At 59.8% G+C, this 57,671-nt stretch carries 40 protein-coding genes and 3 pseudogenes (1 of these 43 cut by a window edge); 14 read left to right on the top strand and 29 right to left on the bottom strand.

Annotation, left to right across the window (positions count from 1 at the left end):
- Nucleotides 1-353 carry the 5' end (the start) of an O-antigen ligase family protein gene (locus tag BVK86_RS15795; RefSeq protein ID WP_075947305.1) on the bottom strand. It extends 820 nt beyond the left edge of the window, so the window shows 353 of its 1,173 coding nt (coding positions 1-353); its start codon is at nucleotides 351-353; its stop codon lies off the left edge, out of view.
- A gap of 148 nt (nucleotides 354-501) precedes the next feature.
- Between BVK86_RS15795 and BVK86_RS15790 the strand changes: the two genes are divergently transcribed.
- On the top strand, nucleotides 502-1,068 hold the full coding sequence (locus tag BVK86_RS15790) for a BUD32 family EKC/KEOPS complex subunit (protein WP_231977956.1): 567 nt from the start codon (nucleotides 502-504) through the stop codon (nucleotides 1,066-1,068).
- Here the strand turns inward: BVK86_RS15790 and BVK86_RS15785 are convergent.
- The 15 genes from BVK86_RS15785 to glnE all read right to left on the bottom strand — a co-directional run bounded on the left by BVK86_RS15785 (nucleotide 1,063) and on the right by glnE (nucleotide 19,501).
- Nucleotides 1,063-2,157, bottom strand: a complete 1,095-nt coding sequence (locus BVK86_RS15785) for a glycosyltransferase (protein WP_075947303.1) — start codon at nucleotides 2,155-2,157, stop codon at nucleotides 1,063-1,065. The two genes, BVK86_RS15790 and BVK86_RS15785, sit on opposite strands and share 6 nt — an antisense overlap.
- A gap of 204 nt (nucleotides 2,158-2,361) precedes the next feature.
- A complete protein-coding gene (locus BVK86_RS15780) occupies nucleotides 2,362-3,318 on the bottom strand; it encodes a glycosyltransferase family protein (protein ID WP_075947302.1) in 957 nt (318 codons plus the stop codon).
- Nucleotides 3,319-3,399: 81 nt separating this feature from the next.
- Complete coding sequence (locus tag BVK86_RS15775) at nucleotides 3,400-4,800, bottom strand: PIG-L deacetylase family protein (RefSeq protein ID WP_075947301.1); 1,401 nt, start codon at nucleotides 4,798-4,800, stop codon at nucleotides 3,400-3,402.
- 8 nt (nucleotides 4,801-4,808) lie between these two features.
- The gene (locus tag BVK86_RS15770; RefSeq protein ID WP_075947300.1) at nucleotides 4,809-5,705 is read right to left on the bottom strand and encodes an antimicrobial resistance protein Mig-14; all 897 of its coding nucleotides are present in this window, start codon (nucleotides 5,703-5,705) and stop codon (nucleotides 4,809-4,811) included.
- Nucleotides 5,705-6,835 (bottom strand): glycosyltransferase, encoded by a 1,131-nt coding sequence (locus BVK86_RS15765; RefSeq protein WP_075947299.1) that lies wholly within the window; start codon nucleotides 6,833-6,835, stop codon nucleotides 5,705-5,707. The genes BVK86_RS15770 and BVK86_RS15765 overlap by 1 nt, the downstream gene beginning before the upstream one ends.
- Nucleotides 6,819-8,576, bottom strand: coding sequence for a carbamoyltransferase family protein (locus BVK86_RS15760; protein ID WP_075947298.1), 1,758 nt, complete (start codon nucleotides 8,574-8,576; stop codon nucleotides 6,819-6,821). Before BVK86_RS15760 ends, BVK86_RS15765 begins: the two co-directional genes overlap by 17 nt.
- A 155-nt stretch (nucleotides 8,577-8,731) precedes the next feature.
- Entirely contained in the window at nucleotides 8,732-9,067 is a 336-nt protein-coding gene (locus BVK86_RS15755) for a YceK/YidQ family lipoprotein (protein WP_075947337.1), read from the bottom strand.
- Between the two features lie 229 nt (nucleotides 9,068-9,296).
- The gene (locus tag BVK86_RS15750) at nucleotides 9,297-10,748 is read right to left on the bottom strand and encodes a lipopolysaccharide kinase InaA family protein (RefSeq protein WP_075947297.1); all 1,452 of its coding nucleotides are present in this window, start codon (nucleotides 10,746-10,748) and stop codon (nucleotides 9,297-9,299) included.
- Nucleotides 10,748-11,500, bottom strand: a complete 753-nt coding sequence (locus tag BVK86_RS15745) for a lipopolysaccharide kinase InaA family protein (RefSeq protein WP_075947296.1) — start codon at nucleotides 11,498-11,500, stop codon at nucleotides 10,748-10,750. Before BVK86_RS15745 ends, BVK86_RS15750 begins: the two co-directional genes overlap by 1 nt.
- Nucleotides 11,497-12,231 (bottom strand): lipopolysaccharide kinase InaA family protein, encoded by a 735-nt coding sequence (locus tag BVK86_RS15740; RefSeq protein ID WP_075947295.1) that lies wholly within the window; start codon nucleotides 12,229-12,231, stop codon nucleotides 11,497-11,499. The genes BVK86_RS15745 and BVK86_RS15740 overlap by 4 nt, the downstream gene beginning before the upstream one ends.
- Nucleotides 12,231-13,037 carry a lipopolysaccharide core heptose(I) kinase RfaP gene (gene rfaP, locus BVK86_RS15735; protein ID WP_075947294.1) on the bottom strand — a complete coding sequence of 269 codons (807 nt, stop codon included), beginning with the start codon at nucleotides 13,035-13,037 and terminating at the stop codon, nucleotides 12,231-12,233. The genes BVK86_RS15740 and rfaP overlap by 1 nt, the downstream gene beginning before the upstream one ends.
- Nucleotides 13,034-14,158, bottom strand: a complete 1,125-nt coding sequence (locus BVK86_RS15730; RefSeq protein ID WP_075947293.1) for a glycosyltransferase family 4 protein — start codon at nucleotides 14,156-14,158, stop codon at nucleotides 13,034-13,036. Before BVK86_RS15730 ends, rfaP begins: the two co-directional genes overlap by 4 nt.
- The gene (gene waaC, locus BVK86_RS15725) at nucleotides 14,158-15,219 is read right to left on the bottom strand and encodes a lipopolysaccharide heptosyltransferase I (RefSeq protein ID WP_075947292.1); all 1,062 of its coding nucleotides are present in this window, start codon (nucleotides 15,217-15,219) and stop codon (nucleotides 14,158-14,160) included. The genes BVK86_RS15730 and waaC overlap by 1 nt, the downstream gene beginning before the upstream one ends.
- Before the next feature lies 1 nt (nucleotide 15,220).
- Entirely contained in the window at nucleotides 15,221-16,255 is a 1,035-nt protein-coding gene (gene waaF, locus BVK86_RS15720; protein ID WP_075947291.1) for a lipopolysaccharide heptosyltransferase II, read from the bottom strand.
- A 306-nt stretch (nucleotides 16,256-16,561) separates the two neighbouring features.
- Nucleotides 16,562-19,501: a bifunctional [glutamate--ammonia ligase]-adenylyl-L-tyrosine phosphorylase/[glutamate--ammonia-ligase] adenylyltransferase gene (gene glnE / locus BVK86_RS15715; RefSeq protein WP_075947290.1), complete on the bottom strand. Its 2,940-nt coding sequence runs from the start codon at nucleotides 19,499-19,501 to the stop codon at nucleotides 16,562-16,564.
- A 383-nt stretch (nucleotides 19,502-19,884) separates the two neighbouring features.
- Between glnE and aceE the strand changes: the two genes are divergently transcribed.
- The 5 genes from aceE to msrA all read left to right on the top strand — a co-directional run bounded on the left by aceE (nucleotide 19,885) and on the right by msrA (nucleotide 29,829).
- Entirely contained in the window at nucleotides 19,885-22,530 is a 2,646-nt protein-coding gene (aceE, locus tag BVK86_RS15710) for a pyruvate dehydrogenase (acetyl-transferring), homodimeric type (protein WP_075947289.1), read from the top strand.
- Between the two features lie 11 nt (nucleotides 22,531-22,541).
- The gene (gene aceF / locus BVK86_RS15705; RefSeq protein ID WP_075947288.1) at nucleotides 22,542-24,509 is read left to right on the top strand and encodes a dihydrolipoyllysine-residue acetyltransferase; all 1,968 of its coding nucleotides are present in this window, start codon (nucleotides 22,542-22,544) and stop codon (nucleotides 24,507-24,509) included.
- 257 nt (nucleotides 24,510-24,766) lie between these two features.
- Nucleotides 24,767-26,161, top strand: coding sequence for an alkaline phosphatase D family protein (locus tag BVK86_RS15700; RefSeq protein WP_075947287.1), 1,395 nt, complete (start codon nucleotides 24,767-24,769; stop codon nucleotides 26,159-26,161).
- A 264-nt stretch (nucleotides 26,162-26,425) separates the two neighbouring features.
- Complete coding sequence (locus BVK86_RS15695) at nucleotides 26,426-29,119, top strand: sensor domain-containing phosphodiesterase (RefSeq protein ID WP_075947286.1); 2,694 nt, start codon at nucleotides 26,426-26,428, stop codon at nucleotides 29,117-29,119.
- A gap of 62 nt (nucleotides 29,120-29,181) precedes the next feature.
- The gene (gene msrA / locus BVK86_RS15690; protein WP_075947336.1) at nucleotides 29,182-29,829 is read left to right on the top strand and encodes a peptide-methionine (S)-S-oxide reductase MsrA; all 648 of its coding nucleotides are present in this window, start codon (nucleotides 29,182-29,184) and stop codon (nucleotides 29,827-29,829) included.
- Between the two features lie 46 nt (nucleotides 29,830-29,875).
- On the opposite strand, the gene BVK86_RS15685 is transcribed toward msrA, so the two are convergent.
- From BVK86_RS15685 to putP, 7 genes and pseudogenes are all read right to left on the bottom strand, one after another.
- On the bottom strand, nucleotides 29,876-30,712 hold the full coding sequence (locus BVK86_RS15685) for a 23S rRNA (adenine(2030)-N(6))-methyltransferase RlmJ (protein WP_075947285.1): 837 nt from the start codon (nucleotides 30,710-30,712) through the stop codon (nucleotides 29,876-29,878).
- Between the two features lie 247 nt (nucleotides 30,713-30,959).
- A pseudogene (locus BVK86_RS15680) lies at nucleotides 30,960-31,284 on the bottom strand (hypothetical protein).
- Between the two features lie 341 nt (nucleotides 31,285-31,625).
- Nucleotides 31,626-32,009: a hypothetical protein gene (locus tag BVK86_RS15675; protein ID WP_075947284.1), complete on the bottom strand. Its 384-nt coding sequence runs from the start codon at nucleotides 32,007-32,009 to the stop codon at nucleotides 31,626-31,628.
- A gap of 391 nt (nucleotides 32,010-32,400) precedes the next feature.
- Nucleotides 32,401-32,752 (bottom strand): annotated as a pseudogene (locus BVK86_RS30165) (RHS repeat-associated core domain-containing protein); the annotation flags it as partial.
- Between the two features lie 45 nt (nucleotides 32,753-32,797).
- Complete coding sequence (locus BVK86_RS15665) at nucleotides 32,798-33,535, bottom strand: DUF4123 domain-containing protein (RefSeq protein WP_075947283.1); 738 nt, start codon at nucleotides 33,533-33,535, stop codon at nucleotides 32,798-32,800.
- A complete protein-coding gene (locus BVK86_RS15660) occupies nucleotides 33,525-35,459 on the bottom strand; it encodes a type VI secretion system Vgr family protein (RefSeq protein WP_075947282.1) in 1,935 nt (644 codons plus the stop codon). Before BVK86_RS15660 ends, BVK86_RS15665 begins: the two co-directional genes overlap by 11 nt.
- 263 nt (nucleotides 35,460-35,722) lie before the next feature.
- On the bottom strand, nucleotides 35,723-37,207 hold the full coding sequence (gene putP, locus BVK86_RS15655) for a sodium/proline symporter PutP (protein WP_075947281.1): 1,485 nt from the start codon (nucleotides 37,205-37,207) through the stop codon (nucleotides 35,723-35,725).
- Between the two features lie 459 nt (nucleotides 37,208-37,666).
- Here putP and putA point away from each other — a divergent pair, with 459 nt between their 5' ends.
- Nucleotides 37,667-41,617: a trifunctional transcriptional regulator/proline dehydrogenase/L-glutamate gamma-semialdehyde dehydrogenase gene (gene putA / locus BVK86_RS15650; RefSeq protein ID WP_075947280.1), complete on the top strand. Its 3,951-nt coding sequence runs from the start codon at nucleotides 37,667-37,669 to the stop codon at nucleotides 41,615-41,617.
- 255 nt (nucleotides 41,618-41,872) lie between these two features.
- The gene (locus tag BVK86_RS15645; protein WP_075947279.1) at nucleotides 41,873-43,675 is read left to right on the top strand and encodes an acyl-CoA dehydrogenase; all 1,803 of its coding nucleotides are present in this window, start codon (nucleotides 41,873-41,875) and stop codon (nucleotides 43,673-43,675) included.
- Between the two features lie 140 nt (nucleotides 43,676-43,815).
- On the opposite strand, the gene BVK86_RS15640 is transcribed toward BVK86_RS15645, so the two are convergent.
- From BVK86_RS15640 to BVK86_RS15630, 3 genes are all read right to left on the bottom strand, one after another.
- Nucleotides 43,816-45,753: a methyl-accepting chemotaxis protein gene (locus BVK86_RS15640; protein WP_075947278.1), complete on the bottom strand. Its 1,938-nt coding sequence runs from the start codon at nucleotides 45,751-45,753 to the stop codon at nucleotides 43,816-43,818.
- A 100-nt stretch (nucleotides 45,754-45,853) separates the two neighbouring features.
- Nucleotides 45,854-46,153, bottom strand: coding sequence for a cell division protein ZapA (locus BVK86_RS15635; protein WP_075947277.1), 300 nt, complete (start codon nucleotides 46,151-46,153; stop codon nucleotides 45,854-45,856).
- On the bottom strand, nucleotides 46,150-46,380 hold the full coding sequence (locus BVK86_RS15630) for a hypothetical protein (protein WP_008149645.1): 231 nt from the start codon (nucleotides 46,378-46,380) through the stop codon (nucleotides 46,150-46,152). The genes BVK86_RS15635 and BVK86_RS15630 overlap by 4 nt, the downstream gene beginning before the upstream one ends.
- 209 nt (nucleotides 46,381-46,589) lie before the next feature.
- On the opposite strand from BVK86_RS15630, the pseudogene BVK86_RS30550 reads away from it, so the two are divergent.
- The 5 genes and pseudogenes from BVK86_RS30550 to selO all read left to right on the top strand — a co-directional run.
- Nucleotides 46,590-47,426, top strand: a pseudogene (locus BVK86_RS30550) (MCP four helix bundle domain-containing protein); the annotation flags it as partial.
- A complete protein-coding gene (locus tag BVK86_RS30545; RefSeq protein ID WP_371927684.1) occupies nucleotides 47,409-48,281 on the top strand; it encodes a methyl-accepting chemotaxis protein in 873 nt (290 codons plus the stop codon). The pseudogene BVK86_RS30550 and the gene BVK86_RS30545, both read left to right, overlap by 18 nt.
- Before the next feature lie 270 nt (nucleotides 48,282-48,551).
- Nucleotides 48,552-50,294 carry a potassium/proton antiporter gene (locus BVK86_RS15620; RefSeq protein ID WP_075947275.1) on the top strand — a complete coding sequence of 581 codons (1,743 nt, stop codon included), beginning with the start codon at nucleotides 48,552-48,554 and terminating at the stop codon, nucleotides 50,292-50,294.
- Nucleotides 50,295-50,328: 34 nt separating this feature from the next.
- Nucleotides 50,329-53,682, top strand: coding sequence for a mechanosensitive channel MscK (gene mscK / locus BVK86_RS15615; RefSeq protein ID WP_075947274.1), 3,354 nt, complete (start codon nucleotides 50,329-50,331; stop codon nucleotides 53,680-53,682).
- Nucleotides 53,683-53,730: 48 nt separating this feature from the next.
- Nucleotides 53,731-55,194: a protein adenylyltransferase SelO gene (selO, locus tag BVK86_RS15610; RefSeq protein ID WP_075947273.1), complete on the top strand. Its 1,464-nt coding sequence runs from the start codon at nucleotides 53,731-53,733 to the stop codon at nucleotides 55,192-55,194.
- Between the two features lie 6 nt (nucleotides 55,195-55,200).
- Here the strand turns inward: selO and BVK86_RS15605 are convergent, their stop codons facing one another.
- A complete protein-coding gene (locus BVK86_RS15605) occupies nucleotides 55,201-55,602 on the bottom strand; it encodes a helix-turn-helix domain-containing protein (protein WP_075947272.1) in 402 nt (133 codons plus the stop codon).
- Nucleotides 55,599-55,895 (bottom strand): type II toxin-antitoxin system HigB family toxin, encoded by a 297-nt coding sequence (locus BVK86_RS15600; protein ID WP_075947271.1) that lies wholly within the window; start codon nucleotides 55,893-55,895, stop codon nucleotides 55,599-55,601. The genes BVK86_RS15605 and BVK86_RS15600 overlap by 4 nt, the downstream gene beginning before the upstream one ends.
- Nucleotides 55,896-56,090: 195 nt before the next feature.
- Here BVK86_RS15600 and trxC point away from each other — a divergent pair, with 195 nt between their 5' ends.
- Nucleotides 56,091-56,525: a thioredoxin TrxC gene (trxC, locus tag BVK86_RS15595; RefSeq protein WP_075947270.1), complete on the top strand. Its 435-nt coding sequence runs from the start codon at nucleotides 56,091-56,093 to the stop codon at nucleotides 56,523-56,525.
- 46 nt (nucleotides 56,526-56,571) lie between these two features.
- Here the strand turns inward: trxC and BVK86_RS15590 are convergent, their stop codons facing one another.
- Nucleotides 56,572-57,342 carry a ParA family protein gene (locus BVK86_RS15590; protein WP_075947269.1) on the bottom strand — a complete coding sequence of 257 codons (771 nt, stop codon included), beginning with the start codon at nucleotides 57,340-57,342 and terminating at the stop codon, nucleotides 56,572-56,574.
- Nucleotides 57,343-57,671: the final 329 nt, after the last annotated feature.

The following is a 57,671-nucleotide window of genomic DNA, read 5'->3' as shown; positions in this document are numbered from 1 at the left end:
ATGCGGATAACGCGATCAGGCCGGCCATTGGCAAAAATCGGGAAGAACATCAGGAACACCACGATGTAGAGCAAACGCTTGGCCTCACGAGCGAGGTCCGGAGCGTTCGTCCAGGCAAGACTGATCAATGACCACATCAGAAGCCCGAGCATCGGCAGGTAAACCCAGCGTTGCTTATAGAACAATTCCCGGAGCCGGGCACGCGCGGACCACGTAAACAATAGTGCCGGCAGCCATAGCGATGCGACCAAACCTTGTTGATAGATCTTGTTGGTAGGCGCAACGGCAATAGCCAACAAAAACCAAAGCAGGCCTATTGTCATCCATACTTGCGCCCAGCGTGTTTCTTGCATCAAATTACCCCTGAGAAAAATCAACCACCCGGCCCGGCATGGTTAAAGCTGAAACTTTTCGGCATCATTGCCCATCACTACGCCCCGTCTTCCAACAAGGCTTTCTACGATGCAATGTTCTCGGCTTTCACAAGCCGCTCTAAATCAGATGATTGAAGGCGCCAGAGTACTGGAAGCCGATAGCTTTGGGCCGAAAGTCTACCTGTTGCAGAATGGGAATATTCTGAAACTGTTCCGACGCAAGCGTATTTTTTCTTCTGCGATGTTTCGCCCCTATTCCAAGCGCTTCATCAATAACGCCGTGGAATTGCAAAAGCTCGGCGTACCCACCTTGCACGTCTTGCAGTACTACCGACTGCAAGCGCCGGGTATGACGGCGGTGCTTTACCAGCCTCTGCCAGGAGAGACCCTGCGCCAGATCGCCAACAAGGAAGGATTTACCTGGCCGCAGGCCCTTCCGGAACTGGTGGGCCTGATACAAAGTCTCCATAAACTGGGGATCTATTTCCGCTCACTGCACCTGGGCAATATCGTGGTCACGCCCGATAACCGCATGGGCCTCATAGATGTGTCGGACATGCGCTTTCTGCGTGCACCGTTGCCCCGCCATCTGGTCAAACGCAACCTGCGACACTTCGCACGCTATATTGCACGGGAAAATCTGAACGACAGCTTTCCAATGGAAGCACTCGAACAGGCATTGCTGGCTTCATGAGAGCAAAGTCCGGGAAGCCTGGCTGAACTCCTGCCAGGCTTGGTCCGGGGCAAGTGCGCGATATTGATCTGCGGCGATCGCTTCAGCGCAACCGCTGAACGCCCGAACAATGGCGTCGCGCCAGGCAGCCACATCCTCGACGGGTGCATACCAGCCGGCATCGCCCAGTTGCTCACGAAACACATCCAGCTCACTGGCGATTACCGGTACACCTGCCATTACTGCTTCCTGCATGATCAATCCCAGACCTTCGCTAAGCGACGGCATTGCCACCCAGTCGAATGCTCGATAGAGTTGCGCCACATCGTTCACATGGCCTGGCAACAAGATCTTACCGCGCAGGCCTGACGCATCGATTCGAGCTTCCAGTTCCGCACGAGCGGCACCTTCGCCCACAATCACCAAGTGCAGATCCGGCCGTTCATGCAATGCCGCCGCGAACGCATCGATCAGACAGCCAAAACCTTTTCCGCCAACCAGCCGCCCCACGGCACCCAACACCGATGTGTTATCCACAGGCAAGCCCAGACGGGCACGCGCCTGCTCGCGCGTGAGCAGTACAGAACGGAAAGCCACAGGATCAAAAGCGCTGCGCAGCGTCGTGACCGGCCTTTGCAAATCCTGGCTCAACGACGTCGCGAGGGTCTGCGACACCGCAACCACCGTCAGCCGGGAAGCAGGGAACCGCTGGAAAAGTGCTCGATCCGTGGCGTTAAGACGCGTCGAACCATGGAAGATCAGCACCGCGCGCAGGTGCGGCAATGCCTCGATACTGGGTAGCAGCGCGCGCGCCACTCCCAAGCCATCAAGCAACAGCACGCGCACGTCGCTGGTCTTGAGTGCACTCTGCAACTTGTAGCGCATCCAGGGCCTGGTCAGTCGCCAGAAATGGCGCCCTTTCAGTCGGGCAGAGGTCAGCCCCCACTCCCGCACCTTGCCGACTTCGACTCCACATTCAGAGGCATGTCCCTGAAGCAGCCAGGTTTCAATCGGTACAGAAGCCGGGGCCTGGGACAAGATCTGTTGGTGCACCTTGTGTGTCGAAGCGAATGGAGCTCCGCTGGCCCACATCACGTTAAGAATGCTCATGGAGTGAAAAGCCATGACAGGGAACTCTGCAGACAAACGGAGCGGTGCTCAGCGGATGAACCGGTCACTCCTTCACTACTGCAACAGGCAACAGGGACGCACGCTCGATGTACCGATACGATGTCGTTTTCTATGGAAAATTGCACCTGATCCCCAACAAGAAGTAGAGGTCGCCAGCCATATCAATAGCCGGGCAACGCATAATTAAATGCCTAATGTCAGGCGGACTTTTTCCAGCAGACTCAACGGCGCGCGAGCGCGCAATGCCGGGCCGAGCGCCTCGACGATCCGCTGACCGATACGCGCAAAACTGAACTGACTGACCGCCAGTTCTCGACCATTTCGAGCGATACGTAGAGCCAGTTCAGGGTCGTCGCGCAATAGCGCCAGCTTATGCTGAAGTTGCGCGATGTTCTGATAAAACACAACGTTATGCATATCCAGCAGACCCAGTGCCTGGCTTTCCGCCTCGCCCTGATCATAAGCCAGCAATACACAACCACAGGCCATGGCCTCGAAATTCTTGATCATGAATTCGCCCATACCGACATCGGCACTGACGAAAAAACGGATGCGGTTGAGGGTATCGCGATACTCCTCACCGGATTTCGTACGGGTGACAATCAGGGGTTCGACGCCCGCCAACTCATCAAGCAAGGCCTTGCGTCCGCTGTAGGCGACACTGTTGGTGCTGCCGACGAAGGCCAGTTCGATATCGCGCTCACGTCCCTGATCCTCCAGCTGCGTCTGGTCGTAGCCCTTGGGCACAAACACCGCATCGAACCCTTCGCCGCGCAACCTTTCGGTGACGACGAAACCAGAGCTGATGACTCGCGCCCATGGCAGCCTGCGGTAATGTGCGCTGAACTTTCCCGTGTACTTGCAAGGAATGTAGTTCTGGTAGGCGTCGTGCTCAAGAATCACAAGATTGGGGATCGTGCGAATAAACCCGACCTGGCGAATCTCCTGCTTGAAGCGCAGGAAAAAAACGATCCGGTCATACTGCGTTACATCGACCTCGCGTCGAAAATAGCTCCGCAGGTTGCGCTGCTCATCGCTGCTCAGCCACCGCAGGTCGCACTCGCAATGGTCAGCCACGCCGTCGTACAAACGGTCCAGGATAGCCCGTTGATCTTTCTGCACCAGAAATAGAACTTTCATCGTCTTCCTTGCCGCAACAGGCAAACTGAACAACACCTGACATCCCCCTGCTCGTAACTCGGAGAGCTCAGGCCCATAACCTTACAAATGCCAGAACAGCTCATGGCGACGTACAGCCTTGCGAAAAAATTCGTTCTCACCGTAGGGCGAGCCGCAACGCCCGGCCAGCAACCGCTGCAACATCCGGCGCAACCGGCGCTTGAAAGGGGCGCGGGGCTGCAAGTCATGCATCATTCCCAGTGCCATGGCCTTATCGCGCTGTTGCGCCTGAGTGAGCAGAAGACAATAGGGATGCAGCAACGAGGCAGGATCAAACACTGGTGGAAGGGACATTCCGGCACCGGTATCACCCATGGGCCAGCGATCGTTGTCATGCAGATGGTTGGCGTAACCCAGCAGAGTCGGCTGCCAGTCGAGCCCCTTCAAGACGTCGAAAACCGCAGCGTAAGCGCAGATATGATCCGGGTGCGGATCGAGGGCTGGATGCGGCAGCACGATCACTTCCGGTTGAGCCCGCAGCAGCAACTCTCGCAGGTCGGCCAGCAGATTGTTCCAGGTCGGTGCGCCATCCACATCCCCAGGCAAGGCGAACGGGTTCAACTGGCGGAACAACCGGGTGTCGCTCAATTCCGCTTCACGCGAACCCACCGGCTGAGCCGGCGAGGCCTGCATGGCCGCCAGTTGCAGGCAGAAATAACCTAATTGCACGCACTGAGTTTCGGGCACCCCGGCCCAGCGCGGCACTGCAACACTGTCCCAGGCACGCAAACGTCCTTTGAGCCGCGAGGCTTCGACTTTTTCCAGGCCCATCTGCTGATAATGCTCGGCTTCGATCTCCCCTGCGGTCAGGGTCACGATCCAGCTTTCGCTGGCGCGGCTGTACAGACCGAAGGCGGCCAGTTCCGCGTCGTCGGCGTGGGGCGCGATGACCATCACCCGTTGACGACTGTAATCCGGGTGTTCAAACGCCCACAGCACCGGTTCGCCCAGCAGGCGGCAGAAGCGACCGCGCAGGCGCAGCTCGCCTTTGGACAGCACCTGCGCCTGACCACTGAGGTTGAGGTAACGCAAGCCGTTCACGCCGCGTTCGAAGGTCTGTCGGTCGGGGTTGTCACCGCCAGCCAACTCGACCACCGGATCAAGGAAACGCCCCAGCCAGGTACTTTTGACCCGCAATGCCAACACCAGCGTCGCGTCTTCGACCAGCATGACGCCATCGTCCAGCCGCAGGCGTTCGCCGTTCAAGTGCACCTTCGGTTGAGGCGTGTACGGCGGGAAGCTGTATTGGTAATCGTCTTTGGGCGAATAGAACAAATGGTCGGCGAACCAGGCCTCATGGGCAATCCAGCCCAGGACCGCGAGCACCAGTGGCAGCCACCAAGCCACCAGCAGGCCCAGAACAACCAACACCACCAGCGCGACCAGCAAGCCGATGCGCTTGTTGCGCCGGTGGCGCTTGAGCAGTTGTTGTTTGCGGCTCATGGGTTGGCTCATACGGTGAAGACCGGCACGGGGTTGCACCAGCGATCCTTGTATTCCCGGTCGGCGCGGCCAAAGGAAAAGCGCAAGGGCTTGTCCAGCGCCCTGGCGTGTTCCCAGGCACTTTGGGTGTTGAGGAAGCTCAACACGCTGCCAGGGCTGAACGCCCGGGTTTCAGGGTCGACGCCGCCATTGATGTACTCGACGCTGATCCACTGGGGCGCCACGACGCGGTACACCAGTTGGATGGCAATCGGCGCATCGTTGAGGAAAATCACCGAGCCGATCAGCAACTCACGCAACAGCTCGATGACCTCAGCCATGCGCTCGGCACCGGTCGCTGGAAAGCCCCAGCGGCGCTGGAACAGGTCGCAGTACATGGCGGCCAGTTCGCCGCTGGAAAACGCCGAAACCGGTCGAACCACACCACCCGCCTCTTCCAGCAAGCGGAGTTCACGGCGCTGGTTATAGCGAAACTTTTTCGACAACTCTTCAGGCGTGCGGGCCATCGCCAGCTGTTCGGCCTGCAGCTTGATGCCCGTGAAACGGCTTTCGTTCAGGGCCGACAGGTAGCGCCCGCGATGACGCAAAGGTGTTTGGGCATCGGCGGCGGCCGGCAGGATGATTTCGGCATTGCCAAGGTCGAACAGGCCTTTTTTGCCGTTGCGCTTGAGCACATCCTTGGACAGGGCGAGATCGCGTCCCCAGGTCGGGATCGCGGCCTTGACTTCGCCGTCATGTTCCCAGGCCAGGTAACGCACCGGAATTTCGGCCAACTGTGCCAGTCGCTCAACCACCATCGGATGGGTCGCGACACTGCCGCCGTAACGCTGCCAGGCCTCGGCGTATATAGAGGCATCGGCTACCGACCAGCCACGTTCGCGCCAGCCTTGAAATCTGTTGAGCATCAGCCCCTCGGTGCCAGTTCGATAACGTGTGGCAAATGCCAGAAAGCATCCTGCACCGCGCGGTCGGAGAAGCGCTCACGCAGGCGGTCCAGCATCAGCTCGGCGCACTGATGACGCTGCTGATCATCCATTGCCGCCAAGTGTTGCAGCCCTTGCGCCAGATGTTCGGCATCGCCCAACGGGAACAAAATACCTACGCCCTCGACCACTTCCCTGGCCCCGCCACATGCCGTGGCGAGCAAGGGTACACCAGCAGCCATCGCTTCGAGCAGCACCATGCCGAAGGGTTCATGGTCGGAACTCAAGGCAAAGACGTCGAAGGCACGAAAATAACGTCGGGCCTCGGGTACCTGACCGAGGAACAGCACGCGATCGCCGATCCCCAATTCGCGCGCCTGCGCCTTGAGGTCCTCTTCCAGTCGACCGCTGCCAAGAATCACCAGTTGACTGTTGGCGGGCAAGCCCGACAGCGCCGCGGCGAAGCCATCAAGCAACGTGGCCTGATCCTTGTCCGGGTGCAACCGCCCGACATTGCCGACAATCCAGGTATCCGTCGACAGCCCCAGAATCTCCCGCGCCTCGCGCGCCGACACCTGGCTGGCCTGCAAGGCTGGCACATCGATGCGATTATAAAGTGTCTGGATTCGCGCCGCCGGCCACTTCGGCAGGCAACGTCGCATGTCATCGCGCACGGCGTCGGAAACCCCGATCAGACTCAGGCGTTTGCGGAAGATATGAGCGAACAGCTTGCGAGTGCCGCGTTTGTAATCGTCAAACGCGTGGTGCACGCCAATCACCGGCAACGAAGTGCCCAGCAAGGCGATGTAGATGGGTTTGAAGCGGTGGGCGATGCAGAAACTGAAATTGCGCGAAGCGGCGATCTTGCGCAGATCGCCGATGGCACCCAGCTTCAGGCCACGAATGGCCTTGGAGCTGTATTCCATGAACAACACTTCGTCGGAGGCGCATCCCGCGGCGACTTCGGCGTCGGCGACCCCGGTGAGAAACACCGTGGTCACCCGATAACCGGTCCCCGCGAACAGGCTGGCGTACTGCCGGGCGCAGTCCAGAAACGGCCCGTCATAGCCGTGGCAGAACTGCAACACATGGCGTTCAGCCGAGCGTGTCATATGCGTTCGCGCCCTCTTTGACCACCAGGATGTCTTCCATGATCAGATACTGTAGATCGGAACCGAAGAACATGTTCAAGGCGTCCGTCGGCGAACAGATCATCGGCTCACCACGACGGTTTAGCGAGGTGTTCAGCGACACACCGTTGCCGGTCAGTACTTCCAGCGCCTTCATCATGTCGTAGTAGCGCGGGTTGTATTCGCGCTTGAGCACCTGGGCGCGGGAGGTGCCGTCTTCGTGGACGACTTCCGGCACGCGGGTTTTCCACTCTTCAGCCACTTCGAAGGTGAAAGTCATGAACGGCGCCGGGTGATCGATCTTGATCATCTGTGGCGCGACGGTGTCGAGCATCGACGGGCAGAAAGGCCTCCAGCGCTCGCGGAACTTGATCTGGTGGTTGATGCGATCCGCCACGCCCGGCACGCTCGGGCAACCGATGATCGAACGACCACCCAGTGCACGCGGACCGAACTCCATACGGCCCTGGAACCAGGCCACCGGGTTGCCATCGACCATGATTTTGGCGATCTGCTCCGGCATGTTGTCGAGCTTGCGCCAGGTCGGCTTGTTCTCGTGACGGGCGCACGCGGCGATCACGTCTTCATTGCTGTAAGACGGGCCGAGGTAGACGTGTTCCATCTTCTCGACCGGCACGCCACGGGCGTGGGACACATAGGCCGCGGCGCCAACGGCGGTGCCGGCGTCGCCGGATGCAGGCTGGACGAACAGCTCTTTAATGTCGTCCCGGGCGATGATTTTCTGGTTCAGCTTGACGTTCAACGCACAGCCACCGGCGAAGGCCAGCTTGCCGGTTTCCTTGAGCACGTCGCCCAGGTAGTGGTCGATCATCTGCAGCGCCAGTTTCTCGAACAGCGCCTGCATGCTCGCGGCATAGTGGATGTACGGTTCATCAGCGATGTCGCCTTCGCGCTTCGGACCCAGCCACTCGATCAGCTTCGGCGAGAAGTAGAACCCCTTGCCCTTCTCTTTATAGCGGCGCAGGCCGATGACGTTGGCGTAATCGGTGTTGATCACCAGTTCGCCGTTCTCGAACGAGGCCAGGCGCGAGAAATCGTATTTGCTGGCGTCGCCGTAAGGCGCCATGCCCATAACCTTGAACTCGCCGTCGAGCATTTCGAAACCGAGGAACTCAGTGATCGCACCATACAGACCGCCGAGGGAGTCAGGATCGAAGAATTCCTTGATCTTGTGGATCTTGCCGTTTTCGCCGTAACCGAAGAAGGTCGTGGCGTACTCGCCCTTGCCGTCGATGCCCAGAATCGCGGTTTTCTCTTTGAAACCGGAGCAGTGGTAGGCGCTGGAGGCGTGAGCCAAGTGGTGCTCGACCGGCTCGATCTTGATTTTCTTCGGATCGAAACCCAGTTGCTCGAGGCACCAGACAATCTTGTTGCGATAGCGCTTGTAGCGGCGGTTGCCCATCAGGATCGCGTCGAGGGCGCGGTCCGGGGCGTACCAGTAACGTTTGGCGTAGTGCCAGCGGGCCTTGCCGAACAGGCTGATCGGTGCGAATGGAATCGCCACCACGTCAACGTCGGAAGGTTTGATGCCGGCCTGTTCCAGGCAGAACTTCGCCGATTCATAAGGCATGCGGTTCTTTGCATGTTTATCGCGCACGAAGCGCTCTTCTTCAGCCGCCGCGACCAGCTTGCCGTCGATGTACAGGGCTGCGGAAGGATCATGGCTAAGGGCGCCGGACAGGCCAAGAATCGTCAATGCCACAGGGGTCTAGCCTCTTTAGTCTGCGTGCAGGCGCGATGCGCCTCAAAAAATTTATGTGCCCTCGCAAGGGGCGAGAGACAGCTAAAGGGCGGGATTATAGCGTAAAAGCAGCGGCAAGCCTCTAGCGGCAAGCGGCAAGCTCTTTCGACCCCTATTCAACCTCGCGGCGGTCGCCAGTAGATCTGGATATTGCCGTCCATACCCTGCCGGTAAATCGTGTAGGGCAAGGCAACGGTATCCAGTGCGCAAGACAGGGTCAGGTCCAGCAGAACGAGCGGTACGAGGATTCCGGTGGGATCGGGTGGTGCGTTCAAGATGCAAAAATCATAAGCCAGGCCGCTATAGACTCGCGGGATGGACTGGCAATAGGTTTTTTGCTTTCGCAGCCCTTGAGCGGCGTCGGCGTCATCCTGAAGTACCGTCGAGACGGTCCCGCACCCCGCCAGGGCCAGCGAAATCACGCCTGATGCAGCTGCCATTTTTATCATCAAAATCTGCCCTCCATGATCGTCAGGGCAAACTAGCATCGCGTACTTTCAGGCCACAGCTCATGGCTTCCCAAGATCGTGTAGGACGACTCTTAAAAGAATGTCCCTAATCTTCGCTGGCAGTTCGGGCCTCATCGCGAGCGGGCTCGCTCGCACAGGGGTACTCGAGCGAACACAATATTTGCGTACGATCAAGATTCAATGTGGGAGCGAGCCTGCGCGCGATAGCGGTTCAAGCCGCGCTGGAGATGTCTTTGGGCAAACGCTGATCGATGACTTGGTAAAGCGCACTGCTCGGCGGCCAATTACGCATGAAACGCGCGCGATCCCGCGCATACGCCGGCGCAAAACTGGCGAGCGAGGCGTGCTGGCACATCGAGTCGAGATCGATCAACGCCCAGCGATCCTGCTGCCAGAACAGGTTGTGGCCCTTGAAGTCACCATGGCTGATGCGCTCACGGATCAATTCGGTAAACAGGTGATCCAGCGCCGCCAGCTCGGACTCCGGTGCATCACCGCTTTCCACGTAAGGCGCAAAGCGCTCGATGATGTCCGGCCCCGGCAGATGCTCGGTGATGAGATAGGCACGACCGCGCAGCCAGAGAAAACGTTTCTCCAGAAGCGCCAGCGGCTTGGGCGTGGCGATGCCAAGGAACGCCAGGCGATTGCCTTCGCGCCAGGAATGCCAGGCCCGGCTCGGGCGCCAGAAGCGCTTGAGCCAGTGTGCGACCCCCTTGATGTTGTAGCGCTTGATCACCAGCGTGCGGCCATCGACCTCGACCTTGCCGACGCTCGCTGCGCCGCCGGTCTTGTACAGATGCCCCTGGTCAAGCAAGTCATCGGCCCGTTCCAGCACCGGCAGCATGGCCGCTTCTTCCTCGCGGCGAATCGCGCGCAAGCCGAACGCACCGCGCTGCACGCTGAACAGCGTGCACTCACGGCCGACCTTGTTCAGAAAATCCCTGAGTCGCCAGCTGCGGACCTTGTCGATCTGCTTCTGCAGCGCTTCCATGGGCAAGGCATGCTCGCCATTGCTCAGCAGGTAGTACACCAGCAACTCTTCGGTAAACGGCTGCAGGGATTGCGGCAACTGGGCGAAAAACACCCCGAGATTTTCCAGGACTTTCTGCCGCGACAACGGCTGGCCTGGCGTTTCGCTGCAGATTCCGGCGCCGTCGATCAAATACAGCCGACGGCCCTGACGCAACAGGTTGTCCAGGTGCAGGTCTTCCTGCCACAAGCCTTTGCGGTGCATTTGGCCAATGGCACCCAGGGCCTCGGCCAACACCGCTGATTGCTCGTCGGCCAGCACGGGCAAGTGTTCAACCCGTTGCCACGCATCGCCGAGGCTTTCAGCGCCGTCCAGAAACTCGAACAACAGCCAGCCACCCTCGCCATCCTTGAGGCCATCGGCCAACAGCAGGGGGGTGGTCAGGCCTTGAGCAGCGAGCAAGCGCACGCCGTCCAGCTCCCGTTGAAAATGCCGCGCAGCCTTGCTGCCCACCAGCAATTTTGCCAGCACCGGCTGGCCACGCCAGACACCCGCACCGACGTAGCGCTGCCCCGGCAACACCCGTAGCAGGCTGAGTAATTGCAGATCGGCCGGCCCGGCAGCATCGGCCAGGGAAAGGCTTAATGGCAACGCCGGACGGCGACCCGCGTTTTTCAGTTCGGACAAACGCATCAGCCTTTCCCCTTATGGCTACGCCGTGCAATCAAGCGTGTCAGCCAACTGTCGATCAGCGAACTGTTCTGCGCCTGATCCAGATACGCGGCCAACAGCACCCGCAACTGCGCTTCGCTCCACTCGGGTGCGCGACGCAGCAACGGCTCCAGATCCTTGACCCGGTCACGTTGACCGAATAACAGCGGCCGGGTCTTTTCCAGGTCGATCAACTGCGCCTGATAACCGTCGCCGGTGGCGCGCAGGAAGATGTGCTTGGGATAAAAGCACCCGTGCACCTGCCGCATGCCATGCAGGCGCCGCGCCAGATGACCGCAGGCTTGCAGAATGGCCACGTGCTGCGCCTCGCCGAGATCAGACCAACGCCGCAGCAGCGAATCCAGATCATCCCAACCATCCAGCGCCCGGGTCAGCAGCACGGCGCGGACTTCGCCATCAACCTTGCGCTCGCCGAAGAACGCGGCTTTCAGCGCCGGAATCCCGAGCTGTTCATAACGGCTGATGTTGCGAAACTCACGGGCAAAACTCGGCTCGCCGAACGGCGCGTGCAAGGTGCGCATCTGGTAGTTGCTCTGGCGCTTGAGATAGAAACCATGACCTTCCAGATCCAGTCGAAACACACTGCTCCAGCCACCGCGGACGGTGTTGGGTTCGTCCACGGCATCGAGCTGCCGGGACCACAGCGCATCGAACGTGCCGAGGCCATGGCGCTCAAGCAGCGCACGGTCTTCAGCGGCCAGAAAATCAGTCATTCGCGCCCCTCGAAAAATCTCACCACATGCCGAATCCGTTTTTTATCGGCGGCATTGAGCCGCGCCCGTTGCCGGTATTGCAGGTAAAAACGCAGGCGCTGGGTCGCCGACAGCTGGTATTTGGCGACCTTGTCCAGGCACGCCAGATCCTTGGTGATGCGGTACTTGAGCCAGAAACCGCTCCAGAAATCACCGTTGGGACAGTCGATCAGAAACAGCCGGGGCTGATCGTCGACCAGCAGGTTGCGCCATTTCAAATCGTTGTGGGTAAAACGGTGCTCGTGCATGGTCCGGGTGTAGCTGGCCAACTGGCGACTGACGCTATCGACCCACGCGCGATCCGCGAGCTTGGGGTCGTGTCGCTCGGCCAGGGCCGACAAATCTTCGGTATGCGGCAGTTCACGGGTGATCATCGCCCCGCGATCATAAGCCATGCCGCGACGCTCCAACCCCCAGGCCACCACTTCGGCGGTGGGAATACCCCACTTGGCGAAGCGCTTGAGGTTCTGCCACTCCATTTTCACCCGAGGCTTGCCCAGGTAACGGCGCAAGCCCTTGCCTGCGCCCACATAGCGTTTGACGTAATAGTTGACGCCCTTGCGCTGGACGCGGATGACTTCGGACAGCGGGTCGCGGGTCAAGCGCTCGCCTTGAAGCGCAAACACCGCTTCTAGGCTGCCAAAGTCTTCCGCCAGATCGCTGTACTCCGCTTCAAGTGTCCAACCCGCCATCAGAGCGCATCCCCGTATCGCTGTTTGCGGTCGTAGAGTTTGTTGGCCTTGCCTTCGAGCCAGCTCAGCAGCCCGGCTTCCTCGCTGAGGATCTGCCGCAGCGGTTGCTGGAAATAACCCTTGAGGAACCGCAGTTTGTCGCGTCGGGTCAAGCCGATATCCAGGGCGGAAAAGTACAGCGCCGCCAGATCCTTGTTGCGCCAGCGCGCAGTGATCTGAGCTCGGGTCTGGGCGCGATGCAGGTCGATCACCGACAGTTTGAAGTCATCGGCCGTCACCGGCTTGTCGATGTGCAGCAGGAAATGGCAGATGTAACAGTCGCGGTGGTTGACCCCGGCGCGGTGCATCATGCCGGTCATGCGCGCCACTTCAGCGATCAACGCACGCTTGAGCTTCGGCTCGGGCGGCTGCTTGATCCAGTTGATGCTGAAATCTTCGAGACTGACCGTCGGCGCCAGCTCTTCGGTGACGATGAAGGAGTGCTGATCCGCCGGGTTGCTGCCCTTCTCGCCGTAAGCAACGGCCGTCATGGTCGGCACGCCGACTTCCTGCAAGCGCTGGATCGCTTTCCACTCTTGCCCCGCACCGAGGACCGGCAATTTGGCGGTGAGCAGGTTCTTGAAGATCTCGCCCCAACCAATGCCACGGTGGATCTTCACGAAAAACCCGTTGCCGTTCACTTCGGTACGCAGGGTCCGGCGTGCTTCAAGCTCGCGGTACACCTCACCCTGCAAGCCCTCGACCTCGGCGAACGGATCGCGACCGGCCCAGAGGCTTTTGAACGGTTCAGCCAGCATCAACTTCATTTAGCGTGCTCCGCCAGAATCACATCCGCCGCGTGCTGCGGCATGCTGTAGAGGTCGGCCGTCCCGGCGAAGGCCAGACCGTTGCGGCTCCAGGCCGCCCGTGCTTGAGCGTCGTTCAGCATTCCGGTCAGGTACTGCGTCAGTTGCGCCTGCTCGAAGGGTTCGTCCAGCACCAGGCCGGCATCGGCCTCGGCAATGTAATGGGCGTAACCGCACACCGCACTGACCAGCACCGGCAACCCGGCGACCAGCGCTTCAAGCAGCACGGTACCGGTGTTTTCGTTGTATGCCGGGTGGATCAACAGATCGGCACCCAGCAGGAAACGCGGGATATCGCTGCGACCCTTGAGGAACGTCACGTTATCGCCAAGCCCCAGCGTCGCGCTCTGCATCTGGAATAATTTGGGGTCGTCCTGGCCAATTACAAACAGCCGGGTGCGTTTCTTCAGATCAGCGGGCAATGCCGCCAGCGCCTTGAGGCTACGATCCACGCCTTTGGTCTTGAACCCGGAGCCGATCTGCACCAGCAGCAGCTCATCGTCCTTGAGGTTGAATTCGGCTCGGAACCCGGCACGAATGTCGTCGGCATCGGCCGGGCGGCGGCGATCCTGGGCGATGCCCGGCGGCAGCAGATGGAAGCGTTCCAGCGGCGTGTCGTAATGCTTGATGAACAGCGGCTGCTGGACTTCGGAGATCATCAACACTTCAGTCTTCGCGTCTTTGGCGAACACCGCGCGCTCGTATTCGGCGAAGTGACGGTAGCGGCCCCAGCGGCGGTACAGCGAGTTGCGCAGGTTCTGCGCCTTGTCCTCGAAGCAGCCGTCGGCAGCGTAATAGACGTCCAACCCAGGCATCTTGTTGAAGCCGATCAGACGATCCACCGGGCGCCTGGCCAGGTCCGCTTCCATCCACTCGCTGAGCTTTTCATTGCGACGATGGTTGAAGAACGCCTTGACCGGCGCCACCAGCACTTCAAAACCCGGTGGCACGTCGCCTTCCCAGATCAACGTGTAGACGCGGATCTGGTGACCGCGCTTCTGGCACTCCAGGGCAATGCGCATGAAATCGCGCTGCAAGCCACCGAAGGGAAAGTACTTGTACAGGACAAATGCCAATTGCATCAGCGCAGCTCCTCAGCCAGTAACAACGTGCTCAGTCGGCTGGCGACACGCTCGGGATTCAGGCGCGTGAAGCACAACGGCCACTCGCGTTTCAGGTCGAACTGACGGGCGTCTTCGGCCGTCGGTTGGTAGGTGCATTTCTTCTGCAGGCACGGTGCGCAAGGGAAATCGCTGGCCAGGTGAATCTGCGATTTGCCGTAGGCGCCGGTCAGGCCCGGGTTGGTTGGGCCGAACAGTGACAGCGTCGGCACATCCAGCGCGGCGGCCAAATGACCGAGACCGGTGTCCACTGCCACACACGCCTGAGCACCCGCCAGTACCTTGCCGACACCGGCCAGGTTCAGTTTCGGCAGTACTTCGGCGTGCTTGAAACCGGCAGCGATGCGCTCGGCGCGAGCCTTCTCCACCGCATTACCCCAGGGCAGTTTCACCCCGACGCCGAGATAACCGACCCGTTCGGTCAGCTCGCGCCAATAGGCTTCAGGCCAGTGTTTGGTGTCCCAGGTGGTGCCATGCAGGAACAGCACATAAGGATTCTTGCGCGGCAATTCCACCAGGCGCTCGATGTTCAAGCCATAGTCGCCCAGGCCTTTGGGCAGGTCGTAACCCAGGGCAATGGCGAACAACTGACGCACTCGCTCCACCGCGTGCTGACCACGGGCAACCGCCAGGCGTCGATTGTAGAAACGTGCTGCGATCGGCTCGCGCGCCGACGCTTTATCGAGACCCGCGACCGGGGCTTTGACGTAGCGAGTCAGCCACGCGCTTTTCAGCAGGCCTTGGGCATCGATGACCAGGTCGTATTTCGTGGCGCGAAGGCTTTGTTTGAAGCGCTTCCACTCGCCGCTCTTGAGGGTTTGCCAGAGGTTTTTGCGCCAGCGACGGATCGCCACCGGAATCACCTTGCCCACCGCCGGATGCCAGGTCGGAATTTCGGCGAAGCCTTCTTCCACCACCCAGTCGAACTTGATGCCGGGGATCGCCCGCGCCGCGTCGGTCAGCGCCGGCAACGCATGAATCACGTCGCCCAGCGATGAAGTCTTGATCAACAGTACCCGCAAGCTATTGGACCTCGACCACAGTGCCCTGCAAACGCTGCAAGGCTTCGTTCACCGCTTGCGGCATCAGTTGGCGCAGGCAATTGTAATGGCCGAAACGGCAGGTGCGATCGAAGCACGGGCTGCACTCGATGCCCAGACGCACGATCTCGACATGCTCGGCCAGCGGTGGCGTGAAACCCGGCGAGGTCGAACCGTAGACCGCCACCAGCGGACGGTTCAACGCGGCAGCAACGTGCATCAGCCCGGAATCGTTGGAGACCACCGAATCAGCGCAGGAGAGCAGGTCGATGGCCTCGGCCAGCGAAGTGCCGCCGCTGAGGTTCACCGACTCTTCGCGCAAGCCGGGAATCAACCGGGAACGGATGTCTTCACCCACGGCGTGATCGTTTTTCGAGCCGAACAGCCAGACTTGCCAACCGTCACGGATCTTCGCCTCGGCCACCTTGGCGTAATGCTCGGACGGCCAGCGTTTGGATTCGCCGAACTCTGCACCGGGGCACAGCGCCAGCACCGGACGATCGAGGGTCAGGCCGAACCTGGCCAGCGCTGCCTCGCGAGTGCCCGGGTCGATCTGCAGGCTCGGGCGTGGATACGGTTTCGGCAGTTCAACACCCGGCTCGAAGGCCAGCGCCATGAAACGCTCGATCATCAGCGGGTAACGGTCCTTGTCCAGCGTGCGCACATCGTTGAGCAGGCCATAGCGGAACTCGCCACGCCAGCCGGTGCGCTTGGGGATGCCGGCAAAGAACGGCACCAGCGCCGACTTCAGGGAATTGGGCAACAGAATCGCCTGGTCGTATTGCCCGGCAAGGGATTTGCCGATGCGCCGACGGGTCGCCAGCTCCAAGGCGCCGTGGCCGAGCGGGAAGCTCAAGGCCTGGCGAACTTCGGGCATGCGCTCAAGAATCGGCCGGCTCCACTCGGGGGCCAGCACGTCGATTTCGCACTGTGGGTGGCGCTGCTTGAGACACTGAAACAGTGTCTGCGCCATCACCATGTCACCGACCCAACTGGGCCCAACGATCAGAATTTTCATGTGGTTTCCATAAACGAACCGGGGAGGCCTACGCCTCCCCGCCTCGTGAATCTCTGCGGGAGCATGGCAGCTTGCGATGGGTCATCACCTTCAACATTGCTGTCGACTGTCACTCCGCTATCGCGAGCAGGCTCGCTCCCACATTGGGTAATGGTGTACGTCAATCTGCCTGACGCTGCAGATCTACTGTGGGAGCGGGCTTGCCCGCGATGAGGTGGTCACATCCAACATTGATGGTGACTGATACACCGCTATCGCGGGCAAGCCCGCTCCCACAGGGATATTCAGTGCTGCAATAATCCCGTTTCAGCTTAGCCCCAGCTCACGCCAGATTCGCATCACCTGTCGCCGTTCGTCCGCGAACTGATCGCCTGGTATCACCCCCGGATCCTTCTGCAAGGCCTGCCGGTGGGCGGCGGAGCGGTAAGCTTTATAGGCTTCACGCAACAGACTGGCATCTTCGACGGGCATCAGTCCTTCGTGTTCCAGCTCTTCCAGAATGCGAATGTTATCGGTCCAGCGCAGCAATGGCGCGTGCGTTTGCGACCACGCCAGGGCCGCGTATTGCACCATAAATTCAATATCGACGATACCTCCGGCGTCCTGCTTGAGGTCGAAGGGCGCCGTGGCCTCGAAGGCATTTGCCCCGGTACCGGCCGCGGTGCTCTTGGTGCCGAGGTTATCGCGCATCTTGGCGCGCATCTCGCTGACCTCCTGGCGCAGGGTCGGCAAGTCACGCGGTTTGCCCAGTATCGCGGCACGGACTTTTTCGAAAGCCTGGCCGACATCCTGACTGCCGACCAACACCCGCGCCCGCACCAGTGCCTGGTGTTCCCACGTCCAGGCTTCATTTTCCTGATAACGGGCAAACGCCCCCAGTGAACTGACCAAAAGCCCCGACGCACCGGACGGTCGCAGGCGCATATCCACTTCGTACAACTGCCCCGAGTTGGTCTGCGCCGTGAGCAAGTGGATGATCCGCTGCCCAAGCCGGGTGAAAAACTGCGCGCCGTCGATCGGCTTCGGTCCGTCGGTTTCTGCCTGCGGATCACCGTCGTGAATGAACACCAGATCGAGGTCCGAACCATGCCCGAGTTCCAGGCCGCCAACTTTCCCATAACCGACAATGATGAAGCCGGGGTCGCATAAAGAGCCGTCGGTACGCAACGGCGTGCCGTACTTGGCCACCGTTTGCCGCCAGGCCAGGGCCAGTACTTGCTCAAGGATCGCTTCGGCGAGCCAGGTCAGATAATCACTGACCTTCATCAGCGGCAGGCTGCCGGCGATTTCCGATGCGGCGACGCGCAAGCGGTGCGCCAGTTTGAAATGGCGCAGGGCTTCCATCTGCTGTTCGAGATCGTCCTCGGGAATCCGCGTCAGACGTTCACGCAATTCAGCGGCCAGCTCCGGAGCCAACGGTGGCTTGAACAGTCGGCCTTCGTTGAGCAATTCATCGAGCAATAGCGGGAAGCGCGTGATCTGTTCAGCGATCCATGGGCTTGCGGCGCACAAGGTCAGCAAGCGGCGCAACGCCCCAGGGTTTTCGGTCAGCAACACCAGATAGGCAGAACGGCGCGCCACGGCTTCCACCAAGGGCAGCACACGCTCCAGCACCAGGTCCGGGTTGGCGTGCTCCACCGCCTGGGCCAGCAGACGCGGAATAAAGGCATCAAGCCGCTCGCGCCCCAGACGCTGCATGGCGCGCAACTGCGGACTGCTGCGCAAGCCGGCCAACGCCCTCAGCGCTTTGGGCGCATCGGCGAAACCGCCCTCCTCCAGCTGACGGCACGCGGCTTCTTCATCCTGGGCCTCCTCCCACAGCGGCAGCCATTCACCGCCGACCACCACTTCACTTTCGCTGCCTTCTTCCTCGTCAGGGTCCGCGATGACCTGACCGAAGTGCCACGCCACCCGACCTCGCCAGTACATCAACTGCTCATGGAACGATGCCCAATCGGCAAAGCCCAACATAAAGGCAATGCGCGCCTGATCCTGAGCGCCATCCGGCAGCATCTGGGTCTGGCGGTCGGCGATCGCCTGGATCGCGTGTTCGGTGTAACGCAGGAACTCGTAGCCTTCGCGCAGCTCGCTGATCACCGCTGGCGGCAGATAGCCCTGCCCTTCCAGTGTCCCCAGTACCTTTAATAGAGGACGTTGTTGCAAGCTCAGGTCGCGGCCACCGTGGATAAGCTGGAATGCCTGGGCGATGAACTCCACTTCACGGATGCCACCGGAACCGAGCTTGATATTGTCGGCCATGCCCTTGCGCCGCACTTCCTGCTGGATCAGCTGCTTCATGGTGCGCAGCGCTTCGATGGCGGAGAAATCCAGGTAGCGCCGGTAAACGAAGGGTCGCAGCATCTCTTGCAGTTGCGCACCGGCGACTTGATCGCCCGCCACCACACGCGACTTGATCATGGCGTAGCGTTCCCAGTCGCGGCCCTGATCCTGGTAATACTGTTCCAGCGCATTGAAGCTCAGCACCAGCGCACCGGCCGAGCCGTAAGGACGCAAACGCATGTCGACACGGAACACGAAACCGTCGACGGTCATCGGGTCCAGCGCCTTGATCAGACGCTGCCCGAGCCGGATGAAAAATTCCTGGTTATCCAGCGGACGTTTCACGCCGACGGTTTCGCCGCCTTCGGGGTAAGCGAATATCAGGTCAATGTCGGACGACAGGTTCAACTCCACCGCACCGAGCTTGCCCATGCCCAGCACCACCATCTGCTGCGGCTCGCCGCTGCGGCGGCCGGTAGGCACGCCGAACTGCTGGCAATGGCGGGTGTACAACCATTGATAGGCCTGGTCGATGCTGGCGTCGGCCATGTCCGACAGATCGCGGCAGGTCTGGACCAGATCAGCCTGGCGGGTCAGGTCGCGCCAGATGATCCGTACCTGATGACGCGCCCGTTGGCGGCGCAAGGCGCGGGCCAGTTGATCATCGGTTTCTGCCGATGCAGCGGCGGCGCCAATCTGCGCACACATCTCACCGACGGCGAAGCGGCGGTCCAGTTCGCCGGACTGCACCAGCTCCAGCAACATCAAAGGGTCACGCACGCTCTGTTCAATGACAAAGTCGCTGGCGGCGGTCACTCGGGCAAATTGAGCCCAGCGCTCTGGGGTCCAGGTGGACAACCCATGATCGTCATCCAGGGCATCGACCGCCGTCCGGAACGACTGCTCGGCGCGGGTGACAAGCGGCAACAGAATGGCGGGCAGTTCGGCAAGCGAAGGGAGGCTCATGGTATATCCTTGATCGGCGTGTATCGGGCTGCATGTAGTGAATTTTCATATTGCACTACCTGAAGGACTGTCGAACAAAAGTTAGAAATAGCTGAAAATTCTTTATTATTGGCAGCCAGCATCAAGCTTTCACCTTTTCTGGTTGGTAAAAGACCAACCTTAACGATTATTCTCACAACACAGTCGGGGGCCAAAAGCCGCTCATCTGTAGTTTTACTACTCGTATATACATTAGTAAGGCTGAAATGCCGGATGATTTGTAGTAAAACTACACACCGCCGGAACAACCTGTCGGCAATCCAAGAATTCATAACGTCTGCCCACAAGGCCAGTCGCTAACTCAGGCAACCGATTCTGGTAGCCTTTCCGCCCTGGAGCAAGCCATGCAAGACCTCGATCCCGTCGAAACCCAGGAATGGCTGGACGCCCTGGAATCGGTTCTCGACAAAGAAGGCGAAGACCGTGCTCACTATCTGATGACCCGTATGGGTGAACTCGCAACCCGCAGCGGTTCGCAGTTGCCTTACGCCATCACCACGCCTTACCGCAACACCATCCCTGTTACCCACGAAGCACGCATGCCTGGCGACCTGTTCATGGAACGCCGCATTCGCTCGCTGGTACGCTGGAACGCAATGGCCATGGTAATGCGTACGAACCTGAAAGATTCTGACCTCGGCGGTCACATCTCCAGCTTCGCTTCCAGTGCGACCCTGTATGACATCGGCTTCAACTACTTCTTCCAGGCCCCGACCGACGAACACGGCGGCGACCTGATCTACTTCCAGGGCCACACCTCGCCAGGCGTTTACGCCCGTGCCTTCATGGAAGGCCGTATCACCGAAGACCAGATGAACAACTTCCGCCAGGAAGTCGACGGTCAGGGCCTGTCGTCCTACCCGCACCCTTGGCTGATGCCTGACTTCTGGCAGTTCCCGACCGTATCCATGGGTCTGGGCCCGATCCAGGCGATCTACCAGGCACGCTTCATGAAGTACCTGGAAGCCCGTGGCTTCATTCCTGCCGGCAAGCAAAAAGTCTGGTGCTTCCTGGGCGACGGCGAGTGCGACGAGCCGGAATCCCTGGGCGCGATCTCCCTGGCTGGCCGCGAAAAGCTGGACAACCTGATCTTCGTCATCAACTGCAACCTGCAGCGCCTCGACGGCCCGGTTCGCGGCAACGGCAAGATCATCCAGGAACTCGAAGGCGTGTTCCGCGGTGCTCAGTGGAACGTGACCAAAGTCATCTGGGGCCGTTTCTGGGACCCACTGCTGGCCAAGGACGTCGACGGCATCCTGCAACGTCGCATGGACGAAGTCATCGACGGCGAGTACCAGAACTACAAAGCCAAAGACGGCGCGTTCGTGCGTGAACACTTCTTCAACTCGCCAGAACTCAAGGCGATGGTTGCAGACCTGTCCGACGACGAGATCTGGAAGCTCAACCGTGGCGGCCACGACCCGTACAAGGTCTACGCGGCGTACCACGAAGCGGTCAATCACAAAGAACAACCAACCGTTATCCTGGCCAAGACCATCAAGGGTTATGGCACCGGTGCCGGCGAAGCGAAAAACACCGCGCACAACACCAAGAAGGTTGATGTTGAAAGCCTGAAGCTGTTCCGCGATCGTTTCGACATTCCGGTCAAGGACGAAGAGCTGGAGAACCTGCCGTTCTTCAAGCCAGAGCCAAACAGCGCCGAAGCCCGCTACCTGAGCGAGCGTCGCACTGCACTGGGCGGTTTCGTGCCGCAGCGTCGCGCGCAAAGCTTCAGCGTACCGACCCCGGACCTGGACACCCTCAAGGCCATCCTCGACGGCTCGGGCGACCGTGAAATTTCCACCACCATGGCTTTCGTGCGCATCCTGGCGCAGCTGGTCAAGGACAAGGAAATCGGTCCGCGCATCGTCCCGATCATTCCTGACGAAGCCCGTACCTTCGGTATGGAAGGCATGTTCCGTCAGTTGGGCATCTACTCGTCCGTCGGCCAGCTCTACGAGCCAGTCGATAAAGACCAGGTGATGTTCTACAAGGAAGACAAGAAGGGCCAGATTCTCGAAGAAGGCATCAACGAAGCGGGCGCCATGAGCTCCTTCATCGCTGCCGGTACTTCGTACTCCAGCCACAACCAGCCGATGCTGCCGTTCTACATCTTCTACTCGATGTTCGGCTTCCAGCGTATCGGTGACCTGGCCTGGGCCGCTGGCGACAGCCGCACCCGTGGCTTCCTGATCGGCGGCACCGCCGGCCGTACCACCCTCAACGGTGAAGGCCTGCAGCACGAAGACGGTCACAGCCACCTGCTGGCTGCCACCATCCCGAACTGCCGCACCTACGATCCAACCTACGGCTACGAGCTGGCGGTGATCATTCAGGACGGCATGAAGAAGATGACCGAAGAGCAACAGGACGTCTTCTACTACATCACCGTGATGAACGAGTCGTACCAGCAGCCAGCCATGCCGGCCGGTGCCGAAGAAGGCATCAAGAAAGGCATGTACCTGCTCGAAGAAGACACCCGCGAAGCGGCGCACCACGTTCAACTGATGGGCTCCGGCACCATCCTGCGTGAAGTCCGTGAAGCAGCGAAGATCCTGCGTGAAGAGTTCAACGTCGGCGCCGACGTGTGGAGCGTTACCAGCTTCAACGAACTGCGTCGCGATGGCCTGGCCGTAGAGCGCAGCAACCGTCTGCACCCTGGTCAGAAGCCTAAGCTGAGCTATGTGGAAGAGTGCCTGAACGGCCGTAAAGGTCCGGTCATCGCCTCTACCGACTACATGAAACTGTTCGCCGAGCAGATCCGTCAGTGGGTACCGTCCAAGGAATTCAAAGTCCTGGGCACCGATGGTTTCGGCCGCAGCGACAGCCGCAAGAAACTGCGTCATTTCTTCGAAGTTGACCGTCATTTCGTGGTGTTGGCAGCCCTGGAAGCACTGGCTGACCGTGGTGACATCGAACCTAAGGTTGTGGCTGAAGCCATCGCCAAGTTCGGTATCAACCCGGAAAAACTCAACCCACTGGACTGCTGAGGAGAGATTTTGTGAGCGAACTCATTCGCGTACCTGACATCGGCAGCGGTGAAGGTGAAGTAATTGAACTGTTTGTGAAGGTCGGCGACCGTATCGAAGCCGAGCAGAGCATCCTGACGCTGGAATCGGACAAGGCGAGCATGGAAGTGCCTGCGCCGAAGGCCGGTATCGTCAAGAGCCTGAAAGTGAAGCTGGGCGATCGCCTGAAAGAAGGCGACGAACTGCTGGAGCTGGAAGTCGAAGGTGCCGCTGATGCGGCCCCTGCGGCTGCCGCTGCGCCAGCGGCAAAAGCAGAAGCCAAACCGGCTGCTGCTCCTGCCGCCGCGGCTCCTGCTGCCCCTGCTGCTGCGCCGGCTGCCGCCAGCGTTCAGCAAGTGCACGTACCGGACATCGGTTCGTCGGGCAAGGCCCAGATCATCGAAATCCAGGTCAAGGTCGGCGACACCGTCGAGGCTGATCAGTCGCTGATCACTCTGGAGTCCGACAAGGCCAGCATGGAAATCCCGTCGCCTGCCGCTGGCGTGGTCAAGGCCATCAGCGTCAAGCTCAACGACGAAGTCGGCACGGGCGACCTGATTCTGGATCTGGAAGTGGCGGGTGCTGCGGCACCGGCTGCTGCCGCTCCGGCCCAGGCTGCTGCGCCTGCCGCCGCTCCTGCGCCAGCCGCTGCCGCTCCGGCTGCACCGGTAGCCGACAACGTCCAGGACATCCACGTGCCGGATATCGGTTCGGCGGGCAAGGCCAAGATCATCGAAGTCCTGGTCAAGGCCGGCGACAGCGTTGAAGCCGACCAGTCGCTGATCACCCTGGAATCCGACAAGGCCAGCATGGAAATCCCGTCGCCAGCCGCTGGCGTAGTGGAAAGCGTTTCCATCAAGCTCGATGACGAAGTCGGTACCGGCGACCTGATCCTCAAACTGAAAGTCAAAGGCGTTGCACCGACGGCTGCTCCGGCACCGGCCGCTGCTGCACCGAGCACTGCAGCTCCAGCCGCTGCTCCCGCTCCTGCCGCAGCCACACCGGTTGCTACCCCGGCCGCTGCTCCAGCCAAGCCCGGCGCCAAAGTTCACGCGGGCCCGGCCGTGCGTCAACTGGCCCGTGAGTTCGGCGTCGAGCTGAGCGCCGTTGGCGCCAGCGGTCCACACGGTCGCATCCTGAAAGAAGACGTGCAGGTTTACGTCAAAGCCATGATGCAGAAGGCCAAGGAAGCTCCGGCCGCTGCTGCCGGCGCAACCGGTGGCGCGGGCATCCCGCCGATCCCGGTCGTCGACTTCAGCCGTTTTGGCGAAATCGAAGAAGTGCCGATGACTCGCCTGATGCAAATCGGTGCGTCGAGCCTGCACCGCAGCTGGTTGAACATTCCGCACGTGACTCAGTTCGATTCGGCTGATATCACCGAGCTGGAGGCGTTCCGTGTCGCACAGAAAGCCGTTGCAGAGAAGGCCGGCGTCAAGCTGACCATCCTGCCGTTGCTGCTCAAGTCGTGCGCACACATGCTCAAGGAGCTGCCGGACTTCAACAGTTCGCTGGCACCAAGCGGCAAGGCGATCATCCGCAAGAAATACGTCAACATCGGCTTCGCCGTAGACACCCCGGATGGCTTGCTGGTACCGGTCATCAAGAACGTCGACCAGAAGAGCCTGTTGCAACTGGCTGCCGAAGCCGCCGCGCTGGCCGCCAAGGCCCGCGACAAGAAGCTCACCGCTGACGATATGCAAGGTGCCTGCTTCACCATTTCCAGCCTCGGCCACATTGGCGGCACCGGCTTCACGCCGATCGTCAACGCGCCGGAAGTGGCGATCCTCGGTGTTTCCAAGGCAACCATCCAGCCCGTCTGGGACGGCAAAGCCTTCCAGCCGAAACTGATGCTGCCGCTGTCGCTGTCCTACGATCACCGTGTGATCAACGGCGCCGCTGCCGCACGCTTCACCCAGCGTCTGGGCAGCCTGCTGGCGGACATCCGCACCATCCTGCTGTAAGACCGGCCGGCCCTCCTTCACCGGAGGGCCCGCCGCGTTTCACGTTTTCCGAGCGCCACGCTCGTACCTCAACCCCGCCAATTTGGCGGGGCTTTTTTTGCCTCCGGAAAAGTACATTCCTACATTCGTGGCTTAAATCGCCCACAACTTAGGTCCACTTTAGCTCGATATTTTTTCCGCCCGACTATTTAGGCTTAGTTCAATAGCCGCCAACAGCGCAGGCACCCTCCACAACATCATTTCGAATGGACTCGAATATGTTAAAACCGACTATCGGCCCAATACTCGGGCACACAACAACTGAGCAAGCGCGCATTTTCCTGCGTGGCGCATGGCAAAAAGACCAATTTGTATTTGCAGGCATCCGTTATCGCCGGGTTGGCGACCAATACTGGAACAAAGGCTTATTCATTCAACTGACGCCGTCACGCGACATGTCAGGCGTCATCGTTCTGCATGATCTGGCCGCCAACACCGAGTACGAATACCAGGCCGGCTGGTTCAGCCCCATGTACCCGCTGCACACCCCGGAAACTGTCCAGGAACTGCCACTGCAATGGCCACGGGATGTTTATCGCCTGCGGACGCAATCCGGCGAAACCACTACACCACGGGCCTATATTGTCGGTTCCTGCCGCTATTTGCGCATGACCGCAGGCCGACCCTCCAACCCACACCTGGGCGACCGGATCTTCGCCTCCATCGACCATCTGGCACAACGCACGACACCGCCGATCAACGCGCTGCTGATGACGGGCGACCAAGTGTATGTCGACGACTTGAACTTCATCGCCCCGGACAAGGAATACAACGAGATACTTGCCAAATACCGTGCTGCGTTCTCACAACCGCATATTGCGACATTAATGTCCGGCATTCCGACTTACATGATTCTCGATGATCATGAAATTGAAGATAACTGGCCCACCAACAAAAACAGCACTGATGAATCTTTATATAAAAATGCGATGACGGCTTATGAACTTTATCAAGCCAGCCACAGCCCGGCCCATGAACTGAGCGCCAAAGGACAAATAAGCCAATCATTGGGGCGCTATTGGTATCAGTTTTCCAATGGTGATATCGAGTGGTTTGTCACCGACAGTCGAACACGGCGCAATCTCATGGCCAACGACCGGCGCATCCTTGATATCGAACAGGAGCAGGCCTTGTGCGACTGGCTGGTCCACAGCCCGGCACGGGTCAAGTTCGTGGTCACCAGCGTGATGGTCTACCCGGACCGAAAACGCCTGGGCGACGACGCCTGGCAAGCCTTTCCCGAGCAACGCCTGCGGCTGCTGGAAACGATTCGCGCCCATGGCATCAAGAACGTTGTGTTCATTTCCGGCGATGTGCACGGCTCCCTCACCAGTCGACTGACCCACAGCGAAGACCCGGACTTCGAGGTTCACACCATCGTCTCGTCGCCGCTGTGCAACAGCAAACTGCTGCCCTATGCCAAAGCGTCCACCTTCATGCTCGATCAACCGCTGGCCCGAACCGCTGCTGGCGACTACCGACACGAATTGACCAGCGACGTGATCAGCCGGGATAACTTTGCACACCTGATCGTCGATTCGGAACGGATTCAGGTTCGTTATCACGATCGGGATGGCCGGCTTCTAGCGTCGGTCAGGATCGTGTTGCGTTAAACGCAAACGATCGCAACCTGCGGCCGTTCCTTCATTGGGATGGCGCTCACCCGGAGTAGCCGAAGGCTGCGATCTTTGCGCCCAATTGCATTACTTTTGACCTCAATTGAAGAAATCTTCGCTCCGGCCGACACATTCTTATAGCACTTGGCCTTCATGTCTCTTGTCAGTCGGTGTCGCAATGATGCAACCTTGCCGCAGGCAACAGTAAAGAGGGCGAGAGCCCCGGCGCGTTCAGCAAATTCGAAGCGAGTTTCCCTCCATATGAAGAGCCAACCCGATGCCGCCAGCCGTATGGTGGCCGAGGTAGTGACGCAGTTGCCTGTGCCCTCGCGGCTCGGCATGCTGCGTTTCGAACGGCTGAATGAACCTAGCTGGGCGCTGCTGTTTCTTGATCCCAATTGCGAACGCCAGTTCGGCCTGCCGGCCGTGGAGCTCTGCGCTCTAGTCGGCTCGCCCTACGCCAGCCTGATGGAACCGGAGGCACGCTATCAGCTGCATGACGCCGTCCAGCAGCAACTGAGCGAAAGCACCCATTACCTGATCCGCTATACCCTGCACACGGCTTCAGGCTCCCTGAGCCTGCTGGAGCTGGGTGAAGCCTACAAACAACACAATCGACACCTGCTGCGTGGTTACCTGTTGGTGATCGACGGCCTGTTCGATGATGACCCATTGCTGCCGGCCCTTGACCTGGAAAGCCAGAACTCGCGCCTGCAGATCGCCCTGGAGCTCAACCAGCGTGCACAACAGGAACAACTGCTGCACCTGGACCGCGTCCGCGCCCAGCAGGACCTGATCCTGCTGCTGACCCGCCAGCGCTACAGCAGCAACAACTCCCTGCAAGAAGCTGCCGAACTGATCACTCGCAGTGCCTGCGACATTTACGAAATCGACTGCGCCAGCCTGTGGCACCTGGAAGGCTCGCAGCTGGTGCCGATCTCGGCCTATCACCGTTCAACCCAGGAATACCTGCTGCCGGAACCGATCGACGTCAGCGTGTTCCCCGACTATCTCGACGCTTTGCACACCGGCCGCGCCATCGACGCGCACAACGCGATGCGCGACCCGCGCACCCGGGAAATGGCCGAGAGCCTGCGCCCGCGCGATGTCAACGCGATGCTCGACGCCAGTATCCGCGTCGACGGCCAAGTGGTCGGCGTATTGTGCCTGGAGCAAACCGGTGCAACCCGCGCCTGGCAGTCGGATGAAATCGCGTTCGCCGGCGAACTGGCGGATCAGTTCGCCCAGGTCATCAACAATCACAACCGACGCACCGCCACCAGCGCCCTGCACTTGTTCCAGCGCGCGGTGGAACAAAGCGCCAACGCCTTTTTGCTGGTCAACTGCGACGGCGTGGTGGAGTACGTCAACCCGAGCTTTACCGCGATCACCCAGTACAGCACCGAAGAAGTCCACGGCCAACGCCTGTCGGAACTGCCAGCCCTGGAAAACCTCAGCGAACTGTTGTTCGACGCGCCGTCAGCACTGGCCAAGAGCAACAGCTGGCAGGGTGAATTCAAAAGCCGCCGCAAAAACCTCGAACCCTACTGGGGCCAGCTGTCGATCTCCAAGGTTTACGGCGACAACCGCGAGCTGACCCACTACATCGGCATTTACGAAGACATCACCCAGACCAAGCTCGCTCAGCAACGCATCGAACGCCTGGCCTACACCGACAACCTGACCAACCTCGGTAACCGTCCGGCGTTCATCCGCAACCTCGACGAGCGCTTCGCCCGCGACAGCGATGCGCCCATCAGCCTGCTACTGGTAGACATCGACAACTTCAAGCGGATCAACGACAGCCTAGGCCACCAAACCGGCGACAAGCTGCTGATCAGCCTGGCCCGGCGCTTGCGCAACAGCCTCAGCCCGAGCGGCAGCCTGGCGCGGTTCGCCAGCAACGAGTTTGCCGTGCTGCTGGACAACACCAATCTTGAAACCGGCCAGCAGATCGCCAGCCAATTGTTGACGACCCTCGACAAACCGATGTTCGTCGACAATCAGTTGATCAGCGTGACCGGCTCCGTCGGCCTGGCCTGCGCCCCGCTGCACGGTCGCGATCCGCAGACCCTGATGCGTAACGCCGGGTTGGCGCTGCACAAGGCCAAGGCCAACGGCAAGCATCAGGTGCAGGTATTCACCGAAGCCTTGAACGCCGAAGCCAGTTACAAGCTGTTCGTCGAGAACAACCTGCGTCGCGCCTTGACCCAGAACGAGCTGGACGTGTTCTATCAGCCCAAGCTGTGCCTGCGCAGCGGTCGCCTGCTGGGCATGGAAGCGCTGCTGCGCTGGGACCATCCGGAAAAAGGCATGATCCGCCCGGACCAGTTCATCAGCGTCGCGGAAGAAACCGGCCTGATCATCCCGATCGGCAAATGGATCGCCCGTCAGGCCTGCCGCATGAGCAAAACGCTGAGCGCCGCCGGACTGGGCGATCTTCAGGTAGCGATCAACCTGTCACCCAAGCAGTTTTCCGACCCGGACCTGGTGGCCTCCATCGCCAATATCCTCAAGGAAGAAGCACTGCCGGCGCACCTGCTGGAACTGGAACTGACCGAAGGCTTGCTGCTTGAAGCCACCGAAGACACCCACTTGCAACTCGACCAACTCAAGCGCCTGGGCCTGACCCTGGCGATGGACGACTTCGGTACCGGTTACTCGTCGCTCAGTTACCTGAAAAAATTCCCCATCGACATCATCAAGATCGATCGAAGCTTCATCCACGAAATCCCGGACAATCAGGACGACATGGAAATCACCTCCGCGGTGATCGCCATGGCGCACAACCTGAAGCTCAAAGTCGTGGCGGAAGGCATCGAGACGGCAGCACAACTGGCGTTCCTGCGTCGCCACCGCTGTGACGTAGGCCAGGGCTACCTGTTCGACCAGCCGATCCCCGGCGCCGAGCTGATTGAAAAGCTCAAGCGCTACCCCCGTGGCCCAATCGCCTGACAGCGAGCCAACACTCGGGCAAACTGCATCCCTAAACATTCCAACGACTGAGAGGACTGATGATGGTTCTGCGCTCGGAAATTCTGGTGAACAAAAACGTGCTCCCTACCAAAGAACAAGCTCTGCCTGGCCGCGAAACCCCGATCAAGGTTCCGGACGAACATTTCGTCAACAAAAACCCATTGCTCGGCCCGTTCCCCGGCAACGTCGAATTCGCCATCTTCGGCCTGGGCTGCTTCTGGGGCGCGGAACGCCGCTTCTGGCAACGTGAAGGCGTGTACAGCACCGCGGTGGGCTACGCCGGCGGCTACACACCCAACCCGACCTACGAAGAAGTCTGCTCGGGCCTGACCGGCCACACCGAGGTAGTACTGGTGGTTTATGAGCCGGAGAAAGTCAGCTACGAAGAGCTGTTGAAGATGTTCTGGGAACTGCACAACCCGACGCAAGGCATGCGCCAGGGCAACGATATTGGCACCCAGTATCGTTCGGTGATCTACGCCACAAAACCGGAACAACTGGAAGCGGCGAAGAAGAGCGCGCAGGTGTTCCAGGTTGAACTGACCAAGGCCGGCAAGGGCATCATCACCACCGAAATCGACGAAGCCCCGACCTTCTACTACGCCGAGGCGTATCACCAGCAATACCTGGCCAAGAATCCGGAAGGTTATTGCGGTATTGGCGGTACAGGCGTGACCTGCCCGATCTGATTCAGCATTACCTCTGTGGTGAGGGAGCTTGCTCCCTCACCATATGTTATTCGGCAATCAACCAATCCATCTGCCACCCACCCTGAGTCTGTCCCAGCTTCTGGGACAACCACGGCAGCAGCTCACGCAATTCTTCTTCCAGACCCCACGGCGGATTGGCGATTGCCAGCCCGGAGCCATTCAGGGTGTTCGGCGTATCCAGCGGATGCACCAGCAACTCCACACGCAACAACTTCGGGGCGCCGGTGCCGGCCAGGTCCTGATAGAAACGACGCAAGGCGCGCTGATCCTTTACCGGATACCAGATCGCCGCCACGGTTTGACGCATGCGGCCAATCGCCTCTTTCAGAGACGCCGCGCAACGCTGCATTTCGTCGAGTTTTTCGAACGGCGGGTCGATCAACATCACCGCACGCTTCTCCGGCACCGGCAGCAAGGCACGCGACACATGCCAACCTTCGCCCAGGTGCACCTTCACGCGACGATCACCGGCCATGTTGTCCTTGAGCAGCAGGCCGTCTTCCGGATGCTTTTCATTGAGCAACACGCGGTCCTGCTTACGCGTCAGGCGCCGCGCCAATTCCGGAGAACCCGGGTAATAGCGCAATTGCCCATCCGGGTTCATCTCGTGCAGCACCTGCATGTAGTCCGCGGTCAGGATCGGCAGATCCGGCTGATCCCACAAACGCGCGATGCCTTCCAGATACTCACCGGTACGGCTGGCCTGATCACCCTGCAGGTCATACAGACCAATACCGGCGTGAGTATCGAGATAGGCAAACGGCTGCTCCTTGCGCGACATCAGGGCGATGAGGCGGGTCAAGGTCAGGTGTTTGAACACATCGGCGTGATTGCCGGCATGGAAGGCGTGACGATAATTCATGGCTGCTCCTGCGAAGGCCGGGAAGTTTACCTTTTACCGGCCGGCAAGTCAGGGGTTCACGGCTGAGCGGCTGGGCACGTTTGGCCAGCCGGACATAAAACCTGTGGCGAGGGAGCTTGCTCCCGGTGGGCTGCGAAGCGGCCCCAAGCCTGCAAACCGGAACCGCCTGACACACCTTAATCCCAAGTTTACGACTGCTGCGCAGCCGGACGGGAGCAAGCTCCCTCGCCACAAAAGCCGTGCAACTTTAAGGCGAAGGTCGCGCCCGCAACCGCCGTCCGAGCACATCCAGCACATCACAGCCATCGCGCAACGGAATGGCGCAGAGCAAGGCAAAGTCGCTGAGGATGAACGACTCACACTCGATTGAGCCACGCATGGAAAGGTTCTCAAGCACTTGGGTGACGGCTTGAATGCGGTAGCTGGCAGCGTCGTACAAAAACGTCGAGCGGCGCGTGAGTGTCGACGAACAGGGTCGGCATGTCGTCGCAATTGCTGGTGAGGGCCATGAAACGGTTTTCGGGATGGGGGATCGGTTTTTCGTAGGGTGGATCGGGATGAAGTTTTGTCATTTTTTTACTTCCTAACGTATGGACTGGAGCCGTTACCCTTCGCTTCCACGCAATAGGTGGCGGCCGTACGAGGGTGTGGAAGACCGGGACGTTAGGCACCCGGCGCACTCGAAAGCGCCCCGCGCACAGCCACCATAAAACACAGGCGTAAAAGACGCCGAATGGTAAAACTGATGCACCTAACTATAGAAGGCTTCCACACCCTGCCACTCAACTTCAGTGACAGGCAAAAGACTATCGATGAGTTCTGCGCTGCACCAGCTCATGAAAGCCGCTACGTTTTGAAGGAAACTTCCGAAGGCTTTGCCCGGAAATTTCGTACATCCGTCAGGATGTTTTGCTCAAATACCAGTTGGAAAAAAATCGACTCTTTCAACATATAAATCAACAACCATCGGAATGTTTCCCGCAAACCCAATTATCTCAACAAGGATCACTGAACCAGCCACCTCAAAAGCCATCATTCCTTCTGCATCGACTGAGACCATATTCCCCGTCAATTTTATCAAGCCATCCACGAAACCAATGAAGCAGTCGTCATTTGATGCCCGATGCGCACTTCTCCCCCAAAAAACGCTTTGTTCGATTTCCAGCTCAACATCATGAATTTCACCTATTTTCGGTTGCACACCATTCCAAATGGCGGCTGCTTTACCAATGTCAGTAGAAAATGTCACAAGGATCTCTTCAGCAATGTGAGCCACATTATCTATAGTCACTTTCATTGTTTTTTCTTCGCCAATGGAACACGTACAACGGTATTTTCTACGTTCATAACATTCCCTTTCAATTCAAGCATCCACCTTTCCTCGTGGTAATGGTGCTTACTCGGGTTGCCACCCATTTCATGAGCCCCATAGCGGATGCTTCTGGTCCCATCAGCTGAAACCAGGCGGTCAGGATCCGGGGTACTCGTCCGAGGGTGTTTGTTTGTATATGGTCCTTCACCCAAAAACTCTTCCCATTTACTGGTCGCCTCCTGTGGTTTGACTGGTTTGTCTGCAAAAACCTCTTTGTGATACCCCGCACTTGGAATTTGAGGTTCTCCTTCAATTGCCACTGTCTTTTTCGAGGGCTCCTGATCCTCCATTGACGGGCTCTTGCAACCATCGCCTCCCGGACAATTCCCGCTCAACCCCAACGGATCCACCCACCCCGTCGGATTCGGCGTGTACCGATACGCGTTCAACCCACCCGCCAGCTTCACCGGATCCGGCGTCAGGTAGCGCCCGGTATCCGGGTGGTAATAGCGATGGCGGTTGTAGTGCAGCCCGCTTTCGGCGTCGAAGTACTGGCCCTGGAAACGCAGCGGCTGCTCAAGCTGTTCACCGCCGCCGTGGGTGATTTGGCTGACTTTGCCGTAGCCGGTGTACCTCGCCGACCAGACGATCTCCCCGCTGTAGTCGGTCAGTTCCTGCGGGGTGCCGAGGTGGTCGAGGTGGTAGTAGAACGGACAGGCGTGTTTCGGGCGGGAAGCTGTCGAGCTCGAGCTCAATGCGGGCGATGCAGTCCATCAATTCAGCTCTGCAAACAGGTAATCCACCAACGCCGTCCTGGATGCGTCAGGCAGGCCTGGGGTTTGCAGAAACACCGCGATTTTGTGGTGCAAAACAGCCTCGGAAAACGCGTCGAACAAATCCGGGCGGTCCTCGCTCAACCACTTCAGCAGATTGTTGATCAACGGTGCTGCAGACTCAGCAGCGAGCACTCGCAGCAGCGCTTCGGGGACTTCCCACCAAGGAAAATCCCTGGAGGCTTTCAGCGAGCCACCGCCAATTTCCAGCGGCTGACCATTGACCAGGCAGCGCTCGATCAGCGGCATCAATTCCGCTGCATCGATTTCGGCAGACTGCAGAATCGGCAACAGAAATCGCCCGTCCCAGAACCGAAAGAACGCCGAACTACCATTGGGCATCAACACTTGCGTCAGACTGCACAAATGCTCGATCAGCGCCGCCGGACTTGCAGAAGAAACTGCCAGCCAACCCCAATCGCGCGACTCGGTGCAGGCGGCCCACGCCATAAACTCACTGCCGGGATCGACAACCGCGACATAGGGCATGACCGACTCCCACTCGGCGTAAACGGTATTCGCCCAGATAGGACACGGAGCCTGAGCCGGGCCGTAGCGTTGCCAGGCCTTGAAGGGTTCAGCGGAGCTGGTGTTACTGAAAACGGCAAACAACTGTTCCCCAGGCTTGAGCGGTTGGCGCTCAAGCCAAAGGTGAGGTGACAACGATTCAGGCGGCACAGAAACCCTCCTTGCAACGCGCACAAACCTCACAGAACGGCGCGGCGCTTTTCAGGCTCAAAACTTGTGCTGGGCTGAGTGTTTCAAGTGTTCTTTGAACGGTCGAAGCGTCTGATGCCGACATCGGCGCGCCCCCAACTTCAATGGGCACGCTGCTGAAAATCCCCGCCGGGCCAATGTTGATCCAGTGCCCGCCCGATTGGATCGTGGTGTTGTCACCGCCGTTGATAACGACCATCTGGCCGGCACTGACATGCACTTTCCCGCTCGCGCTGAGCGATTGGTTGCTGACGCGGACATGGCGGTCGCCGTGAACGTGAAGGCGGTCTATTGAGGCAAGCCCTTCGGCGCTGCCGACGAGTACGCTGCGCTGGTTGCCGACCTGAACATGCATGTCCCCCAGCACGTCCTGATTCCAGTTGCGCTGGGCGCGCAAGTAGATTTCCTCGGCCCCTTTGCGGTCCTCGATGCGCATTTCGTTGTAGCCGCTGCCCCCGGGACTGCTGCGCGAACGGAAAATGCTGCGGGTCTTGTCGGCCGGTAGATTCAGCGGCACCGGGTTCACGGCGTTGGGCAGGCAACCCATCACCAGCGGCTTGTCGGCATCGCCATCAACAAACCCCACCAACACTTCCATGCCGACACGCGGGATCAACACACTGCCATAGCTATCGTGCGCCCAACCGCTGGCCACGCGCAGCCAGCAACTGGAATGTTCATCCAGTTGACCATGGCGGTCCCACATCAAGCGGACCTTGACCCTGCCGAACTCGTCGCAATGGATTTCACTGTCTTTCGGACCGCTGACCACGGCGGCTTGATACCCGGCAACTTGAGGCTTGGCGATTAACTGCGGTCGGTAAATGACATCCCACGGCGTTGCCAGAAAGCTGTTGCGATAGCCCTGAAAACCGTCCGCACTGTTGCTCCCCGCCGACTCTTCAAGCACTTGCGGCTGTCGGCCATGGTGTTCAATTTCAGTGAGCAGCCACAGGTTGTTCCATTCCTGCCGGGGATGCTCGGCAAGTTGCAGGAAATGCCCGCTGAGCAAGGCCGATTGCTCACTGCGGCCTTGTGCCAGACGGTAATCCGCACGATGGCGTTCCAACGCCCGTTGAGCCAGGTGCCGGCCAACGTCACGATCATTGAATCGCCCCGGAAAACCGTAGTCTTCCAACACCGGCCATTGCTCGCTGTCGAGACGGCTTTCCAGCTCGAGACGGGGTTGATGGAAGTCGTAATCGCGGCGTGTCACCACGGTGGGGCGGGTTTCCAGGCGAACGTTGAACCAACTGATCACCGTTTCATCTACCGCCATGCCACTGCCTGGTCGGTAGGGTGTCGGGCCAGGCAAACGCGGAAAAACGGTCTGGTCATCGCCGAACACCAACAGGTGCCCATCGCTGCTGTGGTGGAAGTGATAGTGTATCCCCTGCTCGGCGCACAGCCGCTGGATGAATGCCAGGTCACTTTCCGCGTATTGCACGCAGTACTCGCGCTCGGGGTAATCGCCGCCGAGCTGAAAGGCAAAGGCATCACCCAGGATGCCGTGGTCCTTGAAGATCCGGGTGATGATGGCCGGCACACTTTGGTGCTGAAACACCCGCTGGTTGATGCGCTGCCCGAGGTAGGTCAGGCGCGGTACCAGACTGATCTGATAACGGGTCAGACGCCTGCCGGAGTCGCCCTGGCCAACGCGAAAAATCTGACCATGAACACCGTTACCCTGCGCATCAAAACTGAGAAACGCCTGGCGGTGCAGCAGGCTTTCGAGATCGATGTCCGGTCGCTCGCTGACCAGTTCGACGTCAAAACGGTAGGGCTGGCTGATGGCCTCCTTGCCTGAGAACTCAAGCACTTTGAGTTCACTGTGGGCGCCGTCGACGGTCAGCACGAAGCGTGGTTGATTAGCAGAAGCGAACATCCGATGTGTCTCTGCAGAATGAAAGCGGTCGATTCTGCATGAGCATCAAGGCGCCCTGATCAAGAGGCAGGAAATTCAGATTTGCCCTACCGCCACTGAAGCATCGCCCCTCAAAAAACGGTTAATCCGACTACAGACAACTTTGCAGAACCACCAAACCCTGTGGGATTGTGAGTTTCGAAGGCACAAAAAAACGGCCCGCCTCCAAAGGAAGCGGGCCGTTTTTATTCAAGCCATCAGCTCAGCGCTTTCGCTCGTGCCAATTACTTGTTCAGGCGGAAATCCTTCTCGGCAGCAGCGAAACGCTGCAGCATGCCGGCAGTCGGCGCGCCCATTTTGCTGACGATGTAGATTGCCAGGCTGGCGAAGATGAAACCCGGGATGATTTCGTACAGGCCCAGCAGTTCGAAGTGTTTCCAGACGATCACGGTGATCGCGCCGACCAGGATACCGGCCAGTGCGCCGTTGCGGGTCATGTCTTTCCAGATCACGGAGATCAGCACGACCGGACCGAATGCAGCACCGAAACCGGCCCAGGCGTAGCTCACCAGGCCCAGCACACGGTTTTCCGGGTTGGCCGCCAGCGCGATAGCAATCAGGGCAACCAGCAGCACCATGGCGCGACCGACCCAGACCAGTTCAACCTGGGAAGCGGACTTGCGCAGGAAGGTTTTGTAGAAGTCTTCGGTCAGGGCGCTCGAGCACACCAGCAACTGGCAGCTCAGGGTACTCATCACGGCAGCCAGAATGGCCGACAGCAGGACACCGGCTACCCATGGGTTGAACAGGATCTTGGCCAGTTCGATGAAAACACGCTCGTGGTTTTCAGTCACAGGACCGGCCACTTCCGGGTGCGCCGAGAAGTAAGCGATACCGAAGAAACCAACGGCAACGGTGCCGCCCAGGCACAGGATCATCCAGGCCATGGAAATACGACGGGCCTTGGCGATCGACTTAACCGAATCGGCAGCCATGAAACGCGCCAGGATGTGCGGTTGACCGAAGTAGCCCAGGCCCCAGCCCATCAGCGAGATGATGCCGATGAAGGTCGTGCCCTTGAGCATGTCGAAGTTGCTTGGATCTTGCGCTTCGATGGCCAGGAACGTGGTGTCGACGCCACCGGTCGCCAGCAGGACGATGATCGGCGTCAGCAACAGCGCAAAAATCATCAGGGTGGCTTGTACGGTGTCGGTCCAGCTCACTGCCAGGAAACCACCGATAAAGGTGTAGGCAATCGTCGCCGCAGCACCGGCCCACAGCGCTGTCTCGTAAGACATGCCGAAGGTGCTTTCGAACAGACGGGCACCGGCCACGATGCCAGAGGCGCAGTAGATGGTGAAGAACACCAGGATCACGACCGCAGAGATAATGCGCAGCAGACCGCTTTTGTCTTCAAAGCGGCTGGCGAAGTAATCCGGCAGGGTCAGGGCATCACCGTTGTGCTCGGTTTGCACGCGCAGACGACCGGCGACAAACAGCCAGTTCAGATAAGCACCGATCACCAGGCCGATGGCGATCCAGCTTTCAGACAGACCGGACATGTAGATGGCGCCCGGCAGGCCCATCAACAACCAGCCGCTCATGTCGGAAGCACCGGCAGACAGTGCAGTCACGACGCTGCCCAGGCTACGGCCGCCCAGAATGTAGTCAGAAAGGTTGTTGGTGGAGCGATAGGCCATCAGGCCGATCAGCACCATTGCTGCGATATAGATCACGAACGTGATCAGTGTTGGATTGCTTACGCTCATTATGTGACGCCCTGGCTTTGTTTTTATGTAGCGGCGGCTGGTGAACCGCTCGCAAACGGTGACGTTTGACAGACGATCCGGATCCCGCGCATTTATGACTGATGTTTCCCCAGGAAAGCCATCAGCCGGTACACCGGTCTCTTCGACGGTTGCACCTTGGGCGCGAATGCTATTCAACAAAGCAAATAAGGTGCAACCCATTTCGTCCAAATAAGTTGCACCCAGTCGGAAATATAATTCCAAAGGCCGTTTTTGCTCCTTTTCGGAGCAAGAATCACCGCCGACCAAACCAAAAAGCACCAAGTGAATGCAGCACTGGCGTACCAGAAATTATTTCCTGACGAGCTGCGTATTATTCCGACAAAAAAAGGGTTGCACCCGGTTGCACCTCTTCGGTCGCGCGGCTAATCTTGCCGCCAGCTGATGCCACGCGGTCGTGGCAAATATGAGGATAAAAACATGGCTACCACCACCCTTGGCGTCAAACTTGACGACCCGACCCGCGAACGCCTCAAGGCCGCCGCGACCTCGATTGATCGCACGCCGCACTGGCTGATCAAGCAGGCAATTTTCAATTACCTGGAAAAACTCGAGGGTGGTGCAACCCTGACCGAGCTGAACGGTTTGACCAAGGATTCCGACGACGCCGTCGATGCGCCTCTGGATCATGCCCACCAGTGCTTCCTCGAATTCGCCGAAAGCATCCTGCCGCAATCGGTCCTGCGTGCTTCGATCACCGCCGCTTACCGTCGCCCGGAGCCGGAAGTCGTGCCGATGCTGATCGAGCAGGCGCGCCTGCCGGCCCCGATGGCCGAAGCCACCAATAAACTGGCCGCATCCATCGCGGAAAAACTGCGCAACCAGAAGAGCGCTGGCGGCCGTGCCGGCATCGTTCAGGGCCTGCTGCAGGAATTCTCCCTGTCGTCCCAGGAAGGCGTGGCGCTGATGTGCCTGGCCGAAGCGCTGCTGCGTATCCCGGACAAAGGCACTCGTGACGCGCTGATCCGCGACAAGATCAGCACCGGCAATTGGCAGCCGCACTTGGGCAACAGTCCTTCGCTGTTCGTCAATGCGGCGACCTGGGGCCTGCTGCTGACCGGCAAACTGGTGTCCACGCACAATGAAGCCGGTTTGACGTCGTCCCTGAGCCGCATCATCGGCAAGAGCGGCGAGCCGATGATCCGCAAGGGCGTCGACATGGCCATGCGCCTGATGGGCGAGCAGTTCGTCACCGGTGAAACCATCGCCGAAGCCCTGGCCAATGCGAGCAAGTTCGAAGCCAAGGGTTTCCGCTACTCCTACGACATGCTCGGCGAAGCTGCGCTGACCGAACACGACGCGCAGAAGTACCTGGCCTCGTACGAACAAGCGATCCACTCGATCGGCAAAGCGTCCCACGGTCGCGGGATTTATGAAGGCCCGGGTATTTCCATCAAGCTCTCCGCCCTGCACCCGCGCTATAGCCGCGCCCAGTACGAGCGCGTGATGGATGAGCTGTACCCGCGCCTGCTGTCGCTGACCCTGTTGGCCAAGCAATACGACATCGGCCTGAACATCGACGCCGAAGAAGCCGACCGCCTCGAGCTGTCGCTGGACCTGCTTGAGCGCCTGTGCTTCGAGCCGCAACTGACCGGCTGGAACGGCATCGGCTTCGTGATCCAGGCTTACCAGAAGCGTTGCCCGTACGTGATCGACTATGTGATCGACCTGGCTCGCCGCAGCCGTCATCGCCTGATGATCCGCCTGGTGAAAGGCGCGTACTGGGACAGCGAAATCAAGCGCGCCCAGGTCGAAGGCCTGGAAGGCTATCCGGTCTACACCCGCAAGGTGTACACCGACGTTTCCTACATCGCCTGCGCACGCAAACTGCTGTCGGTACCGGAAGTCATCTACCCGCAGTTCGCCACGCACAACGCCCACACCCTGTCGGCCATTTATCACATCGCCGGTCAGAACTATTACCCGGGCCAGTACGAGTTCCAGTGCCTGCACGGCATGGGTGAACCGCTGTACGAGCAAGTTGTAGGTAAAGTTTCCGAAGGCAAGCTGAACCGTCCGTGCCGCGTGTACGCTCCGGTCGGCACCCACGAAACCCTGCTGGCCTACCTGGTTCGTCGTCTGCTGGAAAACGGCGCGAACACCTCGTTCGTTAACCGTATCGCCGATCAGTCGATCTCCATCCAGGAACTGGTAGCCGATCCGGTAGCCAGCATCGAGCAGATGGCGACCGTGGAAGGTGGCTTCGGCCTGCCGCACCCGCGTATTCCGCTGCCGCGTGACCTGTACGGTTCCGAACGCGCCAACTCCAGCGGCATCGACATGGCCAACGAACATCGTCTGGCTTCCCTGTCCTGCGCCCTGCTGGCGACCGCGCACAACCACTGGAAAGCCGCGCCGATGCTCGGTTGCGCTTCCAGCAACGAAGCGCCGGCGCCGGTGCTGAACCCGTCCGATCTGCGTGATGTGGTCGGTCATGTGCAGGAAGCCACCGTCGAAGACGTCGACAACGCGATCCAGTGCGCCCTCAACGCCGCACCGATCTGGCAGGCCACTCCGCCCGCCGAGCGCGCCGCGATTCTGGAACGCGCCGCCGACCTGATGGAAGCCGAGATCCAGCCGCTGATGGGCCTGCTGGCTCGCGAAGCGGGCAAGACCTTCGCCAACGCCATCGCCGAAGTGCGCGAAGCCGTGGATTTCCTGCGTTACTACGCGGTGCAGGCACGCAACGACTTCACCAACGACGCTCACCGTCCGCTGGGCCCTGTGGTGTGCATCAGCCCGTGGAACTTCCCGCTGGCGATCTTCAGTGGTCAAGTGGCTGCTGCATTGGCCGCCGGTAACCCGGTACTGGCCAAACCCGCCGAGCAGACTCCGCTGGTCGCGGCTCAGGCCGTGCGCCTGCTGCTCGAAGCCGGCATCCCGGAAGGCGTGCTGCAACTGCTGCCGGGCCGTGGCGAAACCGTCGGTGCGGGCCTGGTGGGTGATGATCGCGTCAAAGGCGTGATGTTCACCGGCTCCACCGAAGTCGCTCGCTTGCTGCAACGCAACATCGCCGGCCGTCTGGACAATCAGGGTCGCCCGATCCCGCTGATCGCCGAAACCGGTGGCCAGAACGCAATGATCGTCGACTCCTCGGCCCTGACCGAACAAGTGGTGATCGACGTGGTTTCGTCGGCCTTCGACAGCGCCGGCCAGCGTTGCTCGGCATTGCGCGTCCTGTGCTTGCAGGAAGATTCCGCCGAACGCGTCATCGAAATGCTCAAAGGTGCCATGGCTGAAAGCCGTCTCGGCAATCCTGAGCGCCTGTCCGTGGACATCGGCCCGGTGATCGACGCCGAAGCCAAGGCTGGCATCGAGAAGCACATCCAGGCCATGCGCGACAAAGGTCGCAGCGTGTACCAGGTGGCTATCGCCGACGCTGAAGAAGTCAAACGCGGTACCTTCGTGATGCCGACCCTGATCGAACTGGAAAGCTTCGACGAACTGCAACGTGAAATTTTCGGCCCGGTGCTGCACGTGGTTCGCTACAAGCGCAAGGACATCGACCAACTGATCGCTCAGATCAATGCTTCCGGCTACGGCCTGACCCTGGGCGTGCACACCCGCATCGACGAGACCATCGCCAAGGTGATCGACAACGTCAATGCCGGTAACGTCTATGTGAACCGCAACATCGTGGGTGCCGTGGTCGGCGTGCAACCTTTCGGCGGCGAAGGCTTGTCGGGTACTGGCCCGAAAGCCGGTGGTCCGCTGTACCTGTACCGCCTGCTGTCGACGCGTCCTACCGACGCGATCGAACAATCCTTCGCTCGCGGTGATGCCATCGCAGCACCGGACGTTCGCCTGCGTGACGCCATGAGCCAACCGCTGACCGCCCTGAAAGCCTGGGCCGACAACCACAAGTCCGCCGACCTGAGCGCCCTGTGCGTGCAATTCGCCGCACAATCGCAAAGCGGGATCACCCGCGTTCTGGCCGGCCCGACCGGCGAGCGCAACAGCTATGCGATCCTGCCGCGCGAACACGTGCTGTGCCTGGCGGAAGTCGAAGGCGACCTGCTGACGCAACTGGCTGCGGTATTGGCTGTCGGCGGTTCGGCGGTATGGCCGGAAGCCGACCTGACCAAGGCTTTGCTCGCACGCTTGCCGAAGGACGTTCAGGCGCGCATCAAGCTGGTTTCCGACTGGAACAAGGACGAAGTGGTGTTCGATGCGGTTCTGCATCACGGCCATTCCGATCAGTTGCGCGCGGTGTGCCAGCAGATTGCCAAGCGTGCCGGCGCCATCGTTGGCGTGCAGGGCCTGTCGCAAGGTGAAACCAACATTGCGCTGGAGCGCCTGGTGATTGAGCGCGCATTGAGCGTTAACACGGCTGCGGCGGGTGGTAATGCCAGCTTGATGACGATCGGCTAAAACCGATGAGCCGGGTAGCCGCAATGGCTACCTGGTACGCAATACCCCTGTGGGAGCGAGCCTGCTCGCGAAGAAGGAGTGTCAGTCGACATTAATGTTGCTGACCCACCGCTTTCGCGAGCAGGCTCGCTCCCACAGTGTTTTGTGGCGCTTGTAAAGTCACCGCTCTGCCCCACCATCACGCTCATCAATCATCCTGTTCAGCTTTTATTCCCGCGCCTAGACTCGGCCCATCCCAATAAAAGGTAGGCCGCCATGTCCGAGACGTTGCTCAGTTCCCGCAATCTGGCTTTCGAGCTGTATGAAGTCCTTGATGCCGAGGGCCTGACCCAGCGTGAGCGTTTCGCCGAGCACAACCGCGAAACCTTCGATGCGGCCATTGGCACTGCCCGCACCATCGCCGAGAAGTTCTTCGCCCCGCATAACCGCAAGGGCGACGAGAACGAACCCCGCTATGAGGATGGTCAGGCCATTCTGATTCCGGAAGTGAAACCGGCGGTGGACGCGTTCCTCGAAGCCGGGTTCCTCAACGCCGCACGCAGTTTCGACGCTGGCGGCATGCAACTTCCTACGCTGCTGTCCCAGGCCTGCTTCGCGCATTTCCAGTCGGCCAACGCTGCCTCCACGTCTTATCCGTTCCTGACCATGGGCGCGGCGAACCTGATCGAAAGCTTCGGCACCGAAGAGCAGAAGCGCCGCTTCCTGCAACCGATGATCGACGGCCGATTCTTCGGCACCATGGCCCTGACCGAACCCCATGCGGGTTCATCGCTGTCGGATATTCGTACCCGCGCCGAGCCTGCGTCTGACGGCACCTATCGGCTCAAGGGCAACAAGATCTTCATTTCCGGTGGCGATCACCCGCTGTCGGAAAACATCGTGCACATGGTGCTGGCCAAGCTGCCGGACGCGCCGGCCGGGGTGAAGGGGATTTCGCTGTTCATCGTGCCGAAGTTTCTGGTCAACGATGACGGCAGCCTGGGCCAGCGCAATGACGTGTTGCTGGCAGGCTTGTTCCACAAGATGGGCTGGCGCGGCACCACCTCCACCGCGCTGAACTTCGGCGATAACGGGGAGTGTGTCGGCTATCTGGTGGGCAAACCTCACCATGGCCTGAGCTACATGTTCCAGATGATGAACGAAGCGCGGATTGGCGTCGGCATGGGCGCGGTGATGCTCGGCTACGCCGGATACCTGTACTCGCTGGAGTACGCCCGCGAACGTCCGCAGGGTCGCGTGCCGGACAGCAAGGACCCGAACACCGCACCGGTAGCGATCATTCAGCACGCTGACGTGAAACGCATGCTGCTGACGCAAAAGGCCTACGTCGAAGGCTCGTTCGACCTCGGCCTGTACGCGGCGCGGCTGTTCGATGACACCACCACGCTTGCGACCGAAGCCGAACGCAAGCAGGCCCATGAGCTGCTGGATTTGCTGACGCCGATCGTCAAATCCTGGCCGTCGGAGTTCTGCCTGAAGGCCAACGAACTGGCGATCCAGATTCTTGGCGGCCACGGCTACACCCGTGAGTACCCGGTTGAGCAGTATTACCGCGACAACCGCTTGAACCCGATCCACGAGGGCACCCACGGTATCCAGTCGCTGGACTTGCTGGGGCGAAAACTGGCACAGAACGGTGGTGCCGGACTCAAGCAACTGATCCGCCTGATCGCCGACACCGCCGAACGCGCACAGGCCCATGACTCACTGACCGCCCTGCGCGAGCCGCTGGAAAAACTGGTGGCCCGCCTGCAAACCGTGACCATCGGCCTGCTGACCGATCTGGCCCAAGGCAAGGTCAACAGCAGCCTGGCGAACTCGGCGCTGTACCTGAAGGTGTTCGGGCATACGGTGATTGGCTGGCGCTGGCTGGAACAGGCGATCCGCGCCGAGGAAGGACTGGCCAAGGGCAACGCGGCGGATGTGAGCTTCTATAAAGGCAAGCTGCAAGCGGCGCGCTACTTCCTGACGTGGGAAGTGCCGGCTTGCCATCATGAACTGGCGATTCTTGAGGCTCGGGATGATGTGTGCCTGGGCATGCAGGATGAGTGGTTCTGATCCCGGCCTTGTGTAGCCTTTGAAATCCAATCGCTGGCAAGCCAGCTCCCACAGGTTTGAAGTTGACTACCACATTGGTGAACAACAAAAAAACCTGTGGGAGCGGGCTTGCCCGCGATGGCGTCAGCACAGCCAGCACATCACTTCAGCTTGAAGCCACCCATCTGCCGCGCCAAATCATCCGCCAACCGCTGTAACGTCTGGCAATCCTCACGGCAAGCCCTGACCTCCCCCGCCGTCGCCCGGGCCAAATCGGAAATCCCCTGCACGTTGCGGTTGATCTCTTCGGTCACCGCCGACTGCTCTTCCGTCGCCGTCGCCACCTGATGGTTCATGTCGCTGATGCGCTCGACCTGTCCGGTAATCGCCGTCAACGAAGCCCCGGTCCGCTGGCTCGATTCGACGCCGGTCCCAGTCGCTGCTTGCCCGGAATGCATCGATGACACAGCATTTTCCGCACCCTGCTTGAGGCTGCCGATCATCTGCTGAATCTCGTCGGTGGACGATTGCGTGCGCCGCGCCAAGGTGCGCACTTCATCAGCAACCACCGCAAACCCGCGCCCCATGTCACCGGCCCGCGCGGCTTCGATGGCGGCGTTGAGCGCCAACAGGTTGGTTTGTTCGGAAATCCCGCGAATCACTGCCAACACTTGGTCGATGGATGCAACCTGATGGGCCAGCTCCCCTACCGCAGTGGCGGCAACGCCGATTTCGGCGGACATGCTCTCGATATGCCGGATCGAGCCACCCACCACTTCCCGCGCCTGCATCGCCTCATCCCGAGCGGTTTGCGACGCGAATGCTGCGTTGCCGGCGTTCTGGGCGATTTCCTGAACGGTCAGGCCCATCTCGTGAACAGCGGTGGCAACCATGTCAGTCATTTCCTGCTGCCGACCAGAGCGTTCAGCAGTGTTATCCACAACCCGTGCAACCTGGCCGACAGCGGTGCGCAGTTGCTCGCTGGTGGTCAGCACTTCACCAATCATGTCGCGCTGGCTATCCAGGAACCGATTGAACCCACGGGCCAGGTCGCCCAGCTCATCGGCACGGCTGGAATCTAACCTTTGGGTCAAATCTCCACCACCGCTACCAATGGCAACCAGTGCCGCTGTTACCTGACGAATCGGTCGCACCAACCCACGGGCCAGCAACACCACCAGCAACAGGCACACCAGCGCCACCGCCAGGCCGATCCCGCTGCTCATCCACATGGCGCGGCGGGCTTCGGCGTAAATCTGCGACTGTGGCACTTCGGCCACCAGCGTCCAGCCTAGATCGCGCAATGGCAGGCTCAAGGCGAGGAAATCTTCTCCGTCGCGCTGGAAGCCGCTGCTGGTGGCAGTTTTTTGCCCCATGACCGCTTGTGCGGTATCTGCGCCGATTTGCTCGGCCAAGTTGCGTTTACCGCTGAATTGCGCTTCGGGATGGACCTGTATCAAACCGTCGGAACGCACGAGATAGACCTTGCCGCGCTCGCCGAAGCTGAAATTGTGGATCAGCTCCGACAGCTCTTTCATGCTCAGGCCAAGACCGGCAACGCCCACGACTTTGCCGGCCTGTTCGACCTTGAGGTCGATGAACAGCGCCAATTCTCCGGTGGCTGTGTCGGTATCGATATTGAGGGTGCGCGGCTGTTTGCTGTCGAGGAACGAGTAGAACCAGGCGTCCTTGGGGTTGGAGCGACTGAGGGTGCGGCCCAGGCCTTTTTCGGTGAAGTAATGATTGGACGCAGTGCCGACGATCAGCGCGGTAAAGGCGTTGTGCTCGGCGCGGATGCCTTCGAGATAAGCGGTGAACATAGCGGTCTGGGCACTGTTTTCACCCTCGGCCAGCCAGTCGCGCACCATGCTGTTGCTGGCGATGTCCCTGGCGGCGGTGAGCGGTTGAACGAGGATGCGTTCAATGTCATTGCGCATCGCTTCGATGCTCGACGGCAGTGCTTGTCCGACCAGATAGCTCTGGGCGAGGCGGTTGACCACGAGGGTATAAATGCCAACCACGATCAGGATACTGAGCAGCAGGGCGGTGCCCATGCTCAGGATCAACTGCCACTGAATACTGCGTCGCCAGAACTGCATGGAGCACCCCCAAAGAATAAAGGGCTGAAACACTGCAACAGCCGTGCCGATTGTATACAACTAAACCGACAATTTATTCTTTGGTTGTGCGCAAAGCCGATCAGGCCTGATTGATCGTCTTGGAGATCACTTCAACCGTGGCGCTGACTTGCTCTTGGTAACGGTCGAGTTCGAGCTTGTGTTGCTTCTGCATTTCGATCTGCTGGGAGCACAGATTCATCGCGGCCAGGACCAGCAGGCGGTCACCGATCAACGTCGGGTACTTTCTTTTGGTGTCGGCCAGGGCAGCTTTCAACATTAATGCAGCGTCCAGCAGGGTTTGCTCTTCCCCTTCCGGGGCCTTGATCGAGTAGTCCTCTCCCAGGATCGAGACGACTTTCACACCCGGGCCGTAACTCATGCGCTGACGGGACCGGCGCTGACGCGCTCAACCAGGGCTTGAATGCGTGCAGCGGTGGCGCCTTGTTTCTCTTCCTGTTCCATCAGGCTCAGTTGCAGGCTTTCGTTTTCATCCTTGGCCTGGGCCAGTTCGGCGCTCAGGGTCTGGTTGGTGCCGAGCAGGGTCTGGTTCTGTTGTACCAGGTCGCTGACCAGCTGTTCCAATTGGCTTAGGGATGCTTCCAACATTTTGATTTTCCAGGCATTTTCAAAGGGCGCGTACGATAAAGAAAAGTTACGGTGGACGCCAGGGTTATACGGGCGCAAGGCCTTGATTTTCCTGGCGACTGACCTTTCTCGCGAACTGTAGAGACTGTGATTGGCCGATCTGGTTCCTGCACTTCGTCGCCGTGGCGTTTGTGCGGCAAAACCGCGCAGGGGCTCAAGACTTTAGTCGTATGACCGATAAGTCATCCATACGTCAGCCTCGGCACCCCTCAGGTGCGCTCATCCCGGTAAACACCATGTCCCTTCGAAATATGAATATCGCGCCGCGAGCGTTCCTCGGTTTTGCCCTGATTGGCGGTTTGATGATGCTGCTGGGCGTGTTTGCCCTGAACCAGATGAGCAAGATCCGCGACGCTGCCGAAGACATCACCGTCACCAGCGTGCCGAGCATCAAGAGCCTGGACGAATTCACCCAATTGACCCTGCGTTTGCGCGTGTTGTCTTACCGTTTGCTGGTGAACCGCGAGCCAGACGTGCAGCAGAAAACCATGGAGCTGCTGGAGATGCGCAACCAGCAGATCCGCACCGCCCAGGCCACCTACGAAAAGCTGATCAGCAGCCCGCAGGAACGTGCGACCTACGATCAATACGTGCAGTTGCTCGGGCAGTACCGTCAGATCGAAGACCGGATGAAGACCCTGTCGCGCAACAATCAGGTCGACGAACTGCGCAGCCTGCTCAACGCCGATCTGCTGAGTAACTCCGAAGCCGTCAATGGGGTGCTGAGCAAGCTGCTGGAGATCAACACCCAGCAGACCCTCGACACCAACCAGCAAGCTGCCGACCAATACGAATCGGCCTTCAATCTGGTGATCACCCTACTGGTCATCGCCACCGGCCTGACCATCCTGTTCGCCTGGTTGCTGACCAACAGCATCACCAAACCCATCGCCAACGCCCTGGACGCCGCCGAGCAGATCGCCGAAGGCAACCTGACGCGCCCGATCACCGTCGATGGCCAGGACGAGGCCGGTCGCCTGTTGCTGGCGATGTCGAAGATGCAGGACAAGTTGCGCGACACCCTGCAACGGATTTCCGGCTCGGCCACGCAACTGGCGTCGGCTGCGGAAGAGCTCAACAGCGTCACCGACGAAAGTGCACGCGGCCTGACCCAGCAGAACAACGAAATCGAACAGGCCGCCACTGCGGTCAATGAAATGACCAGTGCCGTGGAAGAAGTCGCGCGCAACGCGGTGAGCACGTCCGAAGCCTCGAAGAACGCCACCACGTCCGCCGGCGATGGCCGTGATCTGGTGCAGGAAACCGTCAGCGCCATCGAACGCATGAGCGCCGATGTGCAGAGCACCGCGACCCTGATCGGCGACCTGGCCAACGAGTCCCGTGACATCGGCAAGGTGCTGGACGTAATCCGCGGCCTGGCCGACCAGACCAACCTGCTGGCCCTGAACGCCGCCATCGAAGCGGCTCGTGCCGGTGAGGCCGGTCGTGGTTTTGCCGTGGTTGCGGACGAAGTGCGGGCACTGGCCCACCGCACCCAGCAGTCGACCAGCGAGATCGAACGCATGATCGGCAGCATCCAGAGCGGCACCGAACACGCCGTGGATTCGATGCGCAACAGTACCGAGCGCGCCGAGTCGACCCTGAACATCGCCCGCGGCGCCGGAATGTCGCTGGACACGATCAACAGCGCGATTGTCGAGATCAACGAACGCAACCTGGTGATCGCCAGCGCCGCCGAAGAGCAGGCGCAAGTGGCCCGGGAAGTGGACCGCAACCTGGTGAACATCCGCGACCTGTCGGTGCAATCGGCCACCGGCGCCAATCAGACCAGTGCCGCGAGCAATGAGTTGTCGCGATTGGCAGTGGACCTGAACACCATGGTTGGACGGTTCAGCCTGTAACGGGACCCCACACCCCCTGTGGCGAGGGAGCTTGCTCCCGCTCGACTGCGCAGCCGTCGCAATCGGCCTTGCAAAATCAATTTGCAACGACTCCGAGGGTCGCTACGCGACCTGACGGGAGCAAGCTCCCTCGCCACAGGGATCGAGCATGACTCGATAACGTCACCAAAAAGCTTTTTGACAGCATCACATTTCAACAGGTTAGAATCGCTGGCACGCGGACTGCATGGTCAGTTTGTGCCCGTCTTTTGAGTTTCTGGAGTACTGCCTTTGAATGCGACCACCATCAACAGCCTGTTCTTGATCGGCGCGTTGCTGGTAGGTGCAAGCATTCTGGTGAGCTCACTTTCGTCGCGCCTCGGCATCCCGATTCTGGTGATCATCCTGGCCGTGGGCATGGCGGCCGGCGTCGACGGCGGCGGCATCATTTTCGATAACTACCCGACGGCCTATCTGGTCGGCAACCTCGCGTTGGCGGTGATCCTGCTCGACGGCGGTCTGCGCACCCGGGTGTCGAGTTTCCGCGTGGCGTTATGGCCAGCGTTGTCGCTGGCCACAGTCGGGGTGTTGATTACCACCGGGTTGACCGGCATGGCCGCTGCGTGGCTGTTCGACCTCAATATGATTCAAGGTTTGCTGATCGGCGCCATCGTCGGCTCTACAGACGCCGCTGCGGTTTTCTCTTTGTTGGGTGGCAAAGGCCTTAACGAGCGGGTGACCGCCAGCCTGGAAATCGAATCCGGCAGCAACGACCCGATGGCGGTGTTTCTCACCGTCACGCTGATCGACATGCTCGCCAGTGGCCAGACCGGCCTGCACTGGAGCCTGCTGACCCACCTGCTGCGCGAGTTCGGCATCGGTGGCGTGATTGGTCTGGGCGGCGGCTGGCTGATGCTGCAACTGGTCAACCGGATCAATCTGGCCACCGGCCTGTACCCGATCCTGGTCATCGCCGGTGGCCTGGTGGTGTTTGCCCTGACCAACGCTCTGCACGGCAGCGGCTTCCTCGCGGTGTACCTGTGCGGCCTGGTGATCGGCAACCGCCCGGTGCGCAGCCGCCACGGCATTCTGCACATGCTCGACGGCATGGCCTGGCTGGCACAGATCGGCATGTTCCTGGTGCTGGGGCTGCTGGTCACGCCCCACGACTTACTGCCGATTGCCCTGCCGGCCCTTGCGTTGGCGCTGTGGATGATTCTGTTCGCCCGGCCACTGTCGGTGGTGGTTGGCCTGTTGCCGTTCAAGGCGTTCCATGGCCGTGAAAAGGCATTCATTTCCTGGGTCGGCCTGCGCGGCGCGGTGCCGATCATTCTGGCGGTCTTCCCGCTGATGGCCGGCCTCCCCAATGCCCAGCTGTACTTCAACCTGGCCTTCTTTATCGTGCTGGTGTCGCTGCTGGTCCAGGGCACAAGCCTGCCGTGGGTCGCCAAACTGTTGAAAGTAACCGTGCCCCCGGATCCCGCACCGATCTCACGATCAGCGCTGGAAGTGCACGTCACCAGCGAGTGGGAGCTGTTCGTTTATCGCCTCGGCGCTGAAAAATGGTGCATCGGTTCCCCCCTGCGCGAACTGAAAATGCCCGAAGGCACCCGTATCGCGGCCCTGTTTCGTGGCCAGCAACTGCTCCATCCGTCGGGTAGTACAGTGCTGGAAGTCGATGATTTACTGTGTGTAATCGGCCATGAACACAACCTTGCAGCCCTCGGAAAACTCTTCAGTCAGGCGCCGCAACGGGGCCTCGATTTGCGCTTCTTCGGCGACTTCGTACTCGAAGGAGATGCCCAGCTGGCCGCGGTTGCTGCCCTGTACGGGCTGAAGGTCGAAGGCATCGACCCGGAAATGTCCCTGGCCAGGTTCATTGCTCAGAAAGTGGGGGGTGCCCCTGTGGTCGGCGACCAGGTGGAATGGAACAACACCATCTGGACCGTTGCGGTCATGGACGGGAACAAGATTGGCAAAGTGGGCGTCAGATTCCCCGAAGGAAGTCGCCCGGGTCCGGGACTCTTCCTCTAAACTCCAATCTTCGCCTCGTATTTGATCGGTCTCTATGTCAAGCCTGCGCTCTTTTTTGTTCATGGCCCTTGTGGGCCTGAGTCTTTCTGTCGGCCCTCTGCAAGCCGCCGAACCACCCTCCCGCGAATCCGTGCAGACGAGTCTGGACAAGATCGCCGACCGCAAACTGCCGGAAGCCGATCAAAAGGCCTTGCAGTCCGTCTTGCAAGGCACGCTGACGCAGCTCAACAACCAGCGTGATTACGAGCAGAAACTCAGCGATCTCAAGCAGCAACTGGCCACCGCCCCCAAGCAAACCATCGAGAACCAGCGTGAGCTGACGCGTCTCAAGGCCAGCGCCGTGGTGCCGGTGGCGCAACGCTTCGCCAAAGAGTCGATCCAGCAACTCGAGCAAATGCTCACCGAGCGCTCGACCCAGCAAAGCGATCTGCAAAAAGCCCTGGCGGACGCCAACAGTCTGATCATCACCGCCCAGACTCGCCCCGAGCGCGCCCAGGCCGAAATCTCCGCCAGCCAGACGCGCATCCAACAGATCAACAACATCCTCAAGACCGGCAAAGACGCCGGCAAGACGCTGAGCGGCGAACAGCGCGACCAGCTCAACGCCGAGCTCGCAGCCCTGAATGCCCTGATCCCGCTGCGTCGCCAGGAACTGGCCGGCAATACCCAACTGCAAGACCTGGGCAACAGCCAGCATGACTTGCTATCGGAAAAGTCCGATCGCCTGGACCAGGAAATCCAGGACCTGCAAAGCCTGATCAATCAGAAGCGTCTGGCCCAGTCCCAGGAAACCGTGACGCAGCAGTCGATCGAAGCGCAAAAGGCCGGCGGCAGCAGCCTGTTGGCGACCGAAAGCGCGGCCAACCTGAAGCTCTCGGACTACCTGCTCAAAAGCACCGACCGCCTCAACGAAGTCACCCAGCAAAACCTGCAGACCAAGCAACAACTCGACAGCGTGACCCAGAGCGACTCGGCGCTGGACGAACAGATCAACGTGCTCAAAGGCAGCTTGCTGCTCTCCAAGATTCTCTACAAGCAGAAGCAGGCACTGCCGCGTCTGAAGGTTGATCGTGACCTGGCCGACCAGATTGCCGACATTCGCCTGTACCAGTTCGAGGTCAGCCAGCAACGGGAACTGCTCAGCAACCCGGCCACCTATGTGGATAACCTGCTGGCGACCCAGCCTCCGGAGCAAATCACGCCGCAGCTGCGCAAGAGTCTGCTGGAACTGGCGACTACCCGTGCCGACCTGCTGGAGCGGCTGAACCGCGAATTGAGCGCGGTGCTCAACGAATCCATCACCCTGCAACTGAACCAGAAACAACTGCTGAGCACTGCGCAAAGCCTGCGGGCGACGCTCGATGAGCAAATGTTCTGGATTCCCAGCAACAAACCGCTGGACCTTGAATGGATTCACAGCGTGCCGGATCGCCTGCAACGTCAAGTCGATACCCTGCCGCTGGCCTCAAGCCTGAGCGAACTGATCGATGGCCTGACTCAGCGACCGTTGCTGTTCCTGCCGCTGGCCCTGTTGATCGGCGCTCTGTTGTGGCGTCGCAAGCAACTGTATGCCCGCCTGAACAAGGTTCACCAGGACGTCGGCCACTTCAAGCGCGACAGCCAGTGGCACACGCCGCAGGCGATCCTGATCAATATTCTGTTGGCGATGCCGGTCTCGCTGGGGCTGGCCCTTTGCGGTCTGGCCCTGCAGATCGACGCCCGCGGGCAAAACGCCAACATGGGCGCGGCGTTGCTGCAAATGGCCCAGGCGTGGCTGGTGTTCTACACCGCCTATCGGATCCTCGCGCCGGGCGGCGTGGCTGAGCTGCATTTCCGTTGGGAAAAGCCCCAGGTCGAATTCCTCCGCGGCTGGGTCCGCCGACTCGGGATGGTGGTGATGGCACTGGTGGCGGTGGTGGCCGTTGCCGAGCTGCAACCGGCCGGGCTGGCCGACGACGTGATCGGCATGCCGGTGGTGCTCACCTGCTACGCCTTGATGACCTTGCTGCTCAGCCGCCTGTTGATCAGCAGCCCGACCCACGAAAACGCCTCGCTGTTCCGCAAGGTCGTGGGCATTTTGTTCACCGCCCTGCCCGTCGCACTGTTTGTGGCGGTGTGCTTCGGCTACTACTACACCGCGCTGAAACTCAGCGACCGCTTGATCAACACCCTGTACCTGTTGATGTTCTGGCTGGTCATTGAAGCCACGTTCGTGCGCGGCCTGAGCGTCGCTGCACGTCGTCTGGCTTACCAACGCGCCCTGGCCAAACGTCAGGCGGCCAAAGAGGCCGGCGACGGCGAAGCGGTAATCGAAGAGCCGACCCTGGACATCGAGAAGGTCAACGAACAGTCCCTGCGCCTGATTCGCCTGGCCCTGCTCGGCGGGTTCATGGCGTTGCTGTACTGGGTCTGGGCCGACCTGATCACGGTGTTCTCGTACCTCGACAACATCACCCTCTACGAATACACCAGCGGTACCGGCGCCAACATGAGCATGGTGCCAATCAGCATCGGCGACATGCTCGGTGCGCTGATCATCATCGGCATCACCTTTGCCCTGGCGCGCAACCTGCCCGGCCTGCTGGAAGTGTTTGTGCTGTCCAAGCTCAATCTGGCCCAGGGCAGCGCTTACGCTACGACGACGTTGCTGTCCTACGTGATCGCCGGAGTCGGCTTCGTCTCGACCCTGTCGACCCTCGGCGTGAGCTGGGACAAGTTGCAGTGGCTGGTGGCGGCGCTGTCGGTGGGACTCGGTTTCGGCATGCAGGAGATCTTCGCCAACTTCATCTCCGGGATCATGATCCTGTTCGAACGTCCGGTACGGATCGGCGACACCATCACCATCGGTAACCTGTCGGGCACCGTGAGCAAGATCCGCATCCGCGCCACGACCATCACCGACTTCGACCGCAAGGACATCATTGTCCCGAACAAAACGTTCATCACCGGGCAACTGATCAACTGGTCCCTGACCGACACCATCACCCGGGTGACGCTCAAGCTCGGGGTCGATTACGGCTCGGACCTGGACCTGGTGAAAGAACTGCTGCTCAAAGCCGCGCGGGAAAACCCACGAGTCCTCAAAGAACCCGAGCCGCTGGTGTACTTCCTGAACTTCGGCGAAAGCACCCTCGACCATGAATTACGCATGCACGTGCGTGACCTCGGTGACCGTAACCCGGTGCTCGATGAGGTCAACCGTTTCATCAACCGCGAGTTCAAGAAGCAGCACATCAACATCTCGTTCCGGCAGATGGAGGTTTACCTGAAGAACCTGCACGGCCAGGAATACAAGATGGTACCGATCGAGCCGGAGACGAAAACCATCGTCCCGCTACCGGATGGCAAACAGCCGCCAACCATGCCGCCCGCCGCCAAACTCGACTAACCGGACTTTCCCCAGCAGAATGCTCGGACATTCTGCTGGAGTTGGCCCTTGAAAGCCCTCGACGAACTGACCTTCGATAATCGCTTCGACCGCCTGGGCGATACGTTTTCCGCCCACGTGCTGCCCGAGCCCATCGACAACCCGCGCCTGGTAGTCGCCAGTCCTGCCGCCATGGCGCTGCTGGACCTTGACCCGGCCGTGGCCCAAACCCCGGAGTTCGCCGAACTGTTCAGCGGCCACAAGCTGTGGGCCGACGCGGTTCCTCGGGCGATGGTCTATTCCGGGCATCAGTTCGGCTCATACAACCCGCAACTGGGCGACGGCCGTGGCCTGTTGCTGGGCGAGGTGTACAACGAGGCCGGCGAGCACTGGGACCTGCACCTCAAGGGTGCCGGCCAGACACCGTTTTCACGCATGGGTGATGGCCGTGCGGTGTTGCGCTCTTCGATCCGTGAGTTCCTCGCCTCTGAAGCCCTGCACGCGCTGAACATCCCGACTACGCGGGCATTGTGCGTGATCGGCTCGGACACACCGGTCTGGCGCGAAAAACAGGAACGGGCCGCCATGGTCCTGCGCCTGGCACCGAGCCACGTGCGCTTCGGGCACTTCGAATATTTCTACTACACCAAACGCCCCGAAAAGCAGAAAGAACTCGGCGAACACGTGCTGGCCATGCATTTCCCGGAATGCCTGGAGCAACCCGAACCGTACCTGGCGATGTTCCGCGAGATCGTCGAGCGCAATGCCGAACTGATCGCCAAGTGGCAAGCCTATGGTTTCTGCCACGGCGTGATGAACACCGACAACATGTCGATCCTCGGCATCACCTTCGACTTTGGCCCATTCGCCTTCCTCGACGACTTCGACGCCAACTTCATCTGCAACCACTCCGATGACCAGGGCCGCTACTCCTTCAGCAACCAGGTGCCGATCGGCCAGTGGAACCTCAGCGCCCTGGCCCAGGCCCTGACGCCGTTCATCAGCGTCGAAGCCCTGCGCGAAACCCTCGGCCTGTATTTGCCGCTGTTCCAGGCACACTACCTGGACCTGATGCGCCGCCGCCTCGGCCTGACCACCGCCGAGGAAGACGACCAGAAACTGCTGGAAAACCTGCTGCAACTGATGCAAAACAGCGGCGTCGATTACAGCCTGTTCTTCCGCCGACTGGGCGAGGACTCGCCCGCTGCGGCCGTCGCCCGATTGCGCGACGACTTCGTCGACATCAGGGGCTTCGATGCGTGGGGCGAGCTCTATGTGGCCCGCGTCGCCCGTGAAGGCGAGCTGAACCAGGAGCAACGTCGCGAGCGGATGCACGCGGTCAATCCGCTGTACATCCTGCGCAACTATCTGGCGCAAAAAGCCATCGATGCGGCAGAGAACGGCGACTACTCAGAAGTGCGTCGCCTGCATGCCGTACTGAGCAAGCCGTTCGAAGAACAACCGGGGATGGAAAGCTACGCCGAGCGACCGCCGGAATGGGGCAAGCATCTGGAGATCAGTTGTTCGTCGTGAAGCCGGTCAGATGAAGGTTTCCACCGACACACCAAAGCGCTCGGCCAACCAGCGGATCTGCCGCAGGTTGAGCTGACGCTTGCCACTCAGGATTTCCGAAACAACCGATTGAGTACCAACACCGGGAAGGTCGCTCTGGGTCAGGCCGTGTTCGCGCATCAAGTAGCCAAGAACATCGACCCCACTGGCCTTCGGCATAGGGTGATGCTTGTGATCCCATTCCTCAATCCAGTCACCGATGATATCTACCAAGCTCATAAGCGGATGAGACTCATCATCGCCGGTCATCTCGAGCAACTCGTCCAGCGCCTGCGCCAGCGCATCATAGTCGTCTTCGTTTTTCGGTTTTCGAAGCAACGGCGAGACGAACTCCCAATGCTCGGCAGCTCTTTCGATCAGGACACTCATACTCTTTCCTCCTTCCATTTTCCGCGGTCATATTCGCGGTGATCCAGCACATGCTTGATATATAGCTTTTGCGATCGATACCTCACGAAAGCGATCAGCCGCAGCTTGTTGCCACCGATATCAAAAACATGAAACTCACCCACCTTGTCTACGGCAGGAAATGAGGCCCTCATCGCCGCAAAATCCGATGGCTTGCTTCCTTTGACCAATTGATACCAATGATCCAATGCAGTAGCTGCCCTTGGCCATTTGGTTGCAGCTTCACGTATTCGTTTTTCGGTGATGACATGCATGCAACATCCTTATCGCATTCTGCTATGGGGAGTTAATCACAAATACAATATATCGCAAGATGCGATACTCACGACAAGACCAGTGGCCTGACTGAGTACGACTCAGCCTAGTTTTATCGCCGCTCCCTGCTCGATTGAAAATGTGAGCAGACGTCTCCAAATAGGAATAACCGGATTCTTCACAGGACCACCTACATGTCTGACCCATTCCACATTCCCTGCCCCCACTGCAACGGCCTCAACCGCATCCCCGCCGAGCGCTTGGGCGACCAGCCAAAATGCGGGCGCTGCAAGGCCGAAGTCCTGCTGAACAAGCCTTTCGAATTGAAACAGGGCGACTACGCCAGCCAGATCAAGGGCGATCTGCCGTTGCTGGTGGACGTGTGGGCGGACTGGTGTGGACCGTGCAAGTCGTTTGCGCCGGTGTTTGAACAAGCCGCTGCGCAATTGGCCGGCAAGTGCCGACTGGCCAAGCTGGACAGCGAGGCGAACCAGCAATTGTCGGCTCAGTTGGGAATTCGCTCGATTCCGAGCCTGATTCTGTTCAAGAACGGTCGGGAAGTCGCCCGCCAGAGCGGAGCCTTCCCGTTACCGCAGTTGATGAGTTGGCTGCGCAGTCAGGGGATTTGACAGCAGCCTGAAACCGGGAGCGAGCAAGCTCGCGCCTACAGTTTTTTCAGGCATTTTCCAGCAGGTTATGCAGTTCAACAAATTGCTGCGTCAACTTGTGCCGCGGGTCGAGATGGATCAACGGCGTATTGGCCTGGTGGGATTCACGCATGCGAACGGAACTTGCCAGGTACACCGGCAACACTGGCAGGCCTTCGGCGATCAGTTCGTCGAGGATTTGCTGCGGCAGGCTGGCCCGGGCCTGGAACTGATTGACGACGATGCCTTCAACTTCCAGACCTTCGTTATGGTCTTCCTTCAGCTCTTCGATTTCCGCCAGCAGGCCGTACAAAGCCTGACGCGAGAAACTGTCGCAATCGAAGGGAATCAGCACACGATCAGCGGCGATCAATGCTGAAACCGCATAAAAATTAAGCGCGGGCGGGGTATCGAGGTAAATCCGGTCATAATCTTCGCTCAGCTCTTCAAGCAATTTTCTGAGCTTGTTGATCTTGTGCTTGGCCTCAAGCTTGGGCTGCAGGTCGGCCAGTTCCGCCGTGGCCGTGACAACGTGGAGGTTCTCGAACGGGGTTTCGTAAATGTCGACCTGGTTCTTCTTGGAGAACGGCCCGGAAGACAGCGTCTGCTTAAAGAAATCGGCAATCCCCATCGGAATGTCGTTGCCGGTGAGCCCCGTCAGGTATTGAGTGGAGTTGGCCTGGGCATCGAGATCCACCAACAGGGTGCGAAAACCCTCGCTGGCGCTGACCGCCGCCAAATTGCAGGCAATGCTGGATTTGCCTACGCCACCTTTCTGATTGAACACCACGCGCCGCATGTCAAAACCTCCGTGTATCAAAGAATGATCGAGTGTAGTGGTCGATGACGTTGCTTCGCTACCTCGCAGGCAAGGGACTACACAGTCAGTCGTCATCTCTTGCTGAAAAACCACCAATCATCCGGGCCAAACGAAGACAGAACCGACAGACGGGCCTTATGAAAATGTGAATAAATACCAAATGTTCGGATTTCGCGAACTAACCGGTACATCTCACTGAGCAAAATGTAACCAGCATTTGCTACACGTTCGTCGCACCGGGATAATGCGCACCACTCGGCGCCAGCGCCACGTAGGGTGTGCCGTGCATTTGCGCCACTCACCGCGTC

The organism is Pseudomonas reinekei, from assembly GCF_001945365.1.
GTDB lineage: Bacteria > Pseudomonadota > Gammaproteobacteria > Pseudomonadales > Pseudomonadaceae > Aquipseudomonas > Aquipseudomonas reinekei.
This window is presented reverse-complemented; position numbering and strand designations above follow the sequence as displayed.

Bases quoted from the DNA above. Each gene is read 5' to 3' on its own strand.
- BVK86_RS15790 (WP_231977956.1), top strand. From the start codon at position 502: ATGATTGAAGGCGCCAGAGTACTGGAAGCCGATAGCTTTGGGCCGAAA.
- BVK86_RS15785 (WP_075947303.1), bottom strand. From the start codon at position 2,157: ATGAGCATTCTTAACGTGATGTGGGCCAGCGGAGCTCCATTCGCTTCG.
- BVK86_RS15780 (WP_075947302.1), bottom strand. From the start codon at position 3,318: ATGAAAGTTCTATTTCTGGTGCAGAAAGATCAACGGGCTATCCTGGAC.
- BVK86_RS15775 (WP_075947301.1), bottom strand. From the start codon at position 4,800: ATGAGCCGCAAACAACAACTGCTCAAGCGCCACCGGCGCAACAAGCGC.
- BVK86_RS15770 (WP_075947300.1), bottom strand. From the start codon at position 5,705: ATGCTCAACAGATTTCAAGGCTGGCGCGAACGTGGCTGGTCGGTAGCC.
- BVK86_RS15765 (WP_075947299.1), bottom strand. From the start codon at position 6,835: ATGACACGCTCGGCTGAACGCCATGTGTTGCAGTTCTGCCACGGCTAT.
- BVK86_RS15750 (WP_075947297.1), bottom strand. From the start codon at position 10,748: ATGCGTTTGTCCGAACTGAAAAACGCGGGTCGCCGTCCGGCGTTGCCA.
- BVK86_RS15745 (WP_075947296.1), bottom strand. From the start codon at position 11,500: ATGACTGATTTTCTGGCCGCTGAAGACCGTGCGCTGCTTGAGCGCCAT.
- BVK86_RS15740 (WP_075947295.1), bottom strand. From the start codon at position 12,231: ATGGCGGGTTGGACACTTGAAGCGGAGTACAGCGATCTGGCGGAAGAC.
- rfaP (WP_075947294.1), bottom strand. From the start codon at position 13,037: ATGAAGTTGATGCTGGCTGAACCGTTCAAAAGCCTCTGGGCCGGTCGC.
- BVK86_RS15730 (WP_075947293.1), bottom strand. From the start codon at position 14,158: ATGCAATTGGCATTTGTCCTGTACAAGTACTTTCCCTTCGGTGGCTTG.
- waaF (WP_075947291.1), bottom strand. From the start codon at position 16,255: ATGAAAATTCTGATCGTTGGGCCCAGTTGGGTCGGTGACATGGTGATG.
- glnE (WP_075947290.1), bottom strand. From the start codon at position 19,501: ATGAGCCTCCCTTCGCTTGCCGAACTGCCCGCCATTCTGTTGCCGCTT.
- aceE (WP_075947289.1), top strand. From the start codon at position 19,885: ATGCAAGACCTCGATCCCGTCGAAACCCAGGAATGGCTGGACGCCCTG.
- BVK86_RS15700 (WP_075947287.1), top strand. From the start codon at position 24,767: ATGTTAAAACCGACTATCGGCCCAATACTCGGGCACACAACAACTGAG.
- BVK86_RS15695 (WP_075947286.1), top strand. From the start codon at position 26,426: ATGAAGAGCCAACCCGATGCCGCCAGCCGTATGGTGGCCGAGGTAGTG.
- msrA (WP_075947336.1), top strand. From the start codon at position 29,182: ATGGTTCTGCGCTCGGAAATTCTGGTGAACAAAAACGTGCTCCCTACC.
- BVK86_RS15685 (WP_075947285.1), bottom strand. From the start codon at position 30,712: ATGAATTATCGTCACGCCTTCCATGCCGGCAATCACGCCGATGTGTTC.
- BVK86_RS15675 (WP_075947284.1), bottom strand. From the start codon at position 32,009: ATGAAAGTGACTATAGATAATGTGGCTCACATTGCTGAAGAGATCCTT.
- BVK86_RS15660 (WP_075947282.1), bottom strand. From the start codon at position 35,459: ATGTTCGCTTCTGCTAATCAACCACGCTTCGTGCTGACCGTCGACGGC.
- putP (WP_075947281.1), bottom strand. From the start codon at position 37,207: ATGAGCGTAAGCAATCCAACACTGATCACGTTCGTGATCTATATCGCA.
- putA (WP_075947280.1), top strand. From the start codon at position 37,667: ATGGCTACCACCACCCTTGGCGTCAAACTTGACGACCCGACCCGCGAA.
- BVK86_RS15645 (WP_075947279.1), top strand. From the start codon at position 41,873: ATGTCCGAGACGTTGCTCAGTTCCCGCAATCTGGCTTTCGAGCTGTAT.
- BVK86_RS15640 (WP_075947278.1), bottom strand. From the start codon at position 45,753: ATGCAGTTCTGGCGACGCAGTATTCAGTGGCAGTTGATCCTGAGCATG.
- BVK86_RS15635 (WP_075947277.1), bottom strand. From the start codon at position 46,153: ATGAGTTACGGCCCGGGTGTGAAAGTCGTCTCGATCCTGGGAGAGGAC.
- BVK86_RS15630 (WP_008149645.1), bottom strand. From the start codon at position 46,380: ATGTTGGAAGCATCCCTAAGCCAATTGGAACAGCTGGTCAGCGACCTG.
- BVK86_RS30545 (WP_371927684.1), top strand. From the start codon at position 47,409: ATGTCGAAGATGCAGGACAAGTTGCGCGACACCCTGCAACGGATTTCC.
- mscK (WP_075947274.1), top strand. From the start codon at position 50,329: ATGTCAAGCCTGCGCTCTTTTTTGTTCATGGCCCTTGTGGGCCTGAGT.
- BVK86_RS15605 (WP_075947272.1), bottom strand. From the start codon at position 55,602: ATGAGTGTCCTGATCGAAAGAGCTGCCGAGCATTGGGAGTTCGTCTCG.
- BVK86_RS15600 (WP_075947271.1), bottom strand. From the start codon at position 55,895: ATGCATGTCATCACCGAAAAACGAATACGTGAAGCTGCAACCAAATGG.
- trxC (WP_075947270.1), top strand. From the start codon at position 56,091: ATGTCTGACCCATTCCACATTCCCTGCCCCCACTGCAACGGCCTCAAC.
- BVK86_RS15590 (WP_075947269.1), bottom strand. From the start codon at position 57,342: ATGCGGCGCGTGGTGTTCAATCAGAAAGGTGGCGTAGGCAAATCCAGC.